The sequence below is a fragment of the Salicibibacter cibarius genome (assembly GCF_016495725.1).
Classification (GTDB): Bacteria; Bacillota; Bacilli; order Bacillales; family Marinococcaceae; genus Salicibibacter; species Salicibibacter cibarius.
Genome location: NZ_CP054705.1, coordinates 4,030,298 through 4,087,968 on the forward strand (window position 1 = coordinate 4,030,298; position 57,671 = coordinate 4,087,968).

Genomic DNA, 57,671 nt, shown 5'->3' on the forward strand with positions numbered 1-57,671 from the left:
ATGATAAAAGATAGAACTATGCTATAATAGAAAGACAATAAACAGCCTATCCAGGGGTGGGCGTTCACCTTGCAAACCTTGATATCACTGGCACCCTTTTCTCAAGGGAGAAGGGAGGTGAACCGTCATGATAATTACGTACGAAGCAGCCATGCTATGTGTGGCTGTGGCCACGTTAGTGGTGATAATTATTAAAAATGACGACCAAAAAAAGAAGTAACCACCCCTGGGCAACAATCCAAAGTGGTTACTTCATCTAAAAACTAGGTGAACAAAACCCTTGGTACGGGTTGTTCTATTGGAAGACCGTCGGTGCTACCAACACCGCACGGTCTTTTTTAGCTTCTGTCTCTTCTAATTTCATTATACAATCTTTCTGATCGCAAAGCAAACACCAAAGACCATTCATCCGAACACTAAGCCCTGAACCTTCAAACACAAAAACCAACCACCAGCTCCTAAAAGCATGGCGAGAGAAAGTGGAAAAGAATATCTTAACAGCAGAGCCACAATTAAAATTAACACGGCTGTTGCCGGAAATCCCCATAATACACCCATGGCAAACTTACTGATTTCCTCAGCGCTATTCCCTTGAAAAGAAAGCCAAATTAAACTTAGTAAACTTACGAGAGGCAGTGCCGCAATAATACCACCAATTGTTGGAAATCGGTGTGCAATTTCAGTAATAACACCAATGATTAGAGCAGATATAAGGATTTTTACTGCGGTGAACAAGCTTTCGCCTCCCAGCTTAAGATCGCAAAGGCGTTTTTGATCGTGTCTGCCTCTTCTTTTGTCAAACTATTAAGAATGTTCGCTAGCTTTTCTTCATTAAGCTGTGTATTGCGAGACAAGATTTTTTTGCCATCTTCAGTTATTACAACGTGAACTCTCCGTTCGTCCTCTGTACTTCTTATTTTGGCAACCCAGCTCTTTTGAATGAGGCGTTTCACATGCTCAGAAGCTGTATTGTGACTAACGGATAAAAAGTTAGATAATTCACCAACCGTTGCTTTGCCGTTAAAATCGAGATATTGAAGCATACGAATAGCTTGGTGAGTAATCGGTTCTTGATGCTCATAGTGAAGGTGATAATAAATCTCTGTCCAATTCCGGTTAATTGCTTCACTTAAGGATTGGTTCATAAATAGGCTCCTTTATATCGTTTATTACGATACAATCATATCATATGACTTTATAATCATCAATGCACCTAAATGAAGCTGAACTTAAAAAGACGCAACCCGCTCCACGTGAATTGCGTCCCGTTTATTTATCAAACACTTGGAACGAGGGATTGATCACAAGCAATAACCGTTTACAAAGCAAATGAATCAAAACCTAAATTTCTATTAAAGCTGTCCTATTCTTTATGATTTCAAAAATAAACACCCTTTACTTCACAAATCTTGCGAAAAATAATGAACCATAATCCCATGCATACGAGTAAGAAGCCTGCCGAGGCCAAGTACACGAACTGGACACCGATATTTTCAGCAATAATACCCACCGTTAAAGCGCCGATACCGAACGCTAATGTTGTTACTGCTTCATTAACAGCATATACGTACGGCAATTTTTCTCCGGAGATTTTCTGCTGTAAAATGGTATGCATGCCGACTCCTCGAAGCTGTTGGAAGACCCCAACACCTACAGATAGCAAAAGGGCAAGCAAAGGCAGGGTAATTAATGCATACGTGCCGGTAACAAGTGCTGATCCCAGAAAACCAAACAGCACGATTCGTGTGAGCTGACGCCGAAAAAAATGCTCCCGTGCATAAACGATAACTCCTGTCATAATTAGCCCAATAAAAAAACTAGCATTGATCCATCCCCACCAGATCTCCGAGACCCCAAGTGCTTCCTCAACGAAAACATAGACAATCGCCGCGATCCAAATGACACCTACCGCTGCATCCATGAATGAAATGGCAATGAAATTGCGAAGCCAGGAAAGTCGTCGTACTTCTTCCCATCCCGTGAGCATTTCTCCAAAGAGTGAGCTTTTTCGGGACTGTGCTTTGATCACAGAAGTTTCTTGTCTAATCGTCCAAAAAACAGATGTTGCAATAACGTACAAGGCAAAAACCACGATCAATAAGGGTTCGGCACCGAACAGAGCGAGGAAAACGCCACCTAACGCCCAGCAACCAAACTCAACCGTTTGGTAGACGATAGCCGCTGTACTGTTTGCTTTTACAAGTGCTTCTGTCTGCACAAATCGAGGGATTAGTGCATCGCTTGCGGGATCGGAACATCCATCAAGAAAAGCAAGAAGGCTGATGAGGATGAAGATCAAGGATAGCTCTCCATAAAAAACAATTAAAATTAACAGGATGAAAAGTGCCGTTTTTAAAATCTGTGCGGATAAAAGAATCATCGGCAACGGGTAACGTTGAAAGAAAACGGGAACGACCAAACCCGAAACAAATCTCGTAAACGTGATCGTCACAGGTACGAGACTCATAAAAATTGGCGAATGGCTAGCTTCATATATGAGCTGCATTAAACAGACGATATAGAGCACCATGCCTGCACCGTTAAACGCTTGGCCTGTCACAAGACGAGTGAACGTACTGTGCATATATAACATCCTCTCTCTGTATTCAATTTTCTGTTGTGTTAGAGAGAGGAAGATTTACATATGTGTGATCACTCCCGTTTTGATGGAAATTTCTTTCTACCGCTAAAACGTTAGATCTAACCCTATTGTTATTCGAGTTCCTTCACAAACAATACCCTATCTTGAGACGGTCCATCATAATCTGCTATCACTGATATATCATCTACTGTTTTATCACCCTGTTCAATATCAAAGCCCATTCTTGTGTGATAGGCAATAGACGTTTTATTGACCGGCGAAGTAACGCAACGTACTTTGTTTCGATTTTCACTTTGCACTGTAGAGAAAAATTGGTTATAGAGCTCATTTCCTATTCTTCGTTTACGGTACTCCGGGTGAACACCAACAAAATGTATGTAAGCTTCATCTGACTGGGACTGAGATAAAAATCCAATCAAAAAACCTTTAATCTCTCCATGTTCTTCAGCAATAAAGCTTGTGTCATTAAAGTGATCAAAAAATAATTTCGGCAACATGTCTGACATTTGCCGTCCACCCCACCAATCATTTATTAACGGTGATAATACGTAGTAATCTGAACTGTTAACTGTTCGAATCTCCATGGTTTATCCTCCAATATTACCAGATTAAACATAAAACTCCATATGCGGTTTTTCCTGCTTATAATAATCCAGTCTATCTTGCAAAGTCCCAGTATGAAACTCAAATTTATGGCCATCAGGATCTGTGAAATAAATAGACTTTTTGTCTTTTTCACTCCTGGGGCGACCGGATAAGATATTTACGTCCAGATCCTCTAATTTGTTATAAATGCTAACAAAGTCAGCCTCTTCAATGGTAAAAGCAACATGAGTGTATGACTGACTTATTTCATTGCGAGGAATATCTTCCTCTACATTAAGCGCTAACCACATGCCATTCAAATCAAAATAAGCGGTGCTTTTTCCTTTAACCAGTAATTTAGCTTCAAATACATCTTGGTAAAACTCAATGGATTTTTCCAAATCAGAAACGGAAAATAAAAAATGATTAAGCCCCTTTATAAACAACTGTATTCACCTCAACACAAACTTTTTCACATCTTTATAGAAGCGGTTACTGTTATTAATACTTATATCCCCCAAAAAGAGCATGACCCGCTTTTACCCACCATGCATCTATGTCAGAAAAGCCCGCTTGCTGAAGGGCATTTAATTGTTCCATCAACGTGGACGGTTTGTCGACAGGATCACCCGGATGCTCAAACAAATTCCATTCTGCATTGAGAAAATATTCATAAGCTTGAAGGTTCCCCTCTAACTTTAGGGATTGTTTTTTCGTGACGTCATCCCAACTACGACTCATGCTGCGCCTGCCTATTTCATTTACCGGTTTTACAATGTCAGCGATCAAAAGGACTCCGTTATTTTGCAAATTCGAATAAAGCTTTTTAAATAAATCTTGTTTTTGTTGAAAAGAAAGATGGTGAATGGCAAGGCTGCTCACAAAGCATCTTACTTTATTCGGTAAATCATTTAGCCATGAAGCGTCAAAAAGATCGAAATGACGAAATTCTAAACGGTCAGCGTACTGTTCGAGTCGATCTTTTGTATATTTCAACATTTCCGGAGATCCATCCAAAGCAATAACATGTGCTTTAGGGAAGGTGCTTGCAATGGTTTCAGTTAACCAACCTCCACCCGTAGCGATGTCTACAACGACGAAATCTTCATCATGATTTGCTGGAATAAGATCGATAAAAGTCTTCGCCAATTCGCCCCGTTCTGGGACAAATACTCGCCCGTAACGGAGGAACACTTCCGTATCTGATTCATTCCATTTTTGATCCATCACTGTTTGCTCCTTCCAACGTACTGCAGTCGTAAATATCTATTGTCTAAACCATCTGTTTTTATTATAAGGATCTGTTTGCTAAACTTAAAACTAAACGAGGAGGCATACAAAATGAACGTTACCGAATTTCAATCATGGGTCAAAGACTATTATGAATCAAGAGGCTGGTCTGAACTTGATAGTTTCATACGTATTGGTTTTCTCGCTGAAGAAACAGGAGAAGTCGCAAGGGCTATAAGAGCTATGGAAATTGGCCGTGATCAACCTGACGAGTATAAAGGAACAACTGATGAGTTAAAACAAGACCTTACCGAAGAATTAGGGGATGTTTTAGGCAATGTCATCGTGATTGCCAATAAATATAACATCGCTCTTGAGGATGTTTTTCAAGCCCACCATGAAAAGCTACAAAAACGTTATGAAAAATAGTGCTTTGAGTAGGGAATTTTCTATTGCGAAAGTTCCCTTTTATGAAATCGCTAATTCACGAAGAAACTATAGGATCTTACGATAAATGTCTTCAACCAAATCCTCTTTTGCCGATGCTCCAACACTGACACTTAAATGCTTATTCACTCTTTCGAATTCCGGTTTCATATCAATGATGACATTTATTACCTCATCCAGCTGCCCGGAGCTATCCCATCTCTGTAACCGTTCTAATTGCCATTTTTTTAAAGGACTTCTTTCCCCCTCAATCTTTGCCCAATCTCCAAATGAATTGGGTTGTATTCCCATCTCCATGTACCAACCTGTAACGATAGATAACCGCAAACAATCCAGGCAGTGCATGGCATAATAGCATTCACCTCTCGCGGCTCTTCTATATACCTCGTGCAAAAAAGCAAAGTGTTTTGTGCGCCAAGCTTCTACATCTTCAATGCTAAATTGATATTGCAGTTGATTTGATCTCAGCTGAACCTTATTCACAATGTTGTAAGGATCATAAACAATGTGCAAATCTTGAAGCCAGACGGATGGCATAAGATCACTTTCTTCGTAATAAAAAATATCGGCTTTAATAAATGAATCGAAATGGGCGATAATAAAACTTTCGTGTTCATAACCTTCAAAAAATAATATGTTCCCCCAATGATGAGCTCTCTCCTTCTTCTTATCCCTGTATTCCTGAACCTTACTACCTTCAACTACGATCCTTAAATCAATGTCAGAAAACATGTCGGTATTCCCACTGCCTAATGAACCGCCATAAAATATCGCTTTGACATTCCTATCCTGTGTCAAATCACTTTCAATATGATTCATCAATCGCTTTCGATGTATCGGCAATTCCAAGTCTCTCTGCTTATGTCCATGAAACTGATCCATCACCCACTATCCCCCTAAAAATTTCCTGATTTCAATCAAAAATTGCACCCTTATCTGTTTTATTGAATACCATCTTTATTTGGGATTCCGTGTTTCGAGCGATCGAAAGCGGCGGCAAATGATCATGGTCAAAGAATCCAACCTCGCTCGTTTCCATCCCTTTCACCGCCTTTCCACCTACAATCTCGCATTGAAAAAACATTTTGTAAATATGATGCAATGTAGGTGGATGCGGGTGGCGTTTCATATCCAGAACTGCCAACAACCTTGTAGGTGTCACATCAAATCCGGCTTCCTCTTTCACTTCTTGGACAGCCACTTCGCTTGCGGTTAAACCGATATCCGCCCAACCGCCTGGCAAAGACCAATAACCACTCTTCTTTTCTTTCACCATAAGAATTTTATTGTCCTTAAAGACAGCCGATCGCACGTCTACTTTTGGGGTGGCATACCCTGTGTCATTGGCAAAAATATCTTTGACTTTCTCTTGACCCATGTCCGATTGTTCAGCAATCATCTCAACGCTTATGTTTCTAATCAACTCAAATCTTTCCATATCAAATTCATCGGTTGAATAAGCTAAACCAGATTGTGCAATGGATTGAAGCTGCTTGGCCCATTCCAGCCATTTAGGTTCCAATCTTTCATCACCTCCATAAAAAGTATTTATAACATTCTATACATTAAAATATCATCAACGAATTTACCATCAATTAAAAATTCGTCTTTTAGCATTTCTTGCTCTTTAAAGCCCTGTGAAATATAAAATTGAATAGCAGAACGATTTGTAGAAAGCACACGTATTGAAATTTTAACGAAACCGTTCTTTTTCCCCCAAGAAAATACATGATTCAATAGTGCTTTTCCTACACCTTTTCTTTGAAAGTCAGGGTGAACGCCTATATCAATATCTAATACATGACTGTTAGACTTTAGACCTGTAGGATTTTTATATCCAATATAACCTGCAACCTTATCATTAATAATAGCAACAAATTGTTTTCCAACTGGACAATGTTTAGAATACTCCTCTACTGATTCCCAATAAAAGAACGCTGGAGTGTTAGACTTATTCCAAATTAAATTATTTAAGTCCATTAGCTCTTCAGAATCAGATTCTTTAGTTTGCCTAATGTAAATGCTCAAAATCCCATCCCCTTTAACCTAAAGTGGCATAAGGATTTCCTTATACAACACTGGATCCAATCAGTTTTATGCGTTTTTGCTTGCAATCAATTTCTGCCTTAGTGCCCATCGGCAGAATGAAAAATGGATCTGTATGGCCAAAATCCATATTGCTGATGATCGGCAGATCATATTGATGAAATTCATCTTGAATAACGTTCATTAATACATTATCCAATTGTTCTTTATCTTGAGACGAATAATCTCTAGCCCTGCCAAACATCAGTCCTTGAATGCGGTCGAAAATCCCTTGCATACCATAACTTCTGAGAACCCGTTTTATTTGATTGACTGTCGTTGTCCCTTCACCATTCTCTAAAAACAGGATCTTATCATCAAAAAACTTATCTTCAGGGAAATACTTTGTCCCTTTCATCATCTCAAAAACTTCAATATTACCGCCAAATAGCCTTCCCTTTTTATGCTTTGACCTTGTAACCAGTTCCATCCCTGTGAATTAAGATTTTGTTCATTTAGTTTGCCTGTATTCTCAGGATCAGACCAATCCGGATAACCTTCCGACCAATACTAAAAAGGTTTATACTCACAGCCATCATTTTGATTAAATAAAAGATCTGTAATGTGTTGCTTATATTCTTCGCCTATACTCTGTAGTTGAGAGATACCCCCTGCCATGATCGTCGGTCCGTAAAAAGTGACCAATCCTAACTGATTACAATAGGTGAGAAATGTTGTATTGTCAGAGAAACCCATAATAATCTTGGGGTTTTTTTGAATAACTTCCTGATCCAAATAGGGAAGGATCCTTACGGAATCGTCTCCTCCAATTGAACTTATAATCGCTTTTATATCTGGATCTGCAAAAGCTTCATTGATATTCTCTGCTCTTTCTTTTGGATTGTGATAGAGGTGATTCGGATCGGCTCGTGCTGTACTCAACTCCCAAACGTTAAGACCAAATTCTTCCTTTAATATCTGAATCCCTTGATCAAAAATATGGGGAAACAAGCTAGGAACACCAGTTGAAGGAGATAAAACAGCAACAGTATCCCCATTTTGCAAGCGTGATGGAGAAATAAAATTCATTTTAGACTTCCTTTCTAAGGCAAGAATGGCATCCCTTTCATTGAAAAAGGTAGTTAACCGTGTTGATTGATCACATTTGTATTGCTCACCCATTTTGCTACATAACCATCTATAATCTCTTTTTTCTCAACATTATCCTGAAATGCAGGAAATATACTTATAATATGCACAGCTAGATAATAAATGGGTTCCAACAGTCGAACAATTGAAAATTCACACCTAAGTTCATCGATTTGGCCAAAATCCGTCCATTCACATAAATACGCGCTTAATATCTCTTCGCTTAGCCCTTCAGAAAAGAAATCAGCCACTTCTTCCACTAAACGAACAACACTTAGAAAGGGGTGGGTAATGGAACTATTAGACCAATCATAAATCAGTGGTTCCTCATTCTCAACAATGACATTGCCTCCAAATAAGTCACCATGATCAATGGATAACGGCAGTTTAGAATCTAATGTTTGTACTAATGACAGAACACTGGGGATGCTATTTAATAGCGCTTGATAAGACGTATGAGAAATATAATTTTTTAGAGAGTTTATCGTTTTTTTCACTTGCTTTTCGGTAAGTACTGTTTTAATCGGTCTATTTGGAACAATGGGCTTTATTTGTAATTCGTCATAAATGTATTTTTGCTGAAGGCTAGCGATTCGCTGAGCAGTTATTTTCCATTGTTGAATGTCTTTGGAATAGCCAAGAAGCTGTCCTTTCATTTCTTTCATCATGTATGTATTCTTTTCTTCATGGATTGCAATAATTTCTGGTACATATTCTGGCATACTTTTATGAACAAATGGCTCATGTGCAAAAATTGGTGGAACTGTTTTGACGTAATAGTTATCGTTATGGCCATGGACTTTTAGTAGCAATCCTTTTTCCCAACTTCTTACTTGTTCAATGGTGTAGCAGTTACCCGTCAATTTGTTTCTTATCCATTTATCCATTTCATCCCGGAAACCATATTGAAGCCATGGCATTTGATTAAATTCGTTCTTTTTCCATGCTTGTAATACCCTTTGCTGCCGTGAGGTTAGAAGATTGAAAATATCCTCACTGAATGGATTTATCCAATCAATACAAGTCATGTCATATGGAATTTCCTTATTCAAGACCTCCACTTCATAAATTAACCTTGATTCTTCTTTCTTCCAGCACTTCACTACATTAGTCATTAGCCGGTACTGTCTGTAGAAGTATTCATTTATTCGTTTTATGTCCGCAATATGAAAAGAATCACATTGAAAGTGAGGAAATGAAATACTGTCATTATGGTTATCAAATAACATCAAGTTTTCTCTCTTGGCGTACACAATAAATAGATAAAGGATTTGAATGCACCTCTTGAGCAACTAAAGTTTTTTCTTCATTGAAACAACTTTAATGTTGATACCATTTGGTTTATGTACAACGTCTTCATCATAAACAGCATAACCCAGGGAACTATATAACTGTATATTTTTTTGTACAGTCATACGGACTTTGCATAAAATTGTAGATAGTTCAGCCTTATTTGCATAGTCCTCTAAGGATTTTAATAACTCTTTTGCAATGCCTATCCCTTGTTTTTCTGGAATAACCGATAGACGATAAAAATTTAACCCTTCATTTTTTAATTGAAATCGCACCATACCGACCGGTTGATTTTCTTCATAAGCAATCAGTGCCTTTTCCCCTTTGCCTAATGCATCCGAAACTGACTGAACAGTTTCATCTAAAGCGCTAGATGGCGGAGTTTCATGCTTATATTCCAAAAAAGCTTGAATCATTAAATTATGAATGACTGCCGCTTCTGAAGTTGTTGCTGGATTAATTACCATTCTGATCACCTCTACATTTTTAACTATAAGTATTCCGGCAAACGATGCTTATACATGTCGACCGCATCTGTATTTTCTCTTAATGTGGCAATTGTTTTGGGATGCGGTTTTGTATAAATGATTGGATAATCCTTTTCGCCGGCCTCTTCATCTATCCTAAACGCTAACAATTCTTCATCCGTTGAAAATTGAGCGTCGATACCTTTTTTATTCCCTCGAGCATCTACTCGAATCCATTTATTAAGCGTTCTTAGAAAAATGGCATTTAGGGCATGGATGCAATACCCTTTTTCGGGTACATCAAACAACATTAAGCGTTGATAACAAAAGCCCGTTGGGATATTTTGCGAGCGTAATAATGCAGCAAGTAAATGGGACTTTGCATAACAGATTCCTTCTCTATAAGCCAAAGTATCTGAAGCTACACATGTCACCCTGGTTCCTTGGATATCCCATGAATGACGAATGTCATCTCTTACAAATTCGAATGCAATTTTAGCTTTCTCTACTTCTGTTTGAGAGCGATCAAAAAGTTCAGCAATTTTATCCTGAATGATCGGTTGGGAATAGTTAACCTCATTAGAGTCAAGCAAATAATCATTCATTTCCTCAGACTCACAGACCAGATTCATAGCTCAAACACCCTTTTGTTTATGTATATTTATTATTAATTAAGTATAATTATACATTGTTATTTGACCTTTTCAAAGTGCTTACAATATGCAAGTTATTCGCCCTCCATTACTTTCACTGATTTTCCCATTCATTTCGCAAGATGCCCATTTTAATCGCATCGTACCTTTGGCCGTCCACGATTCTGGCTTCCCGAATCCTAGCTTCTTCCACCATGCCTACTTTTCGTGCAACTTGCATCATGCGGTCATTACCGGACCATGTTGATATTCCCAGACGGTGTAATGAGGTATGATTAAATAGATAGTCCACCCACATTCTGAAGGCTTTGGTTCCGTAACCTCCATTCCAAAATTCGGGGTTATAAATCACGATGCCTATTTCCAACCAATCCGTATTCTTATCGACCCAATAGGAATTTAATGTGCCCATAAATTCACCATCAACCTTCACAACTAATAAGCTTGGAACTTCACCTTTATTAATGTTTTGAAAGGATTGATGAAATTCATCTTTGGTAAGATGGGGCTCCTCAATATACGGTCCATTCCATTTTTTTGCTTCTTGTTTTTCTTCCTCATACTTCCAATAGTAAATTTCGCTTAAATCTTTGTTCGTTGGTTCTCTTAACATTATCTTTGACTCTTGCTCTTTCATTTGTGCCAATTCTTATTCATCCTCACTTGTTTTTAGGGTTTTAAGTTTCTTATTCGTCTTCACTTGAAAGTATACAAGAGAACGTTTTTCTTGAGAAATAACACAAAAATACCGCCTTATTTTATGGTGCTGTTCTATACGAACAGAAAGTAGGTTTAAGAATTAGATGGCATCCAAAATTGAAAAGGAGATGGCTTCTATGCTTTTTAACGGGGAAAGCGTTCATCTTAGAAAAATGTCCAGCGAAGATGTTTCTACTTACCATCAATAGAGAAACGATATGGAGGTCATGCAATTTACAAATCCATCTTTAGATCACTAGCATTGCATTAATTAAGACAGAATGATCCAAAGACATCGAATGTTCAAAAATAAAAAGGTTGGACCATAAAAAAATCCTTTATAATGGAAAGACGGGTGGTATCCTGTCCAAATCCAATATAAAGGACTCTAGCTTATGGACAAGCATACCCTATTTTCTTCATTTGGTAAATGGATCGCACCGATTAACTTTCAACAATTGCAAGAACAAGTGATGGACTTGCGTCAAGATGCTTATACGAAAAAGCTGACAACCAAAGCTTATATTCAATTGTTTCTCCTTGCTCACTTACAAGAGACCGATAGTCTGCCGGCGATTTCAGCCGGGTTGTTAGATGAAGATCTACAACAGGCGGTTGGGTTTGAAGCCATTAGCCCTTCTCAACTGTCTCGGAAGCACCGAGGCGTCGATCCATCTTTGTTATCGACGATCTTTGTGGATCTCGTGCACCAAATTCGGCACTTTCACCAAAAATCATCATCCCGCCGCATGCCGTTAAAGATCATTGATTCAAGCACCATCCCTCTTAATCTCACGCGGTACAAGTGGGCGGAGTTCCGAAAAACGAAAGCAGGGGTGAAGCTCCACTTGCGCCTGGTCTATATGGATCGGCACACGACCTATCCGGACAAGGCGGTGTTAACGCCGGCAAAGGAACATGACCGCGGGCAACTCGAAGTGCTCGTGGATGACAAGGAAGCCATGTATGTCTTTGACCGTGGCTACATTGACTACGAACGCTTTGATCGAATGACCGATGATGGGTATTTTTTCGTTTCCCGCCTTCGGAAAAATGCTTTTATTCGGGTGCTTGACTCGTTTCCTTTGGATGATGACAGTCCTGTGCTTTCCGATCAGATGGTAGTGATCGGAACCTATCAAAACCGCACGGAGAACGCGTTTCGTCTTCTAAAAGTGGACGACACCAAAGGCAACCAACTTCTCCTGATTACGAATCGTTTTGATATAAGTGCCGAAGAAGTCGCAGACCTGTATCGTGATCGTTGGGCGATTGAGTTATTTTTTAAATGGTTGAAACAGCATGTGAAGATCAAGGCTTTTTATGGATTCGACGAAACAGCTGTCCACAATCAAATCTTTCTTGCGCTTATTGTATATTGTCTCCATGTGCTGATACAGCTGGAAACAAACAGCAAAAAGCGGATTTTGCAAATCTCCCGGTGGCTCAAAGCTGCCCTGTGGAAACCATCAAGGGTGTGGACACGCCGATTTGATAATCGTTCCGTTCCTTAGAAGTCATTCCTTGTTGTTGGCACTCGAGGACCTAAATGTATAAAATTACCAAATGGACAGGGCGACCCTTTGTTCAGGGTTAGCTTTTTTTCATTCAATAACCATACACAATATAACTGAATTTTCTCTCAACATTTATGCAATGCTAGTGTCTTTAGATATGTTTACATATGCTGATACTGAAAGCTTCGTTAAAAACATAACCTCATCAAGTCATTCAAAAAGCTACATAATCGAGGACATCGAAACTAAACATCCCTTATCAACATTGATTATGAAAATCGTGATGCTGAGTGCATCATTGACATTGGAGATAAAAATTTATGGAGCAAAGGTTTCGGACGAGAGACATTCCAGCTTTTGTTAGACTTTGCATTTAAAGAGATGAACTTACACAAAGTTTATTTACGTGTATTTTCATTATTAGTTAAAAAGTATTGCATCTCATTGCCATGACTAATATGTTGCACTCCTTTGTTCAAAAATCATGCCCGTTAACAGTTTAACGAATCTACTGTATTTATTAAAATTGATAAAAGCTTTAACAGCTCTAGAGAATTAACTCCACTTCTCACCCATTTTGTGACTAAGGAGAAAAAAACCAGCTTTGGAGAAGTGATAAAAAAATAGACCCAATTTGAAGGGGATCTCACCGACCGTAAAGTTCTTAAAATCATTTCCATATGCCTTTTGTGTATAAAATGTTCTTTGGATTTATAACAATTAATATCAAAGCGACGACAAAATAAGAAAGCATAACATACACTAAAACATCTAATAAATCACCCCTAATTATCACAAGTGAAAAATTAAATAGTTGGTGAGTAACAATCGGTACTACAAGGTTTTTATTCAAGTTGTAGAACAACGTCACAATAATCGAAAAAGATACAATTCCAATCATAAAAAGTACAATATATTTGATTAAATCTGTACCCGTATAACCCGAGGCAAACCATAATGGAGTATGCCAAAATCCCCATAAAACACCTACTATTAGAGCCGATATCAATGGAGAATACTTCTTTTGAAGTTCATTTAAGGCATATCCTCTCCAACCTAACTCTTCACCTAAAGGTCCCCTCACTAATTGATCTAAAAATGCTAGAGATAGGATTCCAAGACCTGCAAGTGATATTGATAAACCTTGAGTATCAGTTGTATTTGATAGCAGAAATATTGTTACGGCGATGATTATAACTTGGATAATCAATATAGTGCCAAGAACAGAAAACCTAATCCTTGGAGCAAATTGCTGTTTTACAAAATCCTTTAACCTTAATCCCGGATAGATTCTTTTAAATAAAATAATAAATGCAAATGTTGATGACCATGCGGCAATGATTTGTAAAATGTTTGTTATGCTCTCTGGTGCACCTAAAACAATGCCTATGCCGATAATCATAAATAGAACAATAAATATTACATAAGTTAAAACAACAAAACTGATCAATGGCCTTTTTAATGTTTTTATTTTTCCTATACTGACCTACCCCTTAGATAAATTAATAGCATGTATATTGATATTCGATCCCAAATTACTAAAAACATTTCACCACTTCCAACCATATTCTCTAATATAAACGATTTGACCTACATGATAGGCATAGTGAGCCATTCATTTTTCTATTGCTTCTAATACCGTATGACGTACACACCTTTCATTTTGGACAAAACAAAGCTGATAATGAAACCAGCATGACTGAGCAGCATCTAACATCACCTCTTTGAATGATGCGATGATGCTTGCACCTTTGATTAGATTAGACATAGATCGCTAGCAACAAAGTTCCGCCGATAATCATTATAAAAAGGCAGAAAAGTATCTGAATGGTCTTAGGATTCATATCTTCGTTTTGTGTTGGCTTTTGACGTTCTTCTTTGACTTCAGTCTCAGAGGTTAACCATGAGTGATTGCGCTTGCTCCTTGTTCCATGTATATCTAACCTTGATGGGAAAGATCTTTTGTCTCGCCCCATATTATGTTTTTCTACTTCGTTATCTTCTGTATCATCCATCATACTTTATCTACAGAGGGCACCTCCTTTTAATGCCATAGCCTCTCGGCGTTCACAAAGACTGATGCGACAAGGAATGCCATGACGCATGCTTTTTGCTCTCCTCCCCCGGTAGACGCTATGAACCATGCCTTTTAAAGAGCTTTATAAGATTATCACCCTTTTGTCCCTTTGCCCGAACCACCTCCATCGCTTTCTAATTCCGAGAAACTCTGGCCAAGTTTATCTATCTTATGTTCTTTCTTTTCCCTGTCTCCCCTGTATGAATCACTATCTTCTGACTTTATAAACCTTCTTATAGTTGGTCACTCGAAGAAAAGCCTTCACTAGAAGTTGGGTGGGTTACGAAATAAAAAGATTATCATGAATAGACTTATAAATATTATCAATAACCAAATGCCGATTAAAAGCAGATTAACGGACTTTCCTTTTTCTCTCGCCTTCATCTCTTTAATGTGAGCCATAATCAAGCCTATTAAGGGAAAAATGCCAATTACAAAGAAAACTGAAAACAGGCCAATGAATACACTATGTATGAGTTGTGCAACGGTGACATTTCGAATAAGGTATATACATAAAAGCACTCCCACGCATAACAAGGATAAAGGGAAAAAATTAATTTTGCCTATCAATAAAGATACTCCCTTCTTTTCCTTCTTTCCAATGATGGATGTGATAGTCATATCTCAACAAAAGAACATTTATTTGAGCATTTTCGTGTATGGATGACCATGATAGACCTATGCCATCATACAGGTAAAGGTTCATATTGATATAGATTTTTATAATAGGTGATCAGAGTGTATTTGAGAAAAACTAGGGATGTAAATTACTGTTTAAAGTAAAATACAATCAATCATACACTTACCGTTTATGGAAACAAATAACAGGGTAACCTTTCACATAGTATACTACTTTAAAGCAGAGAAGCATATAGATGTTCTTGAAAATTTCACAACTATGACAAGCCGTACCCATATAGTAGCATCTTTATTTTTGCGGCTTCCGGCTTAGGTAAATGGTGAAACCATTAAGGTTAATCGCATCTACATCTGCCATCAACACATCTTGTGCCATTTCACATCTCACCGACCGTATGTACAAGTCAACCATCGATCGATTCTGCAAAAGAATATATATTGTCTTTAGGTATCTTATTCATAACGCATGGCCTCGATTCGATCGAGTTTCGCTGCCTTATTTGCAGGTAAGATCCCGAATACAATCCCAAGGAGAATGACAGGGATCGAAAAAAGGACGGCCAACCGGCAAAAAAATGAAACCGTATTTGCAAGTCCCAGCTCCTCATCCGGTTCCAACCAACCCGCCAATCGTTGTAAGCGTCATCGCCTCAATAAGGAACTACAGAAGAATATTGGCGCGCGTTGCTCCCAAAGATTTTCCGCAAGCCAACCTCCCTCGTTCTTTCGGTGACTGAAACCAACAAAATGTTCATGACACCTATGCCGCCAACAACGAGTGCGATTCCCGCAACACCCCCAATAATGATGGTGGTAATGTTTGTCACCTGAGAAATCCCTTCTTCAATTTCCTCCATATTCAATACTTCATACTCTCCCGCCAGAGAATGATTTTCGTTTAAGATTTGAGTCGCACCTTCCCCCGCTCCTTGTATATAATCGGCTGAGGTGGCTTGCACGTTGAGAACATCCATATCATCCGTTCCAGACAATATCGGCCATACTGTCTGGGAAATAAGCACCTCATCCATGGTAAAGTCAAATAAACTCTGATTTCCCCGGGTAGCCCCCCACAATTTCACAAGGTGTATTTTCGATATCGACAATTTGTCCAATCGGATCCTGTTCGTTATCAAAAAGCTCCTCAAATAACCCTTCACTCACAGTCGTAATTCTACACCCCATGTCAACATCTCGGTCATCAATAAGTCGACCGTTCACAGCAGATAATTCATTTAATTGATAATAACTTTCGTTTAATGCGGTCACTTGTGCTGTCGTATTTTCCTACGTATAACCGACTTCTGTCGAAGTCTGAGCATAGGCAATCACTTGCTCAACGGTCGAGATCGCCTCGATGGCACGAATATCCTCTTCTGTATATTACGTAGCGGAATAATGATCAACACCACTCCCCCATTACCCATCAGAAGGATTGTAATAAACCACAACGATGTTTTTGGCCCCGCCGGCAAATTGAGAAGTGAGCACTTGAAAATACAAACAAACATTGAGAGAAATACAACTGAATACAATCGAACCGTAGCCAAGCATCAACTAAAGCATCCCAAACATTGTTATAGAGTTATTAGGCAAACTAAAAACAGATGCTGAAAAAGAAGCATCTGTTAAACATTCATATATAGTATTTGGATCTTTCCAGTGAGTATTTCAACACCACGCGAGATTATAACACTTTTAAATATTACGCAAGGGGGTTCAAAAATAGTTCATTATAAAATGAAATGCATTACTTGTTTTCACTATACTTTATTTTATCTATGGGTCTACTTTTTGTGTGATATTCACGTTCCATGCTATGTGCGGTTCTGGTTCAAAGGTGATTCATCCCCCCATTTTACACTTCGTAGGAAGCGGGGAGCTTCTCACCTAAACCGATAAACGTTACGTTGAAAAAGATATCTTTGTCCAAAAATGATGAATTATGTATTATAATGAAGATGTAGCCGCACTGTATAGGGTCATGGCTACCACTCCCTGCAGAAAGGGGGTGATAATGTTGGTTGAAGCGTTGCTTTTTCTACTCCTATGCCTGTTGATCCAGGCTATATGGGATAGAAAAAAAGTAAGACAAGCTATGCGACAGCTTGCCTTACGATGCGCGGAATGGTTCAAGGATGATTAATCCTGAACCGCCAATATTAGAGGGGGCTTTTGCTCCCTCTCCCTATACAGTATTATACAATAATCATTAAAATTATGCTACCCTAGGAAAAAAGAGAAGATTCCATGGCTTTCCAATAAATAAACACCGACAGTCTCTCAATAGAAGATATCCCTCGGAGATAAGCGTTCTCTTTTTGAGCGGAATGGTTATCCTCTGATGCTATCGTAAAATAAAACCGCACGAAATCAAAGGTTTGTTCTTTTTGACAATAGTTGCGTCCGTACATAAATTGTATAATCCGTCTTTATAAATGCTTAAAGTGCCCATATGTATTGGTGGAGACGGCGGGAGTTGATTTAGGGGTAAAATTATATTTCTAAAAATAAGCTGAAACCTGCATAAAATCAGTGTTTCAGCTTACCTGCTTAATGATGGATGTTACACCTTTTACACGGCTTTTGTTCCCAAAATGTTCCCACGTAAATTTAGTTTGTAGGGCACGAACTTCCGTCAATGTGCATTCCTTTTTATTCACCATATTATGCCTGTTTCCACTTAACCTAACGAAAATTTCCTTGAACGGATAGGTAAGGGTTGATCACGATAACATCATTTAAATTGTCCTGTGGAGAGTCCACAGGACAATATTGGTTGATTTTTTCATAAGCAACTCTTCAATCATTTTTAAGGGCTTGATCAATCAGTTGTAGCACTTGTTTTTCGGATTCAGTTTTGTACAGTTTTGCAATCAATGATTTTAGTACGTCCATTTCATCAATGCTTTTAACCTTATGTTGAATGTCGTTCGACCTTAGACCAAATCGGGATTCCAGATAAGAAAGAATAGCCTCTTGAATAACTTCTTTCCCCTCTTGTCTTCCTTCTTCAATGCCATCCTCATAAACCTTTTGGGCGATACGGGTCATCTTAAACACCTCCATCATTTTGTCTACATAGGAGTCTTCGAGAAATTTATCCGCAATGCCTACCGTCGTACCTATTAACTGGAAGCGTTGTTTTTCATCTTTCACTTGATTGGCTAGTTCCACAACGTCTGTAGCTAATTCTGTGCGTTTTTTCTTGGAATGCATCAACGGAAGAAAAACCAGTTGTAACTGTTCATCATCATCTAGTGTTTCCTGATGGTAAACCTTATATGACAGCCTACGAAAAATATCATCCCCGTCATAATCCTTCATATAAATAGCGTTGGCACGGTATTGGATGGATCCGTGGTCAAGATGTTCATCGGCTTTCGTTATATCAGCGCCATAAATGACATACGTATAGATATTTCGCCCTGTTTTGTCATATAAGGCTGTATCATACAATTTGAACCGTTTGAGATCGTTTATGCTGAAGGTTGTTTGAAACTCAAGGTGCAGGTAAGTGTCATCTTGTAACAAAAACACAAAATCCATGCGGCGTTCGTTGACGTCAATCACAGGTAAATCCGTTGGTTCCACACGAAGAATGGGGGCGGTATAGATCCCATAAAAGTTCAACGCTTTTTGGCCAAATTGTTCCGTCATAGCCTTAAAAATAATATCATAATTCTGTTCGGAGATCTTTTTCTTTGGCATGCCCTCACCTTACCTTACTTCCATTATACCATGGATATTGATTGTTGTGTCAGACTTATTCGTTGTGATTTTCTATCCTCTGAATGTGGGTCCATTCTCCACATTGAGATTTATTGCTTCATTATAGAACCCATTGCAAAATCTAAACACAAAGGTAAGATCGCACATCATGAAAGTTACCACAACCTATGATATGCGAAGGTTCTACCGATGGCTCATGCCGACTCTAGCACAAGCTATAAGAACAAACATCTCACGGAAACCGAGCGCCGGCAAATCCAGGCCCTGCACAGCAAGCTTAAGTCTTCGTGCCATTGCCAGGGAACTTGGCCAGCCAGCGAATACCATAAAGCGTGAATTGGAGCTTAGAGCAGCTTGCTTCCAACTTGGAAGGTGACACAGAAATATTTCGCCGATACGAACTAGTACAACGTATCATAAATTCTTTCCCAGAATAAAAGTTCAAAAATGATATCAAAAATTGGTGTTATTTGACTCTTCTCGATGGTTGATTTTACCATATGAGTAGAAAATACCATCTGGGAGAGGGGCCCATAAAGTTGTTATTTACGTTTGACGCGAGTACCGAACAACGCCAAAAATTAGCCAACCTCCTTCGCAGTGGAAAGACCGAGGTTCGTATTCAATTCCGCGCTCAAATCATTTGGTCTCTAGCTGTTCTGGGCCAAAGCATAGCTAAGGTGGCACGCCAGCAACAGACATCGAAAAAGACGGTACGTAAATGGCGAGATCGGTTTATGTCTGATGGTGTTGAGGGCTTGCGTGATCAACCCCGGCCTGGTGCACCGCCGACATATACGATCGAAGAACGGTGTGAAGTCATCGCGATCGCCTGCGACGCCCCCAAACATTACGGGTTTGGGGAACGCCCTCAATGGACGCTCGATCTATTGGTAGAAACCATCGAAGCTGAACACGATTTGAAACCCATGAGCCGTTCGAGTATCCATCGAACGTTGATCCACAATGATCTCAAACCGCACAAGTTCCAAATGTGGCTTCACAGCAAGGATCCACACTTCAAGGAAAAAGTGAATTCGATCGTGTCTTTATACTTGAATCCGCCCGCAGATACCCGCGTGCTTTGTATCGACGAGAAAACGGGGATACAAGCCCTGGAGCGAAAATATGAAACGAAACGTCCAAAACCTGGCGTCACCGGACGGTTCGAACATGAATACATGCGTCACGGGACACAATCGTTATTCGCCAGTTTCGATATTCAAACCGGGGAAGTATTTGCTCAATGCCGTTCCGGACGGAAAGCGGAAGATATTCAAGCCTTTATGGAAGATCTGGCCGAGCATTACCAAGATGACACCAACATCACTGTGATCTGGGATAATCTCAACATCCATTATGACGAACCAAGTCAACGGTGGACAACCTTCAACCAAGGCCACGCCAACACATTCACATTTGTCTATACGCCGATTCATGCGTCGTGGATGAATCAAATCGACATTTTCTTTTCCATCTTGCAAAGACGCTGTTTGAAACATGCCAGTTTTCATTCTGTCCAAGATTTGGCTGAAAAGGTCATGGCTTTCATTCATCGCTGGAATGAAACCGATGGCCACCCATTCGAATGGATGTTTAAAGGCTATCCTATGCAAAATGCGGAAAAGGAGGCGGCTTAAATGGTTGAACCTATCATGAGTGCAGCCAAGTCAACGCTTAAGGATGCCCTTCATGAGCAAGGGTTTACCCACCTTAATGTTCGAACGCATGGCCCTCATCTTGTTATCTATTCTGAGGAAGACGGAGAAAAGGTCAATCGCGCGAGATTGACACGATTCAATGATCAGACGTATGAACTAAGCATGAGCAATCATCGCGGAAAATGGGAAGCAACCCCTTTTTCCGGTACAATGGCTGAAATGCTCACCTTACTAACCAAACAATTTCCGTTTACACTCACCGAATGGTAAACCGAACCAGGGAAGGAATTTCTGGAATAGAGTACTAGCGTGTATACAAAACAAACCGACAGAATTGCGGACGTAAGTGCCGTTGGCTGATGGAGGCATGGAGCCCGGTTAAGAATCCTCCACGAGAAATGGTCGCCGGATGTATGTGTCGGACGCGAAAAAGCGCAAGGAGACTGAGAGGTTCCGATCCCGTGTACACGTATCCTTTACACCTTCATCAACAATGGGCTCCTTGACATGAAAAACATTGATCTGAATTTGAACGTGCGCCGTTCTACGAAGAAGCAACGGTCCCGCCAGTATAAAAAAGTGCTAGGCCTAAGCATCTAGGCACGTGAACCGGACGTGGGCACCCATTGATAAAATATGAAAAGAGCTGATAATTTGACCAGCTCTTTTTTAGATTAAATGAAAACTTTTCAATGCGTGTATCTTGATTTCTTTTCTTTGTTTCATTTAACACATAAACGTAATTTCCTTGAAGGTCAAAAAGAGACCCCTAATATTTTTTTGGGTTGGCTACATGGCCAATCGCGTTAACTTTCTCTTATCAATCTCATCTCTTAGGAGGTGAAGGTAGGGTGGTGGTTGTATGAATCAGATTGAAAGCGTATGGTCATTGACGATACCCCATAACGATTACGAGTTAGCCTCACCATGGGAAAACCAATGAGCATAATAAAGACTTTAGAAACTATTAGCCGAACAAAAGTCCTGAATGTAAAAACTTAACTCAAAACCTACTTAAGATTTTTTCTTGCTTATCAACTGTTTAACAATTGGATAAAGTAAAAACAGCACCGCCGCGATCATAATGATGAGTGATGTTGGCCGGGCGATGAATATAGAGAAATCACCGTGTGACATGATTAACGCTTGTCTAAAAGAATCTTCAGCGAGCGGGCCAAGGATTAAAGCCAGTATAAATGGAGCTGTTGGATAATCTAATTTTTTAAAGAAAAACCCTAATATACCAAAAGCAATGGCGACCCACACATTAAACACTGTATAAGCAAGGCTGAACGCACCAATAACACAAATGAAAACTACAATGCCATTTAAATACCACTGGCCATAGTACATCATTTTAATGAATGATGGCACTAAAAAGATATTAGCGAACAACAGCAAGATGTTAGCAATAAACAAACCGACAATAATGGTCCATACCACATCAGGTGATGTATCGAAAATACGGGGGCCAGGTTGAAGTCCGTAAATTATGAGCACACCAAGTAATATAGCTGTTGTTGCACTCCCTGGTATCCCTAAAGCGAAAGTAGGAATAAGTGAACCGCCTACGGATGCATTGTTAGCTGCTTCCGGCCCGGCCAATCCCTCCATTTTACCTTTCCCAAATTTATCCGGTTCTTTCGATTGCCCTTTTTCCACGGAATAAGATAAAAATGTTGAAAGAGATGCCCCCGCTCCAGGTAACACCCCGAAGAATGTTCCAATGCCTGTACCACGTATCGTAGAAGCAAACGTCCCTTTGATGTCTCGCCAACTTGGGAATATATTCCCTAATTTCATATTGCCTTTTTTCATGTTTAATTTAAAAGAACGTTCAATATTGAATAGAATTTCACCAATTGCATAGAGTCCGATGATCACGGCAACAAAATCAAGACCTTCAATCAAATGGGGTGAATATTCATAGCGGCCCGTTCCAGAAATAAAATCCAAACCAATGGTGGAAAGTAAAAAACCCAGGACTGCCATGATTATTGATTTTAAATAACCCCGATCAGTCAGCGATGCAATCGCAGCGATCCCAAATAAAATAAGCGCAAAATACTCAGGAGCTGCAAAATACAAGGCCAAATCTGCAAGCAAAGGTGCGAATATAGCTAATATAAGAAGAGAAATAACCCCAGCGATAAAAGAGGAGACGGCTGAAATGCCAAGCGCAATGCCTCCACGCCCTTGTGTCATCATAGGATAGCCATCAAACGTTGATACAATGGCCGCGGCATCACCTGGGATATTGATTAATATGGAAGTCACACGCCCGCCATACATGCTCCCGAGGTAAATACTGGCCAAAAACACAAGTGCCATTGAAGCTTCCATGCCAAGCGTAACCGGGAATAGCAACGCTAAACCGGCAGATGAACCCAAGCCTGGCAATATCCCAACCAATGTGCCGGCTATGGCCCCAAGTAGAATAATCAAAATCATCTCCATGCTGAAGACATACTCAAGACCTAATTGGACATTTTCTAGAAAATTCATGCTGCATCACCTCTCTGTTAGAAGAAAAATAAACCTGTAGGCGTTGGAATATCCAGCCAAACATTGAAAACGACAATCACAAATACCATGCTTCCTAAGGAAACACCGACACTCGACACCCAGGAATATTTTTCAATGAATTTAAATGTAAAGAAGCTGAAAAGCGTTAAAACCAAAATCAACCCCAACACATCGACCAAAGTTATTGAAATAATCAAAGCTAGTAAAAAAACAGAAGCCTGTTTAAGTCCTTTCTTTGACTTAAAAAAAGATTGACCTTCGTTATGATCTTCCTTTTTTACAGTATGCGAAAGGATTAAAGTTGTCGCTAATAGAATCAAAATGATGCTTAGCCATACTGGAGCAAAGCCGGGACCTGGCCCAAAATCAGAACTATATTCAAAACCTAGGGCTTCTACCAACATAAAGATGGAAAATAACAGGAGCATAAACGCAAATATAATTTCTGCTTTTTTCATTAAAAATAACCCCCGGTAAATTATTCGATGATGTCTGCTTCTCGTAAGTTTTCTTCAAACACTTCATTAAAGTCATGCATGTATTCTTCAAGCTCATCGCCAGCTAAAAAATCTGGCTCGAGCATTTGGGGTTCCTGATATTCCTCAATCCAGCGTTCATTTTGTGATAACTCTTCAAAAGCATTACTCCAATATTCTTGGTCTTCCTCAGACATATCAGGAGGGCCATAAACAACTCTATAGAGAGACCAGGTAAGTTCTTCGTAACCCAGCTCCTTCGCCGTAGGAACATCAGGCAGTGCCTCGGACCGTTCTTCTGAAGTTACAGCTATTGGGGTGACGTCACCACTTTCTATATACTCCATCGCTGATCCAATCTGTTGTGCGCTTGCGTCAATATGTCCTCCCAATAGACCGGTAAAAGCCTCACCAGCACTTTGATAAGGGAGATAGGTCGCTTCCTGACCAATAGCATCATCGAGTAACATGGCTACCATATGGTCAGATGTACCAACACCGTAACTGCCAAAAATGAGATCCTCTTCCTCAGCCGCTTCTACGTATTCGTTAAATGTCTCAATTTCGCTGTCAGCAGGTACGACAATAACATAAGACTGTTCACCAAGAAGAGCAATAGGACTGAAATCTTCATAATTAAATGCATAATCAGATTGTAGAGGCGCGGTTAAAAAAGTAGAATTAGCCAGGATCAAATGATCACCTGATCCCCTTTGGTTATAGAGATGGGACATCGCTACCCCTCCATTTCCGCCCGGACGGTTATCAACATTAATGAAATCATCTACAATGTCCTCTTCCATCATGATTTCACTCATTAATCTCAAAATAGTATCTGACCCCCCGCCGGGTTCAGCTGCAGCAATAAATTCTGCGTGACCTTCAGGATTCGTTTGTGCTTCTGAAGTGTCACCGCTTTCACTACATGCAGTAAGCACCCCAATGAGTGCTATAGAAAGGGATAGTACTATTATCCACTTCAGTTTCATCGTTAAATCCCCCTAGTTGAATTAACGTTTCGTTTTGCTTTGAGACATGGAATCAATAACATCTTCCCATTGTTCAGGCGCTTCTCCACTAAAGCTGTCACGTAAACCGAAAGATGAAATAAAGTCTAGCTTTTCTTTAACCGCTGTAGCCATCACAGAATGAATATTTGCTTCCTCAAGCATGGTAATGGAACCATCAAGTTCTGCCGATCGACGTTCGGCATGAATGCTTGTCCCTGTAACCATCCGATTCATTGAAGACTCATAGCTGTCCCCATCCATCGTGTGACCGATTCCCTCAATCACTGTGTCTTCAACACCAAATGTTCTGGCTGCCTGTAACATCTCAATATTTAAGGTCGCAAACCCTTTCATATATATACTTCGTACTAGCTTAATCGCTGTAGAGTCTCCAGGGTTTCCGCTTATTATTTTCAAATTCATATGGTAGTTTTTAAGCTTTTCCGCTAATACCTCAACGCCAGGTCCACTTATCAGCATAGGGACTTTGTGCTTTTCAACAAGAAGAGGGCCGACCATTGCACAGTCTACAAACAAAGCTTCACTTTTTCTAACTTCAAAATGTGCCTTTCGCTTAACTTCCGGACTTGCAGCCGTAACATCAACATATATATGTTTCTCACTTATGAATGGTTTGATTTCTTTTGCCACTTCCAACGCCTTAGTCGCTGGCACAGCCACAAAAAGCAGATCAGTTTGCTTACATACTTCCTCCATACTATTGACGATTTGAACATTCTCGGATTTACTACGGGTTTGAATTAATTCTTTAAAATTTGAATGAAATGCCATCGGATCATAAGCGATGAGATCGATCGATTGATCTTCCTTTCTAAAACCGCTTGATAGCGCAAAGGATGCATCTCCATAGCCGATAAAACCAATATTCATAGTACATTCCTCCGATTATTTGTTTCTATAATAACCAGCCATTTTCTCCTCCAGCCAATCAGGTTCGATTTGAACGGAGGCCGGATCATCGACATAGTTTGCAATGGTTGCCAATCGTTTTTCTTCGTACCCAAGTTTCTTTTCAGCCTTTAAAAGGATGTCCTCTATTTTATCTTGAGGAACTACGACAACCCCATCCTCGTCTCCTAAAATGAGATCTCCGGGATTGACAGCCGCACCACCACAAGCAATTTGAGATAGAAGCTCACCGGGACCGTCTTTGTACGGGCCATTCGGCGAGTAGCCAATGGAGAAAATAGGTAAACCTAATTCCTCTAATGCATTTCGGTCACGTACGCACCCATCAATGACTAATCCTTCCAGTCCAACGGCTTTGGCTGCTCCAGCCATCAATTCACCTAAATAGGCACTATCCGTATGTCCTTTACCGTTAGCAATAAGAACATACCCTTCGCCGCCTTGATAGATTGCCTCGTGCAAAAATAGATTATCTCCCACTCGCAATTCAACAGTGTAAGCTGTCCCTACCGTTTTCATAGAATTAGAGACTGGCTTGATGGAATGATGCATCGCCCCCCGTTCTCCCATAGCATCTGCTAAAAGGGAAGAACTGAGTTTTTTGGCTTTATCTATAACCTGTTGGCTTAGCAACTCCGGTAATTCCAAACGTTTTTTATTCATGAATCTTACCCCTTATTTTCCAAGTTTGATTTCACATTTCCTAAATGATGTAATAGCGCAGACTTCGCTTGTTCAGGATCATGATTTTTAATGGCCTGATAAATAGCCTTATGTTCTTCGTAGATTTCATTTCTACGGTTAGGCAAATGACCTAATTTTTTAATGGTCTTTTTGATTAGATCCATCTGAAGATCTATAAAGCTGACAAGAACATAATTTTTGGTCGCTTTTGCGATGGTGAGGTGAAAGTTTCGATCCGAGCTGTTCTCTTTCATTTCAGTTGATTGATCTTTTCCCCACTCATCTAATGCCGCTTTGATAGCGGCAACATCCTCTTCTGTCGCAACCCTTGCAGCCCGCTCAACAATACCCGTTTCAAACACTTCTCTAGCTACAAGCAAATCCATAATGGTGGCGGTTTCAATTTCTTCAAAAAGTTGATTCCAATCTCTATAATCATCCAAACGATGACTAATATATCTCCCACCACCCGGTTTCGTCTCCACGATGCCTTCTCTTTCAAGAATGCGATAGGCTTCACGTAAGGTACTTCGGCTAATTCCAAAATCCTCAGCCAGTTTTCGCTCTGTAGGCAGCAAATCACCAGGAGATAGATTTCCTTCAAAAATCATATTTTCCAGTTGCTTCACCACTTCTTCATACACCCGATGATGCTTTACTTTTTGAACGTCCATTCATTCACCCCTTTTTGGTCCGTTGGATAATTGGGCCAACCAATATTTATTTTTTACAATATAGGAAAGCTATCCATTAGTCAAGGATTTTTCAACAAGAATTATTACAAGCTTCATTGTGGTTCATTGTAAAATCAAGAAGAAGAACCCATTTGGAAAAAAGATTGACCAAAAAGAATTCTTCTGCATTGTGGCGTTTCAATTTTTATAAAAAAGTTACAGTTACTCACGATTGTGGAATAACAATTCATAACGTTGATGTTTTTTCGATTTTGCTCTTGTTGACTTCTGTTGACCAGTTGTTGACCAAATTTAGCATATAGCAACAAAAATCATCTAGTGAAAAAATGAAACAAATAAAAACCCTAATACATCAGATGTTCAGATCTAAATCCAATTGAGAATATTAGATATACAGAAATGGTAAGGATGAGGTCGCCGGTTCGAGTCCGGCAGGAAGCTCCAGTACAGAAACGATCAAACCCTTTTCATACAAGGGTTTTTATTATGTCTTAAACTGGTACAGTTTAAGGCGTTTTCATTGATACAGCCAATTTGGGTCTTATTTTCTTTGTATGAACACTCCTACAAATGCCAGGTATTCCACGATCCATTTCAATACATGTTTCGAGCCCAGCAGGAAGCACCATCTAAAATGATTCTCCACTAATAAGGGATTAAGCGTTTCCCCTTATTAAGCAAGATCAATCTGTTGACCATTTCAAAAGCGGAGTATGTGTGCCTGAAATTTACAATCGACACATCAACAGGACGCAAGAACACCGGGCCGTGTAAGCTCATTTTTTCAAACTAGGGTGTTCTTTATACCGTGCTGGCAAGCTCGTCCACGTTGTTTTTGTACTCAAGTACAATGTCCAGGGAATCCTTAACGAATCATTAACAATGTATACGTTGCAACCTCCATAATCCAGTTTTCTTGGATTCGGAATCACCCTCCATTAGAAGGCGCGTTTAATATAAACTTCCGCGAAGAGAACGTCCGAAATCCCCATTATGACACCACTAGAAGGAAGATCAACCCAATTAGAGGTGCCATGAGTGAGTCATGTACAAATGGTATTGCTTCCGGACATTGGAGGAGAATCTGTAGCTTCCATTATACTGAATCCCGCATCAGCCATTGAATTTGTTGAAGGTAAAACAAGGTCTGCATGTAATACAGTACTGCCTCGCAGTTCATGAATCAGGAATTTTCTAAACTCGTCATTATAGTTTTCTAAATACATTTTCTTATCAAACATCGTTTCCCCTGGTATATCAACTACTCCTCCCACCACAACTCTCGATAGTTCACCTTCAGCATGAGCATCAATCGTGTGTACTAATTTATTTACTTTTATCCCAATCCTCCTCCATGTCATGATGTAACATCTTTATCTGACTCCACTGGTATTGATTCGTTTGATTGTTCACCAGTTCTCCATATAAACCAGCCTGTGAAACCGTAAATAAGCGATATAATTACTACGAGTATATTGAACCAGGCAAAAGATAAGTATGACATTGTACTAATCCCTAAAACTGCTGCCATATACACTCCACCGTCAGTCCAGGGAACGAGTGGTGTCATAACTGTTCCACCTGCTTCTGTATTACGGGCTAATATACGTTTATCCACATTCATATGCTCATAATTCTTTTCCGTAATTTTACTTCCGGTAATGCTTGATACATAAGCAGCTCCACCAAAGAAGTTACCAAAAAAAGCAGTTAACATTGTACTCAATGATAGTTTGCCAGTACTGTTTGCCCATGAAGCTAGTATATTGGTCAGTGTTTGGAGGATTCCCGTCTTTTCCATTAGACCTCCTAGACCAAGAGCGAGAAGAATTAAGAGAATAACGTCAAGCATAAACTCAATGCCGCCCGTATTCAAAAGTTCATCAATGATTAAATAACCCGTTTCTACAGCATATCCTTCATAAAGGGCCATAAACGAGTCATATATGGATCTTCCTTGGAACAATACAGCCCAAATTGCTCCCAATAATGCGCCAAAAGCAATCGTTGGAATCGGAGGTTTCCTCATTGCTAAAAGGACAACAACAATTACTGCGGGAATCAACATGTACCACTGAATATTGAAAAATTCTTCGAGAGCGAACATCGTCTCTTGAGCTTGACTCATATCAACAGTGTCCCCGACATAAAATATACCGACAATGATAAACAAAATACTAGCAATAACAAAAGCTGGCAGGCTAACAAATAACATCGATCTAATGTGTTCCACGATGTCGACTTTTGTTAAAGATGAAACCAAGACTGTAGTATCTGACAACGGTGAGAGTTTGTCGCCTACATAAGCCCCTGAAATCACAGCCCCTGCAACTAATGGAAGAGGTATACCGAAACTTTGACCAACTGCCATCATAGCAACGCCTGCGGTACCTGCGGTTCCAAACGAAGTACCTGTACAAAGACTGGTAATAGCACATACAACCATTGCAGCAAACAGGAAAATTACCGGATGAATCATGCTTATTCCGTAATAAATTAGAGTTGGTACAACTCCTCCAAGAATCCATGTACCAATGATAGCCCCGACAGTAATTAAAATCAGCGTAGCTTCAAGTCCTCTGGAGATCCCTTCCTGAATCCCGTCTTGCATTGAATAATAATTATGTCCCAGATAAATCCCAAACAAAATAATCGCTGTCCAGGCTAAAATTAATGCCATTTGAATCGGGATGTCAAATACAGCTAACGATAAGAACATAATAGCAATAAAAACTAATAAGATTCCCAACACTTCTAGACCATTCGGCAATCGAATCTTTCTTTCAGTTGAATCAGTTGTCATTTCAGAGACTCCTTTTTGATATTTTAAACGAAAGGCAAATTATGTTGGAAAAGCTATGTCGGCATATACGCGATAATGTTTTATCAAATGTTTGAACACCTGCTTCTGCTACTTGTATGTCATTAAGAACACTACTGCCACACCAATAACACCTATTACCTTCCGTCTGTTTTAAGAGGGGTATCGCCACCAAAGATAACAAGAAGTCCTTGGTTTGTTGTGTTTGAGCCATAAGATCGGTATTAAGTACGGTTACTTCTGATAGATTAGCCGTAGGCATCTTTACAGCGATCGAAGTCCACGCTTTGTGTTGAGCGATACCAATGCTCGCTAACCATGCGTCATCCATCAATACTAATACTCGTGTTTTCACAGGGGCCGGTCTCTATTAAAAATGAATTTTATACCCTCAAGAATATTACGAATTAATTTTGTTGAGACCGTCTTTTATTTTTTAGAGAATCTTGATGTAATTTAGAAATCGCTAAAAATACACCCTGAGTCCGTAGGTTTTACATCTACAAAGTTTTTTACATAATATATTTTTCATATCAAAAACCCTTCATATAGTGGATCATCCGGGTCTATAACAAAACGATTCATACTTAAAACCTTTGGTGACAATTCGATAGTCGCTTCCATCAAATTACCTTCTGTGCAATCAAGTGATACTGTTATTGATTCATTAGACAACCCTTGTGGAGACCATGAATAGGGGGTTTTTATCTTTGCATTCTTTGCTTGGATCGCTAATTGGGCTACTGCCCCTTCCAATGGAGAACGACTTATCGTTTGTGATTGCCGAATTGTAATTAGTCGATCTCCTTTCTCCCCTTTCTCCGAAGCAATGATGCCCTCCACATTCAGGTGGGATGGCCATTTTCTGTCTAACTCTGCAGCAATTTGTTTCAGCTCATTCATCCCTGTCTCATCCAAAGGAAACGATAGGATATCAGTTGGAAGCACAGCATAGTTTCGTTGACCTATGGTGACAAGATTTGCTTCTGCATTATTTTGATAAACAGGCAAGAGGACCTTTTCTTCATGTGCAAAAACCTGAGTGTGGAGGACAACTTTAACACCTCTGTTAGCGGGTTGTGTACTGGCTTTAATCAAGCCATCCGCTGTGTCAACAAAAATAGTACCCCAATTCATTTTTCCTGTTTCATGTAGATAAGAAATAGCGGCGGCTACTCCCGACAAGGAAAAACTTCGAAATCCACCCTGGTCCATAAAAAGAAGTCCTAAATTAGCTTCCGAATTGACTTGCTCGGTAATGATACAGCCGGTCATTGCCCGGTGCCCCCGCGGTTCACGTAAAAGTAGTTGTCTTTGCGGTTGAAAATGTTGTTCCGCAAAGGCTTGCTTATCCAGCATTGTCATTCCTATAACATTAATATCAGTCCAAATGCGTATGGCATTTCCCGCGACATGTACATCTGTAGTTGTTAGTACTTTACTTAAATCAAGCATCCAATTTTCTCCTTATTCAATTCTAACTATGACCATTCATAGGAGGAACGAGCAAAAATCCTTTCCCTGCGAGATCTTCTTGATCATGAAAAAATTGATGCATACCCATGAGCCAAGCTGAACCTTTAATCATTGTTGTTACAGATTCATGTGTATCAAAAGATTCAACCTCAATGATACGTGCTTCAAATAAAGATCCTACAATGCTTTCATGTATAAAAGCGTCATTTTTTTGCCATCTTTCATAATGATGAAGATTCGCAAGCTTGGCAGAAGTTCCTGTTCCACATGGAGAACGATCAATACCTCCGGGAGGAACAACGACCGTGTTTTTCACATGGGCTTTCGGATTTTCCGGCGTTGTAAAAAATTCAACATGGGTTACGCCCTGAATAAATGGTTTTTCAGGATGCTGGATAATGACGTTTTCGTTCACAGCATTACGAATCCTAATCCCTTTATCAACAATTTCCGGAGCATTTTCTGGCGTAAGACGTAACCCGAGAGAGTCAGCGTCTACAATAGCATAAAAGTTTCCCCCATATGCAATGTCACAGGAAATTGCACCAATATCAATCACATTGACATTAACTGTTTCCATATGAAATGCAGGCACATTTTTGAACTCAACTGCCTTGGCTTTTCCGTTTTCAATTTCGACTTTTGCTCGAACAAGACCGGCCGGGGTATCCAAATTGATCCACGTTTCATGAGAAGTCGTGTGTACCCCTCCGCTTTCCACAAGAGCAGTGCAAACCCCTATAGTGTCATGGCCACACATTGGAAGATAACCGCCGGTCTCGATGAATATAACTCCAAAGTCCGCTTCTGGGTGACATGGTTCTACTAAAAGTGCGCCTGACATTACATCATGTCCACGCGGCTCATACATCAGTAACCGCCTGATCCAGTCATGTTCTTTTTGAACTTCCAACATTTTTTCATCCATGGTTTTTCCGTTTAATTTCGGAACCCCACTAAGAACTGTTCTGGTCGGATTTCCTCCTGTATGTGTATCTATAGTGAAAAAAACGCCATCTGCTTTCATTATTGCGTCACCTTTTTCTGAAATCGTTGTAGAGATAAAGGTTCCGGTGGCACAATCATCTCCTTTTTTTCGTTAATCATTTCTGAAACGAGCTTCCCTGTTACCGCTGCCAAACTGATGCCGTCGCCTTCATGACCAGCAGCGACATAGAAACCGGGAATATCATCCACTTTAGATACAATCGGTAAATGATCTTCCGTCCATGGACGAAAGCCCGTGTATGCGCGAATCATCAGCATATCTTCTATTCCTGGATAAAAGCGGATCGCACGTCGTGCAATAGCTTGTACGACACGGTGATTGACAGCGCTATCAAAACCAATGAACTCTCGGCTGCTTCCGATGAGAAAATTTTGACTCTCCGTCGGTTCAAAGACAAGCGCTACACCGTATCGTTCTGTTTCTTCGTCAACTTGCCGTTCACCGCCAAATTTAGACATCAAGTATCCGAATTCCATCATTTTTCTTTCTCCAACAGGTTGGGAGCGTGAGGATACTAGGATATGTCCTTTCCGGGGATAAATAGGAATCTCCAAACCGACCATTGCTCCAATTTCTCGCGCCCATACACCAGCGGCATTTACAACTTTTTGGGTATGTACTGCCCCATCCGTTGTATTTATATTAAAACATCCATCATTCAAATGTTGAATATCTGTGACCTCAGTATGCGTACGCAATTGACACCCAAAGTTCATTGCTTCTTCCATAAGAGCATAAGTGAGCAAATACGGGTTCACAGTTGCATCGGACGCACACTCAAGGCCTCCCGGCAGATGGTCAGAGAAGTAAGGAGATTCTTGGTGGATGTCCTCCCGATCAAGCATCCGAAAAGACAATCCGGCATCCTTTTGAAGTTGAACCCATTTTTCTGCAGCTTCCATTTCCTGTTCTGATTCGCAAACAAGAATACTCCCCGGATTTCTGTACTCAAAAGGTAAGGTTAATTCTTCCGATAATTCTTTGACGAGGTTTTGACTTTGCAAGGACATTTGACTATCGAATCCCGGATCTTTATCAATAGCTAGAATATTGCCATCACATTTGGAAGATGTCCCACTTGCTACGTCTCCTCGATCAATGACTGTAACCGTGTGCCCGGCTTTTCCAAGATAATAAGCAATCGCTGCGCCTATAATCCCTCCACCAATAATAGCAATGTCTGTATTCGTATTCGACAAGAAGAACCTCCTTTCTTACTCAGTATCTCTAATAATGCAATGTTCATGCCAATTGGCAACCATACTTCTTTTTTTCTACCTTTGGCAGCTAATATAAACAGTATGGTATGATATAATAAAATTGGTGATTAAAAAATTAGACATGCATGTCTAAAATATTTAACAGGTGGTGTATCATGGAACAATTCCATTTGAATATAAACCAATTTTTGAACACTGATATTGACTTACTCGAAGTTAATAATTGGGAAAAATTGCAAAAGATTAAAAATGGTTTTGTCAATTATAATAATAATTACTATATGATTGCAGATGGCATCCTTAAGCAAGCGACGCTTATTGACAACTCTGCAGAATTTCATGTGGTGGTTCAGACCCTTTATGAATATTCGGTTGTACTTGTCGCTGAGCATGATGAGATCAAGGGATACTTATCGTTAAACGAAATGCTTCCGCAATTGGTACATCATTACCAAACATTACTTTCCTATTTTACGATTATTACTAAAACAAGCGAGGCATCCGTGACGGTTATTAATGATAAGCGGGAGGTTATTCTCTGGACAGAAGGTGCGGAAAGAATCTTTTCTCTTCCTCATGAAAAAATTCAAGGTGATGACATCACAAATCATTTTGAGAAAGATAAGCTTGCCGTCACCGAGGCCTTGTATAGAGGCCAAGCATTGCAACAAAGTCATCATCTCCCTCGGGACGATGTATTTGTTTTAATCAATACTTCACCGGTGTATGTCAACGGAAAAATTGTTGGCGCTGTCGCTTCTGAGACAGATATAACCAGTCAAGTTAAATTAAACCGAGAATTAATGCAGGCATCGGAACGCATCCACCGTTTAGAACAAAATTTACAAACGCTTCAACCAAGCGACGATCCTTTCCGAGAAATCAAGGGACAGAGTGCCCCTTTGGAACACACGAAGCGTATGATTGAAAAATTAAGACATACTGAAGTGTCGGTTTTGATTTTAGGCGAGAGTGGGGTTGGTAAAGAGCTTTTCGCAAAAGCGATACATGAAACGCGGGAAACTAAGGAGAGCCCTTTCGTTGCCATAAATTGTGGAGCTATTCCAAACGCTTTATTTGAAAGTGAATTGTTTGGTTATGAACGAGGGGCATTCTCAGGCGCTGACCAAAAAGGTAAAAATGGCAAGTTCGAATTAGCGCGAAATGGGACCCTGTTTTTAGATGAAATCGCTGAAATGCCTCTAGATATGCAAGTGAAATTATTACGCGTATTACAAGATAAAAAGTATTTTGCCGTCGGCGGTTCTAAAGAGATACAAGCAAATTTCCGAGTAATCGCAGCGACCAACCGCGATCTTGATCAATTCGTAGAAGAAGGCCTTTTTCGAGAAGACTTATATTATCGATTGAATGTTGTTAATTTAACAATCCCACCGTTGCGTGAGCGAAAAGAAGATATTGTTCAACTCGTTCATCACTTTTTATATGAATTATCTGTACGCTACCATAAACCCATTCCAGAATTATCCCCTCAGTTCATGAATGCATTGCTTAAACATAATTGGAAAGGAAACGTAAGGGAATTGCGAAATGCTTTAGAACGACTTGTCGTTTTTTCTAATGATGGGGAAGCATTTATCGAAGATTTACCTTTCCTTGCCAAGCAAGTTCCAATGAACAACAATGAATCCAATGTACAACCATCAACATTGCAAGCTTCTATGGATAAGCACGAACGTCAACTATTAACCGAAGCATTAAAACATTCGGGGTCTAATAAACAACGCTGTGCTGCCGATCTCGGTATTAGTCGCGCAACGCTCTACAACAAGTTGCAAAAACATAACCTTGAATAAACGTTGGCATCTTTTTTGCATGAAAAGGGATAGGAGGTTTTACTTATGTCTACTTTAATAGTCTGTCGTTGTGAAGAAGTGAGTCTGGAGACTTTACAAAAAACCGCATATCAATATAATTGCTCTTCCAGAGAATTAAAGCTAAGGACACGAGCAGGGATGGGTATTTGTGGCGGAAGAAGTTGTAGAATGATGATTGAGCAAATCGCCGGCTCGGGCAATGATGGAAAAATTTACGGAACTGTTCCTTTAAAATATCAACCTCCTGTCCGCCCTGTTCCCTTTGGGGTATGGGGAGGGTTAAGCGATGAATAAACGTATCCATACCCATCCGGTTCTCGACGATTTACCTCTAAAAGGGGAAATTACGTTTTCTTTTAACGGGGAAACATTATCGGCACATAAAGGAGATACGATCGCTACTGCTTTACTTGCCAATCAAATACGCACTTTACGTTATCATGAAGAGAGCGGAAGCCCTCGGGGTATATATTGCAATATAGGGCACTGTTTTGAATGTAGGGTTACGGTTAATGACTATCCTGGAGTAAGGGCATGTTTGACATTAATTGAAGAAGATATGGTGATAACCAGCGGAGAGAAACTCTCGCAACCATTAAAACAAGGAGGTGAAAAGCATGCTTGATGTTATGATTATCGGTGCAGGACCTGCCGGATTATCAACTGCCATATCCGCAGCACAACATGGTCTACATGTGGAAATCGTTGATGAATACTACCAGCCTGGAGGAAGATTACTTGGGCAATTACATCAGGAACCTGACGGTGAATGGTGGAACGGTATTGAGGAAACTGAAAAATTATTGGAACAAATAGAACCCTTACATATTACTATTCACTATAGCACTTCGGTTTATGACCTACAAAAAGTTAATGAAAAGTGGATCATTTATACGAATGAAGGGGATTGGGAAAGTCAAACAGTAGTAATAGCAACGGGCGCCACAGAAAGCCCAATCCCTGTTCCCGGTTGGACGCTTCCGGGTGTAATGTCAATTGGTGCTGCCCAAGTTATGACGAATGTGCAACGCATAAAACCGGGAGAACGTGGCATTGTCATAGGGTTAAATGTACTCTCGTTTGCAATCACTCGTGAGTTGCAACTTGCGGGTGTTGATGTAGCAGCAATGCTTTTACCGCCCCCTCATCTTCTTTCTAAAAAAGAGGCTGAACCTCAAGAAGTTCTTGGTTCTTTGCTTCGTTTTTCTCACCTAGCACCATCGCTATTAATGCGCCGAGGTGCTCCCTTTGTAAAAGGGGGCTTCGGAAAAAATCTCGTCACATCATTTTATCCAGAGAAAGGAATGAGCGTTTGGGGGATCCCTTTACAATTACGACGAACTGCCTTAGAGATTAAAGGAAAAAATCAAGTTGAAGCTATACGAGTAGCCAAAGTCAATAGAAAGGGGGAGTTGCATAATGCAATTACCCATGATGTAGATGTTGATTTTGTTTGTATTGCAGGGGGGCTCTCCCCACTTGTGGAACTAGCAGCCATCGCAGGATGCCAATTTATCCATGAAGATTCCCTCGGTGGTTACGTGCCTGTGCACAACGAAAAGATGGAAACCGCTGTTTCCGGATTATATGTAGCGGGGAATATAACAGGTATTGAAAGCGCTAAAGTTGCCATTTCACAAGGAACTGTGGCAGGTTTAGCCGTTGCAAAAGCTATGGGTGCACGTATGAACAACGGAAAGATCAATGACGCTTTGCAAGAAGTGGAATCAACACGAGCTGCCGCAACCATACAGTTCCATCCAAACATTATTTCAGTGCGTAAGTCTATGTATAAGACAGAAGGGATTTTTACTAAAGTAAAGGAGTGATTTCTGGTTTTAAAAATTGATACAAAGCTTCAAAAAAATAAAAGTAGAATGTAAATGAGTCATCTATAAAAATAAAAGGAGGACAATATGTTGGTACGACTTGAAGGAGCTTTTCCTGTTTTAATAACACCAATGACACAAAAAGCTGAAGTAGACTATGATGGATTAAGAGGAAACATCGATCATTATATTAACGAAAAAGTTGCAGGTATTGTTGTCAATGGAAGCACAGGTGAGTTTGTCAGTTTAACGAAAGAAGAACGCTTTAAGGTTGCACGAGTTGCAGTTGAGCATGTGAATGGCCAAATCCCGCTTGTTGTTGGAACAGCTGCCGAAACAACAAAAGATGCGATAGAGTATACACAACAGGCTGAGACAGTCGGAGCTGATGCAGCTTTACTGATCAATTCGTATTATGCCCATCCAAAAGATCCAGAAATCTATGAACACTTTAAAGCAGTCGCTGAATCTGTTTCCCTCCCAGTGATGATTTATAATAACCCTTTCACAACTGGTGTGAATATTGGTACAGAAACGATTTTACAAGTTGCCAATGATGTAGACAACATAACCCATATTAAAGAATCAAGTGGGGACATCAGCAAGGTACGTGATATTACAAGACAAGGAAAAGGATTTATCAAGACCTTTTGCGGCTCGGATGATTTGGCACTTGAATCCTTTCTAGTGGGAGCCACTGGTTGGATTTCCGTTGCGGGAAATATTGTGCCGAGCCTTGTAACAGATCTCTATAACATTACTGCACAAAATGATTTAGAAGAAGCATGGAAGCTTTACGATCAAATTTTACCACTGTGCAATTTCATTGAAGGTTCTGGTAAATATGTACAGATTGTGAAGCGCGCAATGGATTTACAAGGATTGGCAGGTGGTCCACCACGTAAACCGAGATTGCCGTTAGATGAAACTGAAGAAAAAGAATTGAAGGAACTATTAAATGAATTACAAGGTGTATCTCTTTAAATAACGGCCATAAATTCATTGCTTAACAAAGAAACAACTAATTCCAAGGAGGTTTTATTGACATGGAAACTAAAGATGTTGTTTTAAAACCTAGAGTTCAAGAGTTTTTGCAAGGCGTTAAAGGCTTGTATATTGACGGTAAATACGTTCAATCGATCCATAACAGCAAGTTTAACGTGTTAAATCCCGCTACCGAAGAAGTCATCTCAGAAGTGAGCGAAGCACAAAAGGATGATATTGATAAAGCTGTGGCAGCTGCCAAAGAAGCTTTTAATGAAGGTGAATGGACTAATCTCGAAGCTACAGAAAGATCACGTTTGATTTATAAATTTGCTGACTTATTGGAAGAACACCGGGAAGAAATCGCGCAGTTAGAATCACTTGATAATGGTAAACCTTATCAACTTGCTCTGGAAGATGATGTGGATGGAACCGTTGAGCACTTCCGTTATTATGCAGGATGGGCAACGAAAATAACAGGTAAAACAGTGAATGTTTCCCCAGATTATTTAAATTATATTGTGCATGAACCAGTAGGTGTTGTTGGACAGATAATACCATGGAATTTTCCATTAGCAATGGCGGGATGGAAACTGGGATCAGCACTGGCTGTTGGTTGTACAGTAGTGATAAAACCGGCACCCGAAACCCCTCTTTCTCTATTATACGTTGCTCAATTGTTCAACGAAGCTGGCTTTCCGAACGGTGTTATTAATATTGTACCAGGTGCTGGCGATGTCGCAGGTGAAGCAATAATCACACATGAAGATGTTGAGAAGGTAGCTTTCACAGGATCAACTTCAGTCGGAAAAAATGTTATGAAAAAAGCGGCTGATGATATTAAAGGTATCACTTTAGAACTCGGCGGAAAATCTCCAAGTATTATTTTTGAAGATGCAAAGCTTGATGAGGCTATTGAAGGCGCATTCAATGGTACTATGTACAATCATGGACAAAATTGCAGTGCATGTACTCGAGTATATGTGCAACGTAACCTTTATGATGAGGTAGTTGAAGAACTGGCAAAGCGCGCTAAAGCCATGAAATTAGGTCCGGGTATGGATGAAGATATAGAAATGGGCCCACTTATTTCAGCCAAACAGCAACAAAGAGTCCTCAATTATATTGAGAAAGGTAAAGAGGAAGGTGCTCGTTTGATTGCTGGCGGTCAAAAAGCTTTTGATAAAGGCTATTTTGTAGAACCCACAGTCTTCGCTGATGTCGACGATGATATGACGATTGCCAGAGAAGAAATTTTTGGGCCGGTCATTGCAGTCTTTCCATTTGATTCAGAAGAAGAAGTTATCAAACGGGCCAATGACAGCGAATATGGATTGGCTGCCAGTGTTTGGACCGAGAATATTCGAAAGGGACACCGAGTTTCTGGAAAACTTCAAGCTGGTACTGTTTGGGTAAACGACTTTGGACTTGAATTGGAAACAATGCCGTTTGGCGGATATAAAAAATCAGGCATTGGACGTGAAATGGGCGGGGAATATGGTTTGGCCAATTATACAGAAGTTAAGAGTGTAATGGTTAGAGTCAATTGAATTTGAAATTCTGCGAGTAGTGAAATGGTAGGGTATTTCCTCTTTATTTTACCAAACTGGGGATACCCTACCTTTTTAATTCATTAACTCGTTTTCACAAACAAACTATTTTACGTCATCAGAAAAAATAACCTCGCATTACTAAATATCCCATAACAATCTCAAACCGGCTGTTACTAGCATTACTATATGCAAATATGGTGAGTCACAATCACACGCCTAGCCGTTTTACATTCGAAACTCCTATTTCTTTTGCAATCCCTCATGATAGGATTTTCAGGTTGGTACCAACCTTATAGTCACACCAACTTCCATTCCGAACTCTTCCAGAGTCTGGCCATATATTCCTCGGATTCTCCTGTATTAGCATTAAAAATGAACGACTGTTTTCGACCTTTGATTTTCAGCTCCGTAAACCATAAAGGTAAATAAACAAGAAAAGTATCTTTGATTTCATATTTTGGCTTTTTTAATAAATATTTTCGATTGATATTTCTTTGCACTTGTTTTACATATTTGTCCACTTGATCTTCAGTCTCTATTTTCGGAGTAACTAAAGCCCCGTCTTTCACTAATTTTTGTTCGGTTGGCGGAACGTTTGTAAATAAGCCTCGATACCCTGAAAAAGCATCAACAAAAGCCATATTAGGTGTAATGCGAGGTGGAAAAGGCTTTCGTTCTGCAATGATGAGAAGCTTAATTATCCACATCGGATGATAGAAATAATGTTTTTCTGAGATATATTGGTGGATTGCTCTACGCGGCATGGTTCTTTTCTGTCGCCACCTGAGACTTTTATAGATCATTGAATCCAATTGTTCTTCTGCAATCATTTCTTTTCCTTTGATTACTTGAATATTTTTTTCCACCCTGATTTCACCTCTCCAGCACTTCAATTATTTACTCACTATTTTCTTTTTCATAAATGGCCTGGGCTGTAAGGAGATCAAAAAGTGACATGCCGACGGATTTGAAAATCGCTACTCCGGCTTTTGCTGAGAGCTCTTTACTATTACAAAGCTCATTGAGGCTTCTTATATAATCCTTTGATATACCTAAGTGTGTAGCTCGTATCATGTCACCGGATTCTTTCAAACCAGTAGGAGTATCGATGCCCCAATGCATGCAAGCATGTAAAACTCGATCAGGTATTTCTTGCATATCGGGTCGAAAAGACCCAACTCCAACAATTAGTTTTCCTTCATATAATTTTTCTTCTTCTGGTAATACAGGAGTTTTTGAAGTAGTTGTTGTTACGATAATGTCTGATTCTCTGACTAGAGCTTCTATAGAAGCAATATAGACATCCACCCCAGAGTACTTTTCTTCTACTTTACGTTTAAATTCTTCTGCTTTTTTCTTGGTACGATTGTACAAAATTACTCTTTGAATCGGTCTTGCCACAAGAGCAGCTTCTAAATGACTCCAGCCCTGAATACCCGTACCAACGATTCCCAAGGTTTTACTCTCCGGCGCAGCCATATATTTCATTCCCAAGCCACCAACAGCACCTGTCTTTAAAGCAGTAATCGTATTCCCATCCATTATCTCAAGTGATTGTAACGTCTGTCGATCGGCCAAAATAACGAGGGCCTGAATTGTGGATAGCCCACGTTCCGAATTACCAGGGGCGACATTTGCAAGTTTTGTTGCATAATAGTTTCCGTGAAAAGCAGGCATGAGCAAAGCAGTATTTTCTTTATCTTCTAGATGCATACGTTCAGGAATGATCGCCTCATCTACAGAAGATGTTTGATAAAAATGCTCAATTGCGGACATTACATCTGCCATAGCTACTTTATTATAGATTTGTGATTCTGTTAGCATCGGTTTTGTTCCTCCTCATAAATCTTTTAGACATCATCTTTCATACGAGTATAATTAAGTTCAACTTGTTTCTTGATGTTTTCAGGCGGTGATTTGGTAAGCAAGCTAACAACAATCATTAGAATCAGTGAAACAGGTGTCGCAATAATGGGCTCGGAAACAAGCTCTCCTGGAGTTGCCACCAGGAAAAGAAAAGTAATAGCTCCACCGAGAATACCGGCAATCGCTCCTGGCGTATTCGCCCGACTCCACCAAATCCCAAGGATTACTGGGAAACCGAAGGCAGACAATAAAAATCCACCTACCCAACCAACCATTATCGCAATCAACTGGGGAGGGTTCAAAGCTATCAGTATGCCGATAAAACCGGCGAACAGCATACAAATAAGCCCAATAGTGGTGACGGTTTTCTGCTTTGCCTTTTTATTAATCGCACCTTTATAAATATCTTGCGCTATACCTGCGGAAACGGCAAGGAGCATCGCATCTGCAGAAGACATGATGGCAGCAATCAAACCTGCAAGCATAATCCCGGCAAGAATCGGAGGTAAATACTGCTCGATGACTGCAACGAAGATCATATCTGTATTATCCACTGTCCCTAGTAGATCAAGGTTCACTCCCGCGATGGTTATGAAGAGCCCAAAGACGAAAACTAATAAATACAATAAACAAGCCCACATGGCAGTCCGTCTTGCGATTTTTGCACTTTTAGCCGTGAAATTTCGCATCACGGCAGAAGGTGACACGATTCCGAAAAACAAGAAAGAGATAAAGATCCCAAAATATGACATCCAGCCAAGTTGCACACTACCAAAATCAGGATCCACAGCGAAAGCGGACTGTACTAACGCTCCAAATCCACCGTGATCAATAAAGATAGCAACAGCTAAAAGAAATAATCCTGCAACGATAATTATACCTTGAACTAAATCCGTATAAGTGATCGCCCACATACCTCCTATAGCTGCATATATAATAAAACCCGCACCTATTAAAATAACAGCGGTAGGATATTCAATACCAAGTACATATTGGCCGATCAAGCCTGAAGCGGTTAATTGTGGAACCATATAAAATGTCATGCTAATGACAACAATAACTGCTGCAATAATTTGAACGGATTTTCCGTATCTTTTTGAGAAATATTCAGGTAAAGTGCGAACCCCCGAGCGTCTCATTTGACCGGCTGTAAGAAATAGCATAAATGGTAGAATCGCTATAGCACCAAATCCGTAAGCAAAAAAGAACGGGAGGCCAAATTCGACACCTGAACCGACTGTCCCCATTAGCGAACTGGCACTCGCTAGTGCTGCAAAAAGCGCGAATGCCCCTACAAAGCTATTAATGCGACGGCCTGCTGCCCAATAATCATCTTCTGTGGACAATGCTCGTCGGGCAAAGTAGATCCCCATTACAATTACGACAATTAGGTAAACGACAATCATAAAGGTTTCCGTAACTTGCATATCGCATATCCCCCGTTTTCAATTTTATTTATGCTATGTCATTTTCCTTTTCGTCTTTCTCATCCAATGTTTCATCTTCAATCGATTCCATCCATCTCACATATATAATGGTCAACAATAACCAAATAAACAATGAGCCAAACATGAGCCAACCGACAAGAGATATTTCATAGAAGTAGATATCCGTGGGCCACCAAGCAAAAACGAATACAATCACGGCTAATAACACCCAAAGTAATTTACCCCCTGGTTCTGCGAGAAAACTTCTCTCCTTACTTTTACTCATAAATATCTTCCTTTCTGTATCATATATCGCTTTCTTTACTATCTGTATTTCACGCCACCGACCATTTACGCCAATCATTGTGGAGACCTAAAGCAATTATTTATGGATCGAATTCCCCCTAACCCTTGACATGTGTGTAAGAGCCGGACAAAAGTTTTGCGTTCTGTTATTGTAATGTTCAAAAATGAACAATTAAATGACGAAACATGCTATCCTCTCGCTAAAAGGCTATCATGGTCTTCATTGTTTGGGAGAATCCATAAACTTTGTTTCTTAAATGTTAGGTGGCATTTTTCGGTAAGGATTTGTGCATAGCCTGTTGAATGAATCGATCTGCCACGGTCGGATACATAATTTCCTCTTCACTCCATCCGGTTTCCGAGTTTAGGCCCGACGGACGGATTGAGGCTGGTAAGTACCAGCTTGAAGATCTTCTAGCAGCGACAATCTTCAAATGATTAGCCTTCAGCTCTCGTACAGGCATCTCATTCGCACCATGGGTCCCTTTGTTACGTTCCACTTCATGCAGAGCAGATAACAAGCTTCATAGCTTCATTAAGTGTTGCGTACGCAAAGGGACCCTTCTCCTTAAACGACCTACCTGCTAAAGCAGGTGGATTTGGACATAAATTGTCCGCGACTGAAAGTCGCATTTCAGACTGAAGTCTGCTGAAAGACCTTAAGCTCAAGCATACTGATTTTGACTGGAACTCAATCATCAATTCTGAATATATCGTTCCTCTTCTCGCTGGTCTGGTTTTCGATATAATTTCTAATGATTTCTTCCGTCACATTTCCTACTGTTGCACAAAAATATCCTCTCGCCCATAAGTGCTGACCCCAATATCTTTTCTTCAGGGCGGGGAATTCGTCTTGGATTAACCTTGATGATCTCCCTTTGAGATATTGCAATATCTTACTCGGTGCTATGCTCGGCGGACAGGACAATAATAAGTGAATATGGTCTTTCCCTACACTTCCTTGTAGTATCGTGATCCCTCTCGCTTCACATCCTTGTCTGATTAGTTCCCTTACTCGGTGGGCAATGTCGCCACGTAACACATGATATCTATACTTTGTAACCCATATAATGTGGTATTTGATGTCATAGACCGCGTGGCTACTTCTTTTGTATTCATCCATACTCTCACCTCGGTTTAAGTATGGACATTCAAAGGCAAGGCTAAAAGCTTATACCGTCTAAAGACGGTGGAGTTAGACCACGCTTCTATAACTTAAATGATTCAGTCCTCCCAATCCTTCCAGATCAGTCCGATACTACGACTTCGGTTAACCTCTGACCGTTCAGCGAACACTTACATATTCAGTTACGGCGTGTACACGGTATCTCGACCAGATCTCCAGGATAATCATCACCACCGATTTATAAACCGAATCCCAAAATCTGCCGTAAAAACAAGCGGGATAATAGAGGTTATTTTAGTTCTTCATGTTTGTTTCCTTAGCCTGTGTATATATTGAAGTTTCGTCGGAGTTAATGTTCACCGAACTTGATTCTTCTAAAGTCATATTTTTTGTTTCCGGTGCCATAGTTAAAGAAATTATCCACCCTATGAAATATAATCCTGCGCAAAAAAACAGTGTGGCTTGTAGTCCAAATGTATCCAATATCAAAGGGAATACGAATGTACTGGAAGCTGCGCCTACACGACTAAACCCTGAGGCAAATCCAAAGGCCGTAGCTCTGATATTGGTCGGAAAAAGTTCATTTGGATAAATCCATTGAAGAGTTTGCATTCCCGTATTAAATATTCCATAGATAACGAATATTGTAAGTACTAATACAAATGGAAATGCATAATTAGCCATTATGCCTAAAACCGCTATGCATATACCCGATATTAAAAATGGATATGTGAGAACCGGCCTTCGTCCCCACTTCTCGATCGCATAAAGTGCTGGCAATATACCAAGTAAATAAAGCACATTAATAACCGCCGATCCCAAAAATTCTGCATCATCAACTGCTCCGAAACCTGCAAGAATTTGTGGAATAAAAAGACCGATTGCAAACAAAGGAGCTACTTGCAAACACCAAAATAAAGAAAGAAAAACGGTCCGTCTTCCGTATCCATTTTTAAAGATATCAATGTAGGATGTTTTTTTCTTCGGTACTGTTGCTTCTTTAGGCAGCGAAACACCTTCCCCCAAAAACTTTTTTATTGTTTCTTGTGCCTCTTTCATTCTACCTTTACTCGCTAACCAAAGTGGAGATTCTGGCATTCCTATCCGTGCAATGAGGAGAATAATCGCTGGCAATGCGACACTTATCAGCATCCAACGCCAACTATCATCTCCTATGGGTAACATCAAATAACCAACTACATAAGAAAGGGCATATCCTACAAACCAAAGCCCTATCATCCCCCCTAATATTGCACCCCTTCTTTTTTTAGGTGAAAACTCTCCCATTAAAGAGCCTGCGATTGGATAATCAGCACCGACTGCAATACCTAGAATTATACGTAAAACCACCAATTGGAGAGCTTCAGTTACAAAAAACATTAATATTGAAGTAATTAGAATAATAATAGTATCAAGGATGAACATTTTCTTTCTACCTATAATGTCGGTTACATAACCAAAAATAGCTCCACCGAAAAACATACCTATAAATAAACTTGATGCCATTAAACCCATCATCAGAGCTGACATTTGAAATTCTGTTTCAAAAACTGCCATTGCAATTGCAATAATTCCTATTGCATAACCATCAATAAATGCACTTCCGCTGGTAACACCGAACATTCTTAAATGAAACTTATTAAAAGGCACATCCTCAATTGTTTTATGGCTCATGGTCTTCCTCCTCAGGTTAAATATTTATAATGTTGAAACCCGCTATGAAAGCTAAAGAGGCATCGTTATGCTTAATTTACCATCTATAGCTGTTTGAACACAGTTTTCCATACTGCCAAAATAAATACCACGGTCTAGCAAACCAGGGCCATAATGAGCAAATTTTCCTGAGTTAGTCATTAGTGTATGCTTGCTTTTAGAAATAATAGAATTATTGAGCATACACAGGCATATATTCGTATTGAAACGGGCTCCGAACTTTTCAATTTCTGCTACTAATCCCTTGTTCTTTGCTCTTTCGTAAACAAAATCATTGGTAGTTATTAGAAACTCTATTCTTGGATCACAGTATTTCCCTGAGACAAGTTCTGATAACTTATAACATTCATCTAATGAAAAATGGGGACTTCCCATGAGTACTTGATCAACCTTTTGGAAGTGAGCTGTGGACAATTTTTTCCAAACATCTATAAGCTCATCTCTAGTTATCTCCCATTCTTCAGGGGGATCATTATCACCAAAGGCAGCCTCAATTGTCGGCGCCTCAGGTGTAATTCCGACCATATGGAACATTCCCACTGCTCCTGCAGTGGCTGCTGCTGCACCAAAAGCTTTTAGATCATCTGAAGAGGGGGAATCTGGTAAGCCGTCAATGACTGGAACTCCACTCCCCACATAACTGCCCACAAGATAACCCAATACTGGATAAAATGTAGAGTCAATTTTTCTTAGATCAGGCAATTTAATAAGAATAGTTCCAAGCCGCTCTTTATTCAAATGATATCCCGATAATGGAACTCTCCCGGTTAGGGCTGCGCAAATATCAATAAAATCACCGTAACGATTTGTACGAGATCCAATCACACTGTTCGCGTATGCTACAGCATTTGACTCTGCCCAAGCAATGTGTTCACCAAAAACAGGTGGATCAGGTAACTGATACGGAGCGCAAGTAAAGGTGGGTTTTGCACCCATATGTTCGTAGGCAAGTGCAAGACGATCAGCCATCATTGCATAGTTCTCGCTCACCCCTTGTTCTTGCCATCGACTACGATCAATTGAGATAGCGTTCATAGTTGTGGGAACAATTATATTCCCCCTTCTTGTACTAAGGTTTCTGCGAAATGTAAACTAGCTTTGCCTGTATAAATACAACCGTCAATATGCGCGCGAGTAATGTCGATTAAGCTAGTAGCGCCTTGTACCTCTGCCATACGTAACAATATTCGCATAGCAATTTGACTAGCAGCCCCATGATATCCATCTAAAATGTCTTTATCATAATCAGATAACTCGACATTGCTCATAATTAAAAAAACTCCTCTTGCCATATTTACAAAATACAAATTATTTGCTTTAAATTATGATCGGAGTACAATTACTTCTCCATCAATACGAGCGTAAGATGCATTCAGAACTAAATTAAAAGAATCATTGTCTAAAACAAGGATAGGAAGTTGCCTCACAAAAATCTCATCACAAACGATTGCCCCTAAGGAAATAATCTCATCTGGTTTGTTTATTACAATTGCAGAAGGAGCAGTATTCTCCATAATTGCCTCTAACAAAACACCACTTCCACTACTAGATCCTCGTCCCGATGGTAAAGCTAATATCTCGCCGGAGATTTTATGCCCGTGAAGAGGATGATGACGATCCACAATTTTACCACTTGAGGGATCAAACCCACCCCAAAAACTTAAAGATTTCGTTGTTCCTATAATATTCCCTTCACCTTTTCCTTGAACAAGTGGAGCTCCCCTTATTTTTATCATTCCTTTTTATCCTTACTTGAAATTTGATAATGTCTGATATTTTGTAGAGTTTCATGCATAACGACAACCTCCTGCTACTGGAACAGTTATAGGTAATCCTGCTGATAGAGAATCAACTTTCAAATTAAAGTATCCTCCCCACATTTGCTCCTTCAAAAATTGCGTCACTCAAGCGCCTTGGTGCAATGGCATCACCAATAAGATGTAATTCAAGATCAGGTATAACCTGGGCTATTTGATCGTATAGTCTGTTCTCTGCTGATTGATACCCAACTAGCACAACAAGATCGGCATCCTTGATGATCTTCTTGTGATCAGACCAAACGTTACTTAGTTGAATACCTTCATCTTTTTGACCAATCAACGAATGGTTTGGGAGAAGGGTAATGTTATTTTGGGTCAAAAGACGATATATTTCTGGTTTTTGCATTTCATCGAGATCTTCAGCTACGGACCACAGCGGCGTAGCAAGTTCAACCTGTGAGGCACCAGCATTTGCTATAAAATTCGATATACTAGCTCCACGAAACTTACCTTCTTGGTCATAGATCAAAACCTTAATCCCTGGTTCAATTGAAACCTTACCGTCCAAAACATCAATATCCGTTACACAGCGGGTCCTCATCTTCTTGGTTATACTGGAAATGCTTGGATTAGATCCTGTTGCAATAACAACGACATCTGGATTCAAAGATAACAATGTTTCTGGTGACACTTCTGTTCCACAACGAACATCGATACTTAGTCTTGTTAACTCTTTTTCAAGCCACTTGATGTGTTCGCCGTAATGAGGCCGTTCAGGAGCAGCTGACGCTGAGACCACTTGTCCTCCAAGATAATTTTCACGCTCCATCAGTATTACCTCAAGTCCACGTTCAGCAGCCACGCGAGCTGCCTCCATTCCCGCAGGACCCCCTCCGACGATGATCATCCGCCGAATACTTGTTGCTGATTGATAATTTTCCAATGTTTCGTCTTCTATCGCGGGGTTAACAGTACAAATCATCGGCATTCCCGAATACAACCTTCCAATACAACCCTCAGTACAGGCATTGCACGGCCGAATACGAGAAATTTCTCCTTCCATTGCTTTTTTAGGCAAATCAGGATCAGCTATGATTGCGCGTGTCATACCAACTAGATCACAATCCCCGGCAACTAAAGCCCTTTCGGCCTGATAAGGATCAAAGATTCGCCCAGCCACTAACACCGGGACAGAAAGGTTCTCTTTCATTCTATGTGCTGCATGGTTATAAGTACCACGTGAAAAAGTATCTCCAGGAACAACACCTGCTTGTCCAGCATAAGATGCAGCATTCCCACCAGAAATATTAAAAAGGTCAATATGGTCTAACTCATCAAGCCTCATAGCAATCTCAATCATATCATTTTGATCAAGCCCCAAATCATCAGTAATCAGATCTCCAGCCATTCTAAAACCGATAATAAAATCATCCGAGACAGCTTCGGCTACTGCTTCAATAACCTCTACGGAAAATCGCATACGTCCAGTCAAGTCTCCTCCGTAACGATCTGTTCGGTTATTAATGTATGGACTCCAAAATTGTTCAATCAGGTGACCTCCGAAAGACGTGATTTCAATTCCATCCCAGCCACACCTTTCAAGCCGCGCAGCTGCTTCAGCGAAGGCTTCCACAATTGACGGTATTTCATCGGTACGTAATACATGTGGTATTTCACGATGTACACCCTCTGGAATTTCAGATGGCGCCTGAAGGGGCCGACCACTTATAGAAGAATTTCCACGTCTACCCATATGTGTCGCTTGAGATATGATGAGAGCATCATGTTTATGAACCCTTTCAGCAAGATCCTTCAATAAAGGTTCATTTTCAGGATTCCATAGACTTACTGATCCGTACGAAGCAGATGATTCCCTGTACACACTCGCAGAACCAAATGCCATAATTAAACCAGCTCCTCCGGCTGCTTTTTGCTCGAGATAACTAACGTGCCGCTCAATTAACAACCCAGAATCAAACCCTGGAGCATGAGCGGTCGATACTATCCTGTTCTTTACTTCTCGTTTGCCGATACGGTGAGCACTGAACAAAGTCTTGAAATCGTTCCTTGTATCTATATTTTGATTAATACTCATTCTTTCTCCTCCTTGTGAAAATAATCTAAGAATTCACCTAGGTTGGTGTGACAATGGTTTCCCACTATCCACCACGTTTATAGTTGCGTTGAAATTGCAGGTATGGGGTAGCTATAAAAGGTTATTTAAAAAATGCACTATAGTTTTCGGGCAATTTTTGCACCATCAGCCATTGCTGACTCAACAGTTCGTGGTGCTAGGCTGTCACCAATAATATGCACATTTTCTAACTTACTATTTAAAGAATGATAGATACTGTCATTAGCTTCGTTTCCCAAGCACGTTACTAGCATATCCACGTCAGACATTACACTCTCCTTACCAGAAAATACATTTTGGGTAATTACATTATCTTGGTGAATTTTTGTTACCTTGTTATTAGGAATAAAATTCATTCCATAGGAAAATAGACGTTCATACATAGGGGTACGCATAGTTGGATGGATGTCCTCTCCTACAGAAAAATTAGGTGTAACTATCTGTACCTTCGCCCCCTTTTTAGCTATTAACTCAGCACAACTTAAAGCCATCTGGCTTCCAGATTCCCCCCCAACATGATCCCAAATAATTGCATTTTTTACAGTATCATTCTTGCTTTCGAGAACTTCATGAGGGGTTACTATTCTAAGATTAGAACTAGCATCGCCTTGTAAATCTGGTATCCAGGGGCGTGAGTAAATTGATATTGGATAAGAACCTGTCGCTATTACAACTGAATTGGGTTCTAAAGCTACAACTTTATCAGGATTCATTTCTGAATTCGTATAAACTTTCACTCCTAGTTTTTTGAGCTGGTTTTCCTGCCATTCAATGATTTTCATCAATTCATCCATAGCCGGGGACGTTGCCCATTGTCGTAGCTGCCCCCCTAAAATGCTTTGCCTTTCGAAAATTTCAACCGAATGCCCCTTTAGCGCTGTTACTCTAGCTGCTTCCAATCCAGATGGGCCGCCGCCTATAACCGTTACTTTCTTTGGTTGATGTGTTGATACCAGCGGTTTTAACTCCCCAACACGCCCAGCCTCTGGGTTATGAATGCAACGTATTGGAAGTCCCTCAAGAAGTTTTGAAATACAAACATTTGCCCCAACACATGGTCTGATGTCATCACTTCTACCTTGTTGAATTTTGCTTACTATATTAGGATCTGCTATATGAGCTCGAGTCATCCCAACCATGTCAGCTGAACCATCGCTAATTATTTTCTCAGCATGAGTAATCTCTGTTATGCGCCCAACTGTAAACACTGGTAAATTAACAACTTCCTTAATGTTTTTCGCTAAGTCAACAAAAAGACCATGTGGTGCAGGTGTTGCAGGCCAATGAGCCCACCTTTGAAAACGATCTAAGTTGGTTCCAGATATTACATTAATATAGTGAATTTTACCAGTTGATTCAAGTCGCTTAGCTATGTCCTGTGCCTGTGTTAGATCCAGGCCGCCCTCCACTTTTTCATCGGCGGATAAACGAACTCCTATAATCACTCCCTCACCAGCCTGTTCGCTGACCGTCTCAAGAACCTCGAGTAAGAAACGCATTCGATTATCTAAACTCCCGCCATAATTATCGTTTCTATGATTTGAATATCCTGAAAGGAATGCCGCAATTAACATACCATGTGCAGCGGTTATTTCGATACCATCAATCCCCCCTCCTTCACTCGCCTTGCGGCTTCACCAAAAGCCCCGACTACTTCTTTAATTTCCTCTTTCGTCATCTGATGGGGAGTCTCACGAACAAGTTCAGAAGCTACAGGCGAAGGAGCCCAGAGCGGCTCCTCTAATAAAGACGACCAACCATAAGCACCAAAATGTGCTAATTGGGTAATTATTCGCCCTCCTTCTGAATGGACAGCGTGAGCTAATCTCTTATAACCCGGTATAATGCTATCATCATGATTTACTAAACAATGATACTCATTCATTCCCGTGGGATGTACTGATGTTGCCCCAGTAGTTTGGATACCCGCTCCACCAGCTGCAAGAGTGCGGTGATACTCAATATATTGATCTGTAGGTAAGCCGTTTTCAGCTAAACCTGGCTGGTGAGCTGATACTAATACTCGATTTCTTATAGTCATGGGACCCACTTGGATCGGTGATAAAAGACTAGGAGCGTTTTGTTTATCATGTTTAAGCATTTATATCAATCCTTCCTATATTTATTTCCACAAATTTTTTTAACGGTAGATCTTTATCAAAGAATCGTTATATTCGTTTACTTCATTGAACATTTTCGTTCAAATTTACGTCTTAATTTTTGATCACATTATGGCAGTTTTGGTATTTTTCCTTAATCAAACATTATTCGAATGAAAAATGACTTTGTTTTCCAAAGCGTATAACTGACCGAAGGCAAAGCCATAGCGATAGCACCTAAATCCTTCGGCTGTTCCCAATAAACAGCTTGTTGTAACTGCCTCTGTACCAGTCCATTAAACACGCCCGTTGTTATTTCTTCAACTGAGACCTTACTTTTGTAACCAGCGCTGCATATTACCTGAACGCCCTAAAACTTTTACAACTCCTTTAATAGCAGAATAAGAAGCAAAACATGTACTCGTTTTTTTTCCCAGGGGCCAAAATAACTGAGCCATCACCAGATATAATTTTTGGATTATATATTTTGAATCTAAAATGATCTTGCTAAATTAACGTTCATAACATTTTGGCATTTATAAATAGGTGTCTCATCAAGTCATTATTTTCCAAATTTACCGAAATAATGCATCAAAATGGAATAAGATTGACAAATAAACAAAGTTCACTCTACACAGTATTGTCATATCTAATTTTACAGTTACATTTGTTTATCAACAGGTGATGTTTGTTTCATTGGTCGAAACATAGAAATAAACAAGGCAATTACTAAAACAAAACCTACATAGCCTATTAGAGGGAAAAGTGTATTCACGAGATCGACAAAGCCGACAAAACCTAACGGAAAAGCAAGTAGGAGGACAACGACTACCACTCCTTTAAACTTTGGGGTCCCCGTTTGAACGAATCGGGCAGTAAAACTGTAGAACATGGCTACTGCTGTATTAAAGATCATTCCCAAGAAGCCAATTGCCATGAAAGTACCAAGGATTGGAGAAATTTCTGTAGCAAGAGCTAGTGTTGGCATATCAGTGCCCTGTAATTGATCAATGTTTGCATACAATGCCAAGTTGAGAATTACAACCATTAACCCAACGATGATGCCTCCTACGATCCCACCCAATCTCGCTGATTTTTTATCTTCTTCCGTCGCTCCAATCACTATCATCATTGCCATACTAATAGCATAGCAAAGTGCAACATAATTCACAGAACTTACTAACCAATGTGGCCCCGCAGAAATTTGATCACGAGCAATAATATCTAATTCATTAAAGTTAAAATCACTTATTAATAAAGAATAAACAACTACTATCAGTGTAAGCGCAACCATGTATGGGGTTATATAACCTATAACTGAGGTTACATTCGCAGTATTCAGAAACATTGTTAAAGCCACAAGAACAATCATCAATACATAACCGACGACCGGCGAGATCGCAAACTGCTGTTCAAAAAGAGATCCGCTTCCCGCGATCATAACTACACCAAACCCGAATAAAAAAAGTGTCAGCGCAATATCAAGTACAGGCCCCAAATATTTACCACAAAGGTAGTAAATGGTTTTTTTATGAGAAGGTACTTGTAGTCTTTGTCCTAACTTAATGAATTGATATCCGAAGATCGGAAAGAAGATAGTTGTAACTAAGGTTCCCATAATTCCCCATAGTCCAAAACTGGCAAAATACTGTACAATTTCTTGACCTGAAGCAAACCCAGCTCCAATTATTATCCCTACATAAGCACCTGCCACCCGAATGACATTTTTCATATAAACACCCTTTAAATAAATTTTGATATCTTTTAAATAGACTGGACGATTATGGGCAGCTTTTGCAAGTATTCAATAATATTATTTTTTTCTAGACTTATTTAATAAATTTCCGAGATTGTTAATCAATCCACGGTTACGATAAGTTGTATAAAAGCTTACAAGGAAATCAATGAAGGCCAGCAACAAATCATTGATCAACTTTGTATTAAACTTTAAAATTATAATCGCCAGCTAGTATATCGAAGTAAGGATGTTTTCTTTTGATTCACAACCCTAACTTGAATTAACCTTTCGACTTGTTGTTCATTTGAGTAAAGAGATCTAGATAAAACCTTGATATGGTTTCTGACTAGTAGAATGGTGAATCCAATTTATTAAAGTTATAAAGTCATAAACAGGGAGCTGTACATATCTTTGTATATCCTCTGCATACGGTGGTAAATCACTACATTCTAAAAGAATAGTAGCTATATCTGGATTATCATTTACTAAATTAATAGCAGAAGTAACCACTTCTTCCCTCACTTTTTCGTTATCAAAAGATCCTCTACTCTCTATAATGGCTGAAAACTCAGGTGAATTACTTAAATCGGCTATAACATAAGAACTTGAATCATATACTCCACAACTTTTAAATAAACTTTCCTTCATTCCTGCTTCATACGCTGTTAATACACCAATTTTTTGGCTCGATTTCAATCCTATTTTAATCCATGGAATTTGAACAACACTTGATAAGTACACTGGTATATTAACAGCATCCGCCACCTTGTCCTGAAAATTCCCAAAAAAACCACATGCTGAGGATATTGCCCGTGCTCCCTCTGCCTCTAACTCTTGAGCAACTGCAATTATACTTTCCAAAAGACTCTCATCACCATTTAGTAACCTGGGAATTGTACAATTAGGTACCTTTTTAAGTCTTACTGGAAAATTATACGTACTCAAGTTAGCTACATTACCAGGTAACACTGGATACCAAGCTTCGTCTAGATAAAGTATACCTACTGAATAGCCAGATATATATTGCCCTTTTTTTTGAGTTATTACAGTCTGGATTGTATTTTCGTTCAAATATCCATACTCCCTTTGGTGAAGGGATTTTTCGATATCCATATAATTAACCCCTTTGCATTCATCTACTTAGGTATTCAAAGCGGGATTACATCAACCTTTGATATTCCGCTTCACATTAATTCTTGTTTTAACATTACAACACTTCTGTATTCGTACGTATTAATCAAACATTAGCGGTCTTGCTAATTTATTTATGGCAGCACCATCAACCATTAGAGATTGACCACTGACATAAACAGACTCATCTGAAGCAAAGAATAGACAAGCATTCGCTATATCTTCAACCGTTCCAATTCGGCCCATAGGTTGAAAATCCAGGGCTTGGTTATAAGCGTCTTCCGGGTCGGGCAAGGTGGCAAATGTTCCACGTTCAAGAGGGGTGTCTACCATACTTGGGCACACGGCGTTAACTCTTATGTTATGCTCTCCGTAATCCAAAGCCATTTGTCTCGTTAACGCTTGTAGACCTCCCTTAGCGGCGGGATAAGAGGCAAAACGTGTAATTGTTTTTTCCGCATGCCAGGAACCTATATTAATGATTGAACCACCATTTCGATTGATCATTTCCGGAATTGTATATTTTGAACCTAGAAATGGTCCTGTTAAATTAACATTCATGACCTTTTGCCAGTCATCAAGCGTTGTATCTACGACAGATTTTCTCACCGCAATGGCTGCATTATTTACCAAAATGTCAATACCGCCAAATTGTTTTTTAGCGGACTCTACCATATCTATGATACTTTGCTCATTACTCACATCGGTCTTTACAAAGATAGACTCAATACCAGAATCCCTTAATTCGCTCGAAACCTTTGAACCAGTCTCCTCGTTAAGCTCAGCTACAACAATTTTGGCACCTTCCCTCCCAAACGTTTTTGCAATTTGCTCACCAATGCCTTGACCCCCGCCGGTTATGATTGCCACCTTTTCCCATAATCGCATCATCTTCTCATCCCTTTCTTCGATACTTATATTTTACGAAACTACTTATTCCTTTTGCCAACTAAATGTTTAAATTATGGCCTTTTCAATCACTAAATCATTTTCTTTAAATCGCTCAAATCTTAACGGTCTTAAATCAATAGTTTCATAGACTCCCTTGCTAATCAGCTCAGCCAAACCCTTTCCGACAGCTGGTGCTTGTTGCATCCCATGGCCGCTAAAACCACAAGCCAAATAATAGCCATCGAGCTGAGGATGTTTCCCAACAATCGCGTTCTGATCTTTTGTGTTATGCGTATACAACCCGGACCAACCGCCAGTTACTTTAGCCTTTTCAAAATTTTTAACCCGATTTCCTAAAACTGGCCATAATTGGTCAATAAAGTATGAGCGTTTCCATTTAAAATGAATACCTGGCTTTGTATCTTCTGCAAAGCCCGAGAGTAGTTGATTTCCTTCATGACGAAAATAAACACCTGTAGGATCGACCGTTAAAGGAAGTCCTTTCTTTAACGGTTGTTCCGAATCAAATTGAAATACTTGTCTTCTCAAAGGAACAATAGGTAAAGGCAAACCAATTTTTTCACTAAGATAACCTGACCATGGCCCTGCACAATTTATAACGACACTCGCTTTATATTCTTGACCATTGTTTAGACGAACACCTGTAACGTTATGGCGATCAGTGAGGATAGTATCCACCTCCTCATAAATATATTGAGCTCCCAATTTCTTAGATTGTTTGATGTACCCTTGCATCACAGAGTATGGATCCAAATATCCGTCCTTGGCACAAAACAGACCACCTGCAAGATCATCAGTGTTTAATTCAGGTATGATCTTTAGCAAGTCTTCTTTATTTAGTAATTCAGAGGGCACTCCATGCTTATGTTGGACCTCTAAATGCTCATTTAAATAAGGCATATTTGCTTCTTTGCCTAACAGTAAATAACCTCTTTGTTTAAAATCTATTTCAGCCTTCTCATGATTATCTGCCATGGCCTCAGCAAATTTTTTATACACCTGATGACTGAATTGACTTATTTGGATATTGATATCTGTTGTAAATAGCTGTCTTATTCCTCCTACACTTCGAGGTGTGGAAGAAAATTCATACGTCCGATCCTTCTCAAAGATGAGGATTTCCCCTTCATAACCATCATTTAATAAATTATAGGCTATGCTTGATGCTATGACGCCTCCACCTATAATGATGATGTCAGCTGTGTGTTCCATGTGTTATGCCTCATTTCGATGATAAGTTTATAAATACGTCCATTTCAAATATTGAAAATATCATTTAATAAACATTCTTACTCAATGAACCTCATAAACTGCTTCTGCTATCTCCTTAGAAATGTAACCATTCATAACATCAAACTTCACCTTATCCGGATCGCGTTGCTCTGGGTTTCCGTAGCCACCTCCACCTGGAAGTTTTAGAGTAACAACATCTTCTGGATCAAATGTGTATAGGCGTTTGGATCCTAAATAGGTTTTATCATTTAACAATACCTCTGCTTTTGCTCCGGGCTTACCGCCGGCTAATCCACGAGGAGGATAATTCATACAGTCAAACATCGTTGGAAAATGCCACGGTTGATGAGTACGAACACCAAAGCGAATGATTTGCCCAAGTCCGCCTCGGTATTTTCC

At 39.8% G+C, this 57,671-nt stretch carries 55 protein-coding genes and 3 pseudogenes (1 of these 58 cut by a window edge); 10 read left to right on the plus strand and 48 right to left on the minus strand.

All coding sequences use genetic code 11. The features are described 5' to 3' along the window. Positions 1 to 405: 405 nt before the first annotated feature. The 6 genes from HUG15_RS20350 to HUG15_RS20375 form a co-directional block, all read right to left on the minus strand. A complete protein-coding gene (locus HUG15_RS20350) occupies positions 406 to 735 on the minus strand; it encodes a DUF3147 family protein (RefSeq protein WP_200125279.1) in 330 nt (109 codons plus the stop codon). Continuing rightward, a complete protein-coding gene (locus HUG15_RS20355; RefSeq protein WP_200125281.1) occupies positions 720 to 1,145 on the minus strand; it encodes a MarR family winged helix-turn-helix transcriptional regulator in 426 nt (141 codons plus the stop codon). Before HUG15_RS20355 ends, HUG15_RS20350 begins: the two co-directional genes overlap by 16 nt. A gap of 233 nt (positions 1,146 to 1,378) precedes the next feature. Next, positions 1,379 to 2,584, minus strand: coding sequence for an MFS transporter (locus HUG15_RS20360; RefSeq protein WP_200125283.1), 1,206 nt, complete (start codon positions 2,582 to 2,584; stop codon positions 1,379 to 1,381). 128 nt (positions 2,585 to 2,712) lie between these two features. Next, positions 2,713 to 3,186: a GNAT family N-acetyltransferase gene (locus HUG15_RS20365; RefSeq protein WP_200125285.1), complete on the minus strand. Its 474-nt coding sequence runs from the start codon at positions 3,184 to 3,186 to the stop codon at positions 2,713 to 2,715. Between the two features lie 24 nt (positions 3,187 to 3,210). Next, a complete protein-coding gene (fosM, locus tag HUG15_RS20370) occupies positions 3,211 to 3,633 on the minus strand; it encodes a FosM family fosfomycin resistance protein (RefSeq protein WP_200125287.1) in 423 nt (140 codons plus the stop codon). 55 nt (positions 3,634 to 3,688) lie between these two features. Beyond that, the gene (locus tag HUG15_RS20375) at positions 3,689 to 4,414 is read right to left on the minus strand and encodes a class I SAM-dependent methyltransferase (protein WP_200125289.1); all 726 of its coding nucleotides are present in this window, start codon (positions 4,412 to 4,414) and stop codon (positions 3,689 to 3,691) included. Between the two features lie 114 nt (positions 4,415 to 4,528). Between HUG15_RS20375 and HUG15_RS20380 the strand changes: the two genes are divergently transcribed. Continuing rightward, positions 4,529 to 4,846 carry a MazG nucleotide pyrophosphohydrolase domain-containing protein gene (locus tag HUG15_RS20380; RefSeq protein WP_200125291.1) on the plus strand — a complete coding sequence of 106 codons (318 nt, stop codon included), beginning with the start codon at positions 4,529 to 4,531 and terminating at the stop codon, positions 4,844 to 4,846. Positions 4,847 to 4,912: 66 nt separating this feature from the next. Here the strand turns inward: HUG15_RS20380 and HUG15_RS20385 are convergent, their stop codons facing one another. The 9 genes from HUG15_RS20385 to HUG15_RS20425 form a co-directional block, all read right to left on the minus strand. Then, complete coding sequence (locus tag HUG15_RS20385) at positions 4,913 to 5,746, minus strand: nucleotidyltransferase domain-containing protein (protein ID WP_200125293.1); 834 nt, start codon at positions 5,744 to 5,746, stop codon at positions 4,913 to 4,915. A 31-nt stretch (positions 5,747 to 5,777) separates the two neighbouring features. Further along, on the minus strand, positions 5,778 to 6,386 hold the full coding sequence (locus HUG15_RS20390) for an NUDIX hydrolase (RefSeq protein WP_200125295.1): 609 nt from the start codon (positions 6,384 to 6,386) through the stop codon (positions 5,778 to 5,780). Between the two features lie 26 nt (positions 6,387 to 6,412). Next, positions 6,413 to 6,892: a GNAT family N-acetyltransferase gene (locus tag HUG15_RS20395; RefSeq protein ID WP_200125305.1), complete on the minus strand. Its 480-nt coding sequence runs from the start codon at positions 6,890 to 6,892 to the stop codon at positions 6,413 to 6,415. A gap of 40 nt (positions 6,893 to 6,932) precedes the next feature. Further along, the gene (locus HUG15_RS20400) at positions 6,933 to 7,379 is read right to left on the minus strand and encodes a S66 peptidase family protein (protein WP_200125307.1); all 447 of its coding nucleotides are present in this window, start codon (positions 7,377 to 7,379) and stop codon (positions 6,933 to 6,935) included. 80 nt (positions 7,380 to 7,459) lie between these two features. Further along, positions 7,460 to 8,071: an LD-carboxypeptidase gene (locus HUG15_RS20405; RefSeq protein WP_200125309.1), complete on the minus strand. Its 612-nt coding sequence runs from the start codon at positions 8,069 to 8,071 to the stop codon at positions 7,460 to 7,462. Then, a complete protein-coding gene (locus HUG15_RS20410; RefSeq protein ID WP_211202292.1) occupies positions 8,032 to 9,090 on the minus strand; it encodes a phosphotransferase in 1,059 nt (352 codons plus the stop codon). Before HUG15_RS20410 ends, HUG15_RS20405 begins: the two co-directional genes overlap by 40 nt. A gap of 240 nt (positions 9,091 to 9,330) precedes the next feature. Next, a complete protein-coding gene (locus HUG15_RS20415) occupies positions 9,331 to 9,798 on the minus strand; it encodes a GNAT family N-acetyltransferase (protein WP_200125312.1) in 468 nt (155 codons plus the stop codon). A 23-nt stretch (positions 9,799 to 9,821) separates the two neighbouring features. After that, a complete protein-coding gene (locus tag HUG15_RS20420; protein ID WP_200125314.1) occupies positions 9,822 to 10,430 on the minus strand; it encodes a transglutaminase-like domain-containing protein in 609 nt (202 codons plus the stop codon). A 115-nt stretch (positions 10,431 to 10,545) separates the two neighbouring features. Continuing rightward, the gene (locus tag HUG15_RS20425) at positions 10,546 to 11,088 is read right to left on the minus strand and encodes a GNAT family N-acetyltransferase (RefSeq protein WP_200129077.1); all 543 of its coding nucleotides are present in this window, start codon (positions 11,086 to 11,088) and stop codon (positions 10,546 to 10,548) included. A 457-nt stretch (positions 11,089 to 11,545) separates the two neighbouring features. Between HUG15_RS20425 and HUG15_RS20430 the strand changes: the two genes are divergently transcribed. After that, a complete protein-coding gene (locus HUG15_RS20430) occupies positions 11,546 to 12,664 on the plus strand; it encodes an IS4 family transposase (protein WP_200125316.1) in 1,119 nt (372 codons plus the stop codon). A 673-nt stretch (positions 12,665 to 13,337) separates the two neighbouring features. Here the strand turns inward: HUG15_RS20430 and HUG15_RS20435 are convergent. From HUG15_RS20435 to HUG15_RS20460, 5 genes and pseudogenes are all read right to left on the minus strand, one after another. Next, positions 13,338 to 14,117 (minus strand): CPBP family intramembrane glutamic endopeptidase, encoded by a 780-nt coding sequence (locus HUG15_RS20435; RefSeq protein ID WP_246516419.1) that lies wholly within the window; start codon positions 14,115 to 14,117, stop codon positions 13,338 to 13,340. 310 nt (positions 14,118 to 14,427) lie between these two features. Further along, positions 14,428 to 14,682 carry a hypothetical protein gene (locus tag HUG15_RS20440; protein ID WP_200125318.1) on the minus strand — a complete coding sequence of 85 codons (255 nt, stop codon included), beginning with the start codon at positions 14,680 to 14,682 and terminating at the stop codon, positions 14,428 to 14,430. Positions 14,683 to 15,836: 1,154 nt separating this feature from the next. Next, a pseudogene (locus HUG15_RS23765) lies at positions 15,837 to 16,309 on the minus strand (ABC transporter permease); the annotation flags it as partial. Positions 16,310 to 16,421: 112 nt separating this feature from the next. Next, on the minus strand, positions 16,422 to 16,652 hold the full coding sequence (locus HUG15_RS20455) for an ABC transporter permease (RefSeq protein ID WP_200125325.1): 231 nt from the start codon (positions 16,650 to 16,652) through the stop codon (positions 16,422 to 16,424). Between the two features lie 1,533 nt (positions 16,653 to 18,185). Continuing rightward, the gene (locus tag HUG15_RS20460; protein ID WP_200125327.1) at positions 18,186 to 19,094 is read right to left on the minus strand and encodes an RpnC/YadD family protein; all 909 of its coding nucleotides are present in this window, start codon (positions 19,092 to 19,094) and stop codon (positions 18,186 to 18,188) included. A gap of 560 nt (positions 19,095 to 19,654) precedes the next feature. On the opposite strand from HUG15_RS20460, the gene HUG15_RS20465 reads away from it, so the two are divergent. Both HUG15_RS20465 and HUG15_RS20470 read left to right on the plus strand, forming a co-directional pair. After that, positions 19,655 to 20,755 carry an IS630 family transposase gene (locus tag HUG15_RS20465; protein ID WP_200125329.1) on the plus strand — a complete coding sequence of 367 codons (1,101 nt, stop codon included), beginning with the start codon at positions 19,655 to 19,657 and terminating at the stop codon, positions 20,753 to 20,755. Next, on the plus strand, positions 20,756 to 21,046 hold the full coding sequence (locus tag HUG15_RS20470; RefSeq protein WP_200125331.1) for a hypothetical protein: 291 nt from the start codon (positions 20,756 to 20,758) through the stop codon (positions 21,044 to 21,046). Positions 21,047 to 21,790: 744 nt separating this feature from the next. On the opposite strand, the gene HUG15_RS20475 is transcribed toward HUG15_RS20470, so the two are convergent. The 12 genes from HUG15_RS20475 to HUG15_RS20525 all read right to left on the minus strand — a co-directional run bounded on the left by HUG15_RS20475 (position 21,791) and on the right by HUG15_RS20525 (position 33,602). Next, a complete protein-coding gene (locus HUG15_RS20475; RefSeq protein ID WP_200125333.1) occupies positions 21,791 to 23,281 on the minus strand; it encodes a tripartite tricarboxylate transporter permease in 1,491 nt (496 codons plus the stop codon). A gap of 17 nt (positions 23,282 to 23,298) precedes the next feature. Continuing rightward, positions 23,299 to 23,760, minus strand: a complete 462-nt coding sequence (locus HUG15_RS20480; RefSeq protein WP_200125335.1) for a tripartite tricarboxylate transporter TctB family protein — start codon at positions 23,758 to 23,760, stop codon at positions 23,299 to 23,301. A 20-nt stretch (positions 23,761 to 23,780) separates the two neighbouring features. Further along, entirely contained in the window at positions 23,781 to 24,767 is a 987-nt protein-coding gene (locus tag HUG15_RS20485) for a tripartite tricarboxylate transporter substrate binding protein (protein WP_200125337.1), read from the minus strand. A gap of 21 nt (positions 24,768 to 24,788) precedes the next feature. Next, positions 24,789 to 25,679, minus strand: coding sequence for an NAD(P)-binding domain-containing protein (locus tag HUG15_RS20490; RefSeq protein WP_200125339.1), 891 nt, complete (start codon positions 25,677 to 25,679; stop codon positions 24,789 to 24,791). A gap of 15 nt (positions 25,680 to 25,694) precedes the next feature. Next, complete coding sequence (locus HUG15_RS20495) at positions 25,695 to 26,381, minus strand: RraA family protein (protein WP_200125341.1); 687 nt, start codon at positions 26,379 to 26,381, stop codon at positions 25,695 to 25,697. A 5-nt stretch (positions 26,382 to 26,386) separates the two neighbouring features. Continuing rightward, positions 26,387 to 27,076 carry a FadR/GntR family transcriptional regulator gene (locus HUG15_RS20500; RefSeq protein ID WP_200125342.1) on the minus strand — a complete coding sequence of 230 codons (690 nt, stop codon included), beginning with the start codon at positions 27,074 to 27,076 and terminating at the stop codon, positions 26,387 to 26,389. Between the two features lie 1,064 nt (positions 27,077 to 28,140). After that, positions 28,141 to 28,458 carry a proline racemase family protein gene (locus HUG15_RS20505; protein ID WP_200125344.1) on the minus strand — a complete coding sequence of 106 codons (318 nt, stop codon included), beginning with the start codon at positions 28,456 to 28,458 and terminating at the stop codon, positions 28,141 to 28,143. After that, the gene (gene nhaC, locus HUG15_RS20510; protein WP_200125346.1) at positions 28,455 to 29,900 is read right to left on the minus strand and encodes a Na+/H+ antiporter NhaC; all 1,446 of its coding nucleotides are present in this window, start codon (positions 29,898 to 29,900) and stop codon (positions 28,455 to 28,457) included. The genes HUG15_RS20505 and nhaC overlap by 4 nt, the downstream gene beginning before the upstream one ends. Before the next feature lies 1 nt (position 29,901). Then, complete coding sequence (locus tag HUG15_RS23770) at positions 29,902 to 30,249, minus strand: hypothetical protein (RefSeq protein ID WP_425504019.1); 348 nt, start codon at positions 30,247 to 30,249, stop codon at positions 29,902 to 29,904. Between the two features lie 197 nt (positions 30,250 to 30,446). Next, on the minus strand, positions 30,447 to 31,373 hold the full coding sequence (locus HUG15_RS20515; RefSeq protein ID WP_200125348.1) for a proline racemase family protein: 927 nt from the start codon (positions 31,371 to 31,373) through the stop codon (positions 30,447 to 30,449). A 22-nt stretch (positions 31,374 to 31,395) separates the two neighbouring features. Beyond that, positions 31,396 to 32,421 carry a proline racemase family protein gene (locus tag HUG15_RS20520; protein WP_200125350.1) on the minus strand — a complete coding sequence of 342 codons (1,026 nt, stop codon included), beginning with the start codon at positions 32,419 to 32,421 and terminating at the stop codon, positions 31,396 to 31,398. Further along, complete coding sequence (locus HUG15_RS20525) at positions 32,421 to 33,602, minus strand: NAD(P)/FAD-dependent oxidoreductase (RefSeq protein WP_200125352.1); 1,182 nt, start codon at positions 33,600 to 33,602, stop codon at positions 32,421 to 32,423. The genes HUG15_RS20520 and HUG15_RS20525 overlap by 1 nt, the downstream gene beginning before the upstream one ends. A gap of 176 nt (positions 33,603 to 33,778) precedes the next feature. Between HUG15_RS20525 and HUG15_RS20530 the strand changes: the two genes are divergently transcribed. The 6 genes from HUG15_RS20530 to HUG15_RS20555 all read left to right on the plus strand — a co-directional run bounded on the left by HUG15_RS20530 (position 33,779) and on the right by HUG15_RS20555 (position 39,824). Next, positions 33,779 to 35,440, plus strand: coding sequence for a sigma-54 interaction domain-containing protein (locus HUG15_RS20530; RefSeq protein WP_200125354.1), 1,662 nt, complete (start codon positions 33,779 to 33,781; stop codon positions 35,438 to 35,440). Positions 35,441 to 35,485: 45 nt separating this feature from the next. Then, complete coding sequence (locus HUG15_RS20535) at positions 35,486 to 35,755, plus strand: (2Fe-2S)-binding protein (protein ID WP_200125356.1); 270 nt, start codon at positions 35,486 to 35,488, stop codon at positions 35,753 to 35,755. Further along, positions 35,748 to 36,086, plus strand: a complete 339-nt coding sequence (locus tag HUG15_RS20540; protein ID WP_200125358.1) for a (2Fe-2S)-binding protein — start codon at positions 35,748 to 35,750, stop codon at positions 36,084 to 36,086. Before HUG15_RS20535 ends, HUG15_RS20540 begins: the two co-directional genes overlap by 8 nt. Next, positions 36,079 to 37,290 carry an NAD(P)/FAD-dependent oxidoreductase gene (locus HUG15_RS20545; RefSeq protein ID WP_200125360.1) on the plus strand — a complete coding sequence of 404 codons (1,212 nt, stop codon included), beginning with the start codon at positions 36,079 to 36,081 and terminating at the stop codon, positions 37,288 to 37,290. Before HUG15_RS20540 ends, HUG15_RS20545 begins: the two co-directional genes overlap by 8 nt. 90 nt (positions 37,291 to 37,380) lie before the next feature. Beyond that, positions 37,381 to 38,274 carry a 4-hydroxy-tetrahydrodipicolinate synthase gene (dapA, locus tag HUG15_RS20550; protein WP_200125362.1) on the plus strand — a complete coding sequence of 298 codons (894 nt, stop codon included), beginning with the start codon at positions 37,381 to 37,383 and terminating at the stop codon, positions 38,272 to 38,274. A 62-nt stretch (positions 38,275 to 38,336) separates the two neighbouring features. Then, positions 38,337 to 39,824: an aldehyde dehydrogenase family protein gene (locus tag HUG15_RS20555; protein WP_200125364.1), complete on the plus strand. Its 1,488-nt coding sequence runs from the start codon at positions 38,337 to 38,339 to the stop codon at positions 39,822 to 39,824. Between the two features lie 299 nt (positions 39,825 to 40,123). On the opposite strand, the gene HUG15_RS20560 is transcribed toward HUG15_RS20555, so the two are convergent. From HUG15_RS20560 to HUG15_RS20640, 16 genes and pseudogenes are all read right to left on the minus strand, one after another. After that, positions 40,124 to 40,693, minus strand: coding sequence for a hypothetical protein (locus HUG15_RS20560; protein WP_200125366.1), 570 nt, complete (start codon positions 40,691 to 40,693; stop codon positions 40,124 to 40,126). A 31-nt stretch (positions 40,694 to 40,724) separates the two neighbouring features. Beyond that, on the minus strand, positions 40,725 to 41,651 hold the full coding sequence (locus HUG15_RS20565) for an ornithine cyclodeaminase family protein (RefSeq protein WP_200125368.1): 927 nt from the start codon (positions 41,649 to 41,651) through the stop codon (positions 40,725 to 40,727). Positions 41,652 to 41,677: 26 nt separating this feature from the next. Next, entirely contained in the window at positions 41,678 to 43,120 is a 1,443-nt protein-coding gene (locus tag HUG15_RS20570) for a sodium:solute symporter family protein (protein ID WP_200125370.1), read from the minus strand. A gap of 28 nt (positions 43,121 to 43,148) precedes the next feature. Continuing rightward, the gene (locus HUG15_RS20575; RefSeq protein WP_200125372.1) at positions 43,149 to 43,406 is read right to left on the minus strand and encodes a hypothetical protein; all 258 of its coding nucleotides are present in this window, start codon (positions 43,404 to 43,406) and stop codon (positions 43,149 to 43,151) included. Between the two features lie 711 nt (positions 43,407 to 44,117). Next, a complete protein-coding gene (tnpA, locus tag HUG15_RS20580) occupies positions 44,118 to 44,549 on the minus strand; it encodes an IS200/IS605 family transposase (protein WP_200125374.1) in 432 nt (143 codons plus the stop codon). A gap of 297 nt (positions 44,550 to 44,846) precedes the next feature. Next, positions 44,847 to 46,226, minus strand: coding sequence for an MFS transporter (locus HUG15_RS20585; protein WP_200125376.1), 1,380 nt, complete (start codon positions 46,224 to 46,226; stop codon positions 44,847 to 44,849). A gap of 51 nt (positions 46,227 to 46,277) precedes the next feature. After that, a pseudogene (locus tag HUG15_RS20590) lies at positions 46,278 to 47,557 on the minus strand (aconitase X). 30 nt (positions 47,558 to 47,587) lie between these two features. Beyond that, positions 47,588 to 48,001, minus strand: coding sequence for an aconitase X swivel domain-containing protein (locus HUG15_RS20600; RefSeq protein ID WP_200125380.1), 414 nt, complete (start codon positions 47,999 to 48,001; stop codon positions 47,588 to 47,590). Between the two features lie 124 nt (positions 48,002 to 48,125). Beyond that, complete coding sequence (locus tag HUG15_RS20605; RefSeq protein ID WP_200125383.1) at positions 48,126 to 50,120, minus strand: oxidoreductase; 1,995 nt, start codon at positions 50,118 to 50,120, stop codon at positions 48,126 to 48,128. Between the two features lie 137 nt (positions 50,121 to 50,257). Beyond that, complete coding sequence (locus tag HUG15_RS20610; RefSeq protein WP_425504064.1) at positions 50,258 to 51,298, minus strand: FAD-dependent oxidoreductase; 1,041 nt, start codon at positions 51,296 to 51,298, stop codon at positions 50,258 to 50,260. Continuing rightward, positions 51,287 to 52,260, minus strand: a pseudogene (locus HUG15_RS23775) (oxidoreductase); the annotation flags it as partial. The gene HUG15_RS20610 and the pseudogene HUG15_RS23775, both read right to left, overlap by 12 nt. 659 nt (positions 52,261 to 52,919) lie before the next feature. Continuing rightward, positions 52,920 to 53,990, minus strand: a complete 1,071-nt coding sequence (locus HUG15_RS20620) for a YkvI family membrane protein (protein WP_200125389.1) — start codon at positions 53,988 to 53,990, stop codon at positions 52,920 to 52,922. A gap of 324 nt (positions 53,991 to 54,314) precedes the next feature. Beyond that, a complete protein-coding gene (locus HUG15_RS20625) occupies positions 54,315 to 55,109 on the minus strand; it encodes an aspartate/glutamate racemase family protein (protein ID WP_200125391.1) in 795 nt (264 codons plus the stop codon). A 120-nt stretch (positions 55,110 to 55,229) separates the two neighbouring features. Further along, a complete protein-coding gene (locus HUG15_RS20630) occupies positions 55,230 to 56,015 on the minus strand; it encodes an SDR family NAD(P)-dependent oxidoreductase (RefSeq protein WP_200129080.1) in 786 nt (261 codons plus the stop codon). A 69-nt stretch (positions 56,016 to 56,084) separates the two neighbouring features. Then, positions 56,085 to 57,251 carry an NAD(P)/FAD-dependent oxidoreductase gene (locus HUG15_RS20635; protein ID WP_200125393.1) on the minus strand — a complete coding sequence of 389 codons (1,167 nt, stop codon included), beginning with the start codon at positions 57,249 to 57,251 and terminating at the stop codon, positions 56,085 to 56,087. Positions 57,252 to 57,332: 81 nt separating this feature from the next. Next, positions 57,333 to 57,671, minus strand: the 3' end of a protein-coding gene (locus HUG15_RS20640) for a hydantoinase B/oxoprolinase family protein (protein ID WP_211202295.1). It continues 1,320 nt past the right edge of the window; 339 of the gene's 1,659 nt are visible here — the last part of the coding sequence; its start codon lies off the right edge, out of view; it ends in the stop codon at positions 57,333 to 57,335.

What these genes read in the sequence shown, in the direction of transcription:
- HUG15_RS20355 (WP_200125281.1), bottom strand. Translation starts at nt 1,145, where the DNA reads ATGAACCAATCCTTAAGTGAAGCAATTAACCGGAATTGGACAGAGATT.
- HUG15_RS20360 (WP_200125283.1), bottom strand. Translation starts at nt 2,584, where the DNA reads ATGCACAGTACGTTCACTCGTCTTGTGACAGGCCAAGCGTTTAACGGT.
- HUG15_RS20365 (WP_200125285.1), bottom strand. Translation starts at nt 3,186, where the DNA reads ATGGAGATTCGAACAGTTAACAGTTCAGATTACTACGTATTATCACCG.
- HUG15_RS20375 (WP_200125289.1), bottom strand. Translation starts at nt 4,414, where the DNA reads ATGGATCAAAAATGGAATGAATCAGATACGGAAGTGTTCCTCCGTTAC.
- HUG15_RS20380 (WP_200125291.1), top strand. Translation starts at nt 4,529, where the DNA reads ATGAACGTTACCGAATTTCAATCATGGGTCAAAGACTATTATGAATCA.
- HUG15_RS20385 (WP_200125293.1), bottom strand. Translation starts at nt 5,746, where the DNA reads ATGGATCAGTTTCATGGACATAAGCAGAGAGACTTGGAATTGCCGATA.
- HUG15_RS20400 (WP_200125307.1), bottom strand. Translation starts at nt 7,379, where the DNA reads ATGGAACTGGTTACAAGGTCAAAGCATAAAAAGGGAAGGCTATTTGGC.
- HUG15_RS20405 (WP_200125309.1), bottom strand. Translation starts at nt 8,071, where the DNA reads ATGGGTGAGCAATACAAATGTGATCAATCAACACGGTTAACTACCTTT.
- HUG15_RS20415 (WP_200125312.1), bottom strand. Translation starts at nt 9,798, where the DNA reads ATGGTAATTAATCCAGCAACAACTTCAGAAGCGGCAGTCATTCATAAT.
- HUG15_RS20420 (WP_200125314.1), bottom strand. Translation starts at nt 10,430, where the DNA reads ATGAATCTGGTCTGTGAGTCTGAGGAAATGAATGATTATTTGCTTGAC.
- HUG15_RS20425 (WP_200129077.1), bottom strand. Translation starts at nt 11,088, where the DNA reads ATGAAAGAGCAAGAGTCAAAGATAATGTTAAGAGAACCAACGAACAAA.
- HUG15_RS20430 (WP_200125316.1), top strand. Translation starts at nt 11,546, where the DNA reads ATGGACAAGCATACCCTATTTTCTTCATTTGGTAAATGGATCGCACCG.
- HUG15_RS20440 (WP_200125318.1), bottom strand. Translation starts at nt 14,682, where the DNA reads ATGGATGATACAGAAGATAACGAAGTAGAAAAACATAATATGGGGCGA.
- HUG15_RS20460 (WP_200125327.1), bottom strand. Translation starts at nt 19,094, where the DNA reads ATGCCAAAGAAAAAGATCTCCGAACAGAATTATGATATTATTTTTAAG.
- HUG15_RS20470 (WP_200125331.1), top strand. Translation starts at nt 20,756, where the DNA reads ATGGTTGAACCTATCATGAGTGCAGCCAAGTCAACGCTTAAGGATGCC.
- HUG15_RS20475 (WP_200125333.1), bottom strand. Translation starts at nt 23,281, where the DNA reads ATGAATTTTCTAGAAAATGTCCAATTAGGTCTTGAGTATGTCTTCAGC.
- HUG15_RS20480 (WP_200125335.1), bottom strand. Translation starts at nt 23,760, where the DNA reads ATGAAAAAAGCAGAAATTATATTTGCGTTTATGCTCCTGTTATTTTCC.
- HUG15_RS20485 (WP_200125337.1), bottom strand. Translation starts at nt 24,767, where the DNA reads ATGAAACTGAAGTGGATAATAGTACTATCCCTTTCTATAGCACTCATT.
- HUG15_RS20490 (WP_200125339.1), bottom strand. Translation starts at nt 25,679, where the DNA reads ATGAATATTGGTTTTATCGGCTATGGAGATGCATCCTTTGCGCTATCA.
- HUG15_RS20495 (WP_200125341.1), bottom strand. Translation starts at nt 26,381, where the DNA reads ATGAATAAAAAACGTTTGGAATTACCGGAGTTGCTAAGCCAACAGGTT.
- HUG15_RS20500 (WP_200125342.1), bottom strand. Translation starts at nt 27,076, where the DNA reads ATGGACGTTCAAAAAGTAAAGCATCATCGGGTGTATGAAGAAGTGGTG.
- HUG15_RS20505 (WP_200125344.1), bottom strand. Translation starts at nt 28,458, where the DNA reads ATGACATGGAGGAGGATTGGGATAAAAGTAAATAAATTAGTACACACG.
- nhaC (WP_200125346.1), bottom strand. Translation starts at nt 29,900, where the DNA reads ATGACAACTGATTCAACTGAAAGAAAGATTCGATTGCCGAATGGTCTA.
- HUG15_RS23770 (WP_425504019.1), bottom strand. Translation starts at nt 30,249, where the DNA reads ATGGATGACGCATGGTTAGCGAGCATTGGTATCGCTCAACACAAAGCG.
- HUG15_RS20515 (WP_200125348.1), bottom strand. Translation starts at nt 31,373, where the DNA reads ATGCTTGATTTAAGTAAAGTACTAACAACTACAGATGTACATGTCGCG.
- HUG15_RS20520 (WP_200125350.1), bottom strand. Translation starts at nt 32,421, where the DNA reads ATGAAAGCAGATGGCGTTTTTTTCACTATAGATACACATACAGGAGGA.
- HUG15_RS20530 (WP_200125354.1), top strand. Translation starts at nt 33,779, where the DNA reads ATGGAACAATTCCATTTGAATATAAACCAATTTTTGAACACTGATATT.
- HUG15_RS20535 (WP_200125356.1), top strand. Translation starts at nt 35,486, where the DNA reads ATGTCTACTTTAATAGTCTGTCGTTGTGAAGAAGTGAGTCTGGAGACT.
- HUG15_RS20540 (WP_200125358.1), top strand. Translation starts at nt 35,748, where the DNA reads ATGAATAAACGTATCCATACCCATCCGGTTCTCGACGATTTACCTCTA.
- HUG15_RS20545 (WP_200125360.1), top strand. Translation starts at nt 36,079, where the DNA reads ATGCTTGATGTTATGATTATCGGTGCAGGACCTGCCGGATTATCAACT.
- HUG15_RS20555 (WP_200125364.1), top strand. Translation starts at nt 38,337, where the DNA reads ATGGAAACTAAAGATGTTGTTTTAAAACCTAGAGTTCAAGAGTTTTTG.
- HUG15_RS20565 (WP_200125368.1), bottom strand. Translation starts at nt 41,651, where the DNA reads ATGCTAACAGAATCACAAATCTATAATAAAGTAGCTATGGCAGATGTA.
- HUG15_RS20570 (WP_200125370.1), bottom strand. Translation starts at nt 43,120, where the DNA reads ATGCAAGTTACGGAAACCTTTATGATTGTCGTTTACCTAATTGTCGTA.
- HUG15_RS20575 (WP_200125372.1), bottom strand. Translation starts at nt 43,406, where the DNA reads ATGAGTAAAAGTAAGGAGAGAAGTTTTCTCGCAGAACCAGGGGGTAAA.
- tnpA (WP_200125374.1), bottom strand. Translation starts at nt 44,549, where the DNA reads ATGGATGAATACAAAAGAAGTAGCCACGCGGTCTATGACATCAAATAC.
- HUG15_RS20585 (WP_200125376.1), bottom strand. Translation starts at nt 46,226, where the DNA reads ATGAGCCATAAAACAATTGAGGATGTGCCTTTTAATAAGTTTCATTTA.
- HUG15_RS20600 (WP_200125380.1), bottom strand. Translation starts at nt 48,001, where the DNA reads ATGATAAAAATAAGGGGAGCTCCACTTGTTCAAGGAAAAGGTGAAGGG.
- HUG15_RS20605 (WP_200125383.1), bottom strand. Translation starts at nt 50,120, where the DNA reads ATGAGTATTAATCAAAATATAGATACAAGGAACGATTTCAAGACTTTG.
- HUG15_RS20610 (WP_425504064.1), bottom strand. Translation starts at nt 51,298, where the DNA reads ATGGTTGGGATGACTCGAGCTCATATAGCAGATCCTAATATAGTAAGC.
- HUG15_RS20620 (WP_200125389.1), bottom strand. Translation starts at nt 53,990, where the DNA reads ATGAAAAATGTCATTCGGGTGGCAGGTGCTTATGTAGGGATAATAATT.
- HUG15_RS20625 (WP_200125391.1), bottom strand. Translation starts at nt 55,109, where the DNA reads ATGGATATCGAAAAATCCCTTCACCAAAGGGAGTATGGATATTTGAAC.
- HUG15_RS20630 (WP_200129080.1), bottom strand. Translation starts at nt 56,015, where the DNA reads ATGCGATTATGGGAAAAGGTGGCAATCATAACCGGCGGGGGTCAAGGC.
- HUG15_RS20635 (WP_200125393.1), bottom strand. Translation starts at nt 57,251, where the DNA reads ATGGAACACACAGCTGACATCATCATTATAGGTGGAGGCGTCATAGCA.